At 49.1% G+C, this 57,671-nt stretch carries 46 protein-coding genes and 2 riboswitches (2 of these 48 cut by a window edge); of the genes, 45 read left to right on the forward strand and 1 reads right to left on the reverse strand.

Going from position 1 to position 57,671, the window contains the following annotated elements; all coding sequences use genetic code 11:
• The 9 genes from J2T14_RS20470 to J2T14_RS20510 all read left to right on the forward strand — a co-directional run.
• Positions 1-884: the 3' portion of an ABC transporter permease gene (locus tag J2T14_RS20470; RefSeq protein ID WP_307473669.1), read on the forward strand. Its footprint begins 307 nt before the window's first position; 884 of the gene's 1,191 nt are visible here — the last part of the coding sequence; its start codon lies beyond the left edge, outside the window; it ends in the stop codon at positions 882-884.
• 136 nt (positions 885-1,020) lie between these two features.
• Positions 1,021-2,244: a stage II sporulation protein D gene (gene spoIID, locus J2T14_RS20475; RefSeq protein WP_307473671.1), complete on the forward strand. Its 1,224-nt coding sequence runs from the start codon at positions 1,021-1,023 to the stop codon at positions 2,242-2,244.
• A gap of 82 nt (positions 2,245-2,326) precedes the next feature.
• Positions 2,327-3,067 carry a M23 family metallopeptidase gene (locus tag J2T14_RS20480; protein ID WP_307204833.1) on the forward strand — a complete coding sequence of 247 codons (741 nt, stop codon included), beginning with the start codon at positions 2,327-2,329 and terminating at the stop codon, positions 3,065-3,067.
• A 180-nt stretch (positions 3,068-3,247) separates the two neighbouring features.
• Complete coding sequence (spoIIID, locus tag J2T14_RS20485) at positions 3,248-3,535, forward strand: sporulation transcriptional regulator SpoIIID (protein WP_307204834.1); 288 nt, start codon at positions 3,248-3,250, stop codon at positions 3,533-3,535.
• Positions 3,536-3,739: 204 nt separating this feature from the next.
• The gene (mreB, locus tag J2T14_RS20490) at positions 3,740-4,732 is read left to right on the forward strand and encodes a rod shape-determining protein MreB (RefSeq protein ID WP_307473673.1); all 993 of its coding nucleotides are present in this window, start codon (positions 3,740-3,742) and stop codon (positions 4,730-4,732) included.
• Between the two features lie 167 nt (positions 4,733-4,899).
• Positions 4,900-5,763 (forward strand): flagellar hook-basal body protein, encoded by an 864-nt coding sequence (locus J2T14_RS20495; RefSeq protein ID WP_307473675.1) that lies wholly within the window; start codon positions 4,900-4,902, stop codon positions 5,761-5,763.
• Between the two features lie 31 nt (positions 5,764-5,794).
• Entirely contained in the window at positions 5,795-6,634 is an 840-nt protein-coding gene (locus J2T14_RS20500; RefSeq protein WP_307204838.1) for a flagellar hook-basal body protein, read from the forward strand.
• Positions 6,635-6,650: 16 nt separating this feature from the next.
• The gene (locus tag J2T14_RS20505; RefSeq protein ID WP_307473678.1) at positions 6,651-6,938 is read left to right on the forward strand and encodes a DNA-directed RNA polymerase subunit beta; all 288 of its coding nucleotides are present in this window, start codon (positions 6,651-6,653) and stop codon (positions 6,936-6,938) included.
• A 151-nt stretch (positions 6,939-7,089) separates the two neighbouring features.
• On the forward strand, positions 7,090-8,358 hold the full coding sequence (locus J2T14_RS20510; protein ID WP_307473679.1) for a glycosyltransferase family 39 protein: 1,269 nt from the start codon (positions 7,090-7,092) through the stop codon (positions 8,356-8,358).
• Between the two features lie 83 nt (positions 8,359-8,441).
• Here J2T14_RS20510 and J2T14_RS20515 read toward each other — a convergent pair whose 3' ends face one another.
• The gene (locus tag J2T14_RS20515; protein WP_307473681.1) at positions 8,442-10,649 is read right to left on the reverse strand and encodes an Ig-like domain-containing protein; all 2,208 of its coding nucleotides are present in this window, start codon (positions 10,647-10,649) and stop codon (positions 8,442-8,444) included.
• Positions 10,650-10,895: 246 nt separating this feature from the next.
• Between J2T14_RS20515 and J2T14_RS20520 the strand changes: the two genes are divergently transcribed.
• The 36 genes from J2T14_RS20520 to J2T14_RS20695 all read left to right on the forward strand — a co-directional run.
• Positions 10,896-11,453: a CDP-alcohol phosphatidyltransferase family protein gene (locus J2T14_RS20520; protein ID WP_307204843.1), complete on the forward strand. Its 558-nt coding sequence runs from the start codon at positions 10,896-10,898 to the stop codon at positions 11,451-11,453.
• 140 nt (positions 11,454-11,593) lie between these two features.
• Positions 11,594-12,025, forward strand: coding sequence for a 3-hydroxyacyl-ACP dehydratase FabZ (fabZ, locus tag J2T14_RS20525; protein WP_307473683.1), 432 nt, complete (start codon positions 11,594-11,596; stop codon positions 12,023-12,025).
• A gap of 50 nt (positions 12,026-12,075) precedes the next feature.
• Positions 12,076-13,803, forward strand: coding sequence for a phospho-sugar mutase (locus tag J2T14_RS20530; protein WP_307473685.1), 1,728 nt, complete (start codon positions 12,076-12,078; stop codon positions 13,801-13,803).
• A 65-nt stretch (positions 13,804-13,868) separates the two neighbouring features.
• Positions 13,869-16,004, forward strand: a complete 2,136-nt coding sequence (locus J2T14_RS20535) for a DUF5693 family protein (RefSeq protein ID WP_307473687.1) — start codon at positions 13,869-13,871, stop codon at positions 16,002-16,004.
• Positions 15,968-17,113 carry a polysaccharide pyruvyl transferase CsaB gene (gene csaB / locus J2T14_RS20540; RefSeq protein WP_307473689.1) on the forward strand — a complete coding sequence of 382 codons (1,146 nt, stop codon included), beginning with the start codon at positions 15,968-15,970 and terminating at the stop codon, positions 17,111-17,113. The genes J2T14_RS20535 and csaB overlap by 37 nt, the downstream gene beginning before the upstream one ends.
• A 7-nt stretch (positions 17,114-17,120) precedes the next feature.
• Positions 17,121-17,870: a WecB/TagA/CpsF family glycosyltransferase gene (locus J2T14_RS20545; RefSeq protein ID WP_307473692.1), complete on the forward strand. Its 750-nt coding sequence runs from the start codon at positions 17,121-17,123 to the stop codon at positions 17,868-17,870.
• 219 nt (positions 17,871-18,089) lie between these two features.
• A complete protein-coding gene (locus tag J2T14_RS20550; RefSeq protein ID WP_307473694.1) occupies positions 18,090-19,232 on the forward strand; it encodes a glycosyltransferase family 4 protein in 1,143 nt (380 codons plus the stop codon).
• A 422-nt stretch (positions 19,233-19,654) separates the two neighbouring features.
• Complete coding sequence (locus J2T14_RS20555) at positions 19,655-23,803, forward strand: S-layer homology domain-containing protein (protein ID WP_307473696.1); 4,149 nt, start codon at positions 19,655-19,657, stop codon at positions 23,801-23,803.
• 507 nt (positions 23,804-24,310) lie between these two features.
• Positions 24,311-26,782 carry an S-layer homology domain-containing protein gene (locus J2T14_RS20560; protein ID WP_307473699.1) on the forward strand — a complete coding sequence of 824 codons (2,472 nt, stop codon included), beginning with the start codon at positions 24,311-24,313 and terminating at the stop codon, positions 26,780-26,782.
• A 206-nt stretch (positions 26,783-26,988) separates the two neighbouring features.
• Positions 26,989-29,490, forward strand: coding sequence for a hypothetical protein (locus J2T14_RS20565; protein ID WP_307473701.1), 2,502 nt, complete (start codon positions 26,989-26,991; stop codon positions 29,488-29,490).
• 110 nt (positions 29,491-29,600) lie between these two features.
• Complete coding sequence (locus J2T14_RS20570) at positions 29,601-30,092, forward strand: hypothetical protein (RefSeq protein ID WP_307473703.1); 492 nt, start codon at positions 29,601-29,603, stop codon at positions 30,090-30,092.
• A 113-nt stretch (positions 30,093-30,205) separates the two neighbouring features.
• The gene (locus tag J2T14_RS20575) at positions 30,206-30,481 is read left to right on the forward strand and encodes an alpha/beta-type small acid-soluble spore protein (RefSeq protein WP_307473705.1); all 276 of its coding nucleotides are present in this window, start codon (positions 30,206-30,208) and stop codon (positions 30,479-30,481) included.
• Between the two features lie 165 nt (positions 30,482-30,646).
• Positions 30,647-31,861, forward strand: coding sequence for a methionine adenosyltransferase (metK, locus tag J2T14_RS20580; RefSeq protein WP_307473707.1), 1,215 nt, complete (start codon positions 30,647-30,649; stop codon positions 31,859-31,861).
• 151 nt (positions 31,862-32,012) lie between these two features.
• Positions 32,013-36,374: an Ig-like domain-containing protein gene (locus J2T14_RS20585; RefSeq protein WP_307473709.1), complete on the forward strand. Its 4,362-nt coding sequence runs from the start codon at positions 32,013-32,015 to the stop codon at positions 36,372-36,374.
• Between the two features lie 209 nt (positions 36,375-36,583).
• The gene (locus tag J2T14_RS20590) at positions 36,584-39,301 is read left to right on the forward strand and encodes a stalk domain-containing protein (protein ID WP_307473711.1); all 2,718 of its coding nucleotides are present in this window, start codon (positions 36,584-36,586) and stop codon (positions 39,299-39,301) included.
• A gap of 81 nt (positions 39,302-39,382) precedes the next feature.
• Positions 39,383-40,543 carry a sensor histidine kinase gene (locus tag J2T14_RS20595; RefSeq protein ID WP_307204859.1) on the forward strand — a complete coding sequence of 387 codons (1,161 nt, stop codon included), beginning with the start codon at positions 39,383-39,385 and terminating at the stop codon, positions 40,541-40,543.
• Positions 40,544-40,550: 7 nt separating this feature from the next.
• Complete coding sequence (locus J2T14_RS20600) at positions 40,551-41,279, forward strand: response regulator (protein ID WP_307473867.1); 729 nt, start codon at positions 40,551-40,553, stop codon at positions 41,277-41,279.
• Between the two features lie 426 nt (positions 41,280-41,705).
• The gene (locus tag J2T14_RS20605; protein ID WP_307473714.1) at positions 41,706-42,419 is read left to right on the forward strand and encodes a hypothetical protein; all 714 of its coding nucleotides are present in this window, start codon (positions 41,706-41,708) and stop codon (positions 42,417-42,419) included.
• A gap of 474 nt (positions 42,420-42,893) precedes the next feature.
• A riboswitch (cyclic di-GMP riboswitch) is annotated at positions 42,894-42,977 on the reverse strand.
• 250 nt (positions 42,978-43,227) lie between these two features.
• A complete protein-coding gene (locus tag J2T14_RS20610; protein ID WP_307473715.1) occupies positions 43,228-43,698 on the forward strand; it encodes a hypothetical protein in 471 nt (156 codons plus the stop codon).
• A gap of 148 nt (positions 43,699-43,846) precedes the next feature.
• Positions 43,847-45,835 (forward strand): DEAD/DEAH box helicase, encoded by a 1,989-nt coding sequence (locus J2T14_RS20615; RefSeq protein ID WP_307473717.1) that lies wholly within the window; start codon positions 43,847-43,849, stop codon positions 45,833-45,835.
• The gene (locus tag J2T14_RS20620) at positions 45,832-46,692 is read left to right on the forward strand and encodes a ComF family protein (RefSeq protein ID WP_307473719.1); all 861 of its coding nucleotides are present in this window, start codon (positions 45,832-45,834) and stop codon (positions 46,690-46,692) included. Before J2T14_RS20615 ends, J2T14_RS20620 begins: the two co-directional genes overlap by 4 nt.
• A gap of 90 nt (positions 46,693-46,782) precedes the next feature.
• A complete protein-coding gene (locus J2T14_RS20625; protein WP_307473721.1) occupies positions 46,783-47,199 on the forward strand; it encodes a TIGR03826 family flagellar region protein in 417 nt (138 codons plus the stop codon).
• A gap of 104 nt (positions 47,200-47,303) precedes the next feature.
• On the forward strand, positions 47,304-47,570 hold the full coding sequence (gene flgM / locus J2T14_RS20630) for a flagellar biosynthesis anti-sigma factor FlgM (RefSeq protein WP_307473723.1): 267 nt from the start codon (positions 47,304-47,306) through the stop codon (positions 47,568-47,570).
• 26 nt (positions 47,571-47,596) lie between these two features.
• Positions 47,597-48,097 carry a flagellar protein FlgN gene (locus J2T14_RS20635; RefSeq protein WP_307473726.1) on the forward strand — a complete coding sequence of 167 codons (501 nt, stop codon included), beginning with the start codon at positions 47,597-47,599 and terminating at the stop codon, positions 48,095-48,097.
• A gap of 14 nt (positions 48,098-48,111) precedes the next feature.
• Entirely contained in the window at positions 48,112-49,653 is a 1,542-nt protein-coding gene (gene flgK, locus J2T14_RS20640; RefSeq protein WP_307473729.1) for a flagellar hook-associated protein FlgK, read from the forward strand.
• A 32-nt stretch (positions 49,654-49,685) separates the two neighbouring features.
• On the forward strand, positions 49,686-50,585 hold the full coding sequence (flgL, locus tag J2T14_RS20645) for a flagellar hook-associated protein FlgL (protein ID WP_307473732.1): 900 nt from the start codon (positions 49,686-49,688) through the stop codon (positions 50,583-50,585).
• 21 nt (positions 50,586-50,606) lie between these two features.
• Positions 50,607-51,176, forward strand: coding sequence for a DUF6470 family protein (locus J2T14_RS20650; RefSeq protein ID WP_307473734.1), 570 nt, complete (start codon positions 50,607-50,609; stop codon positions 51,174-51,176).
• Between the two features lie 50 nt (positions 51,177-51,226).
• Positions 51,227-51,643, forward strand: a complete 417-nt coding sequence (gene fliW / locus J2T14_RS20655; protein WP_307473736.1) for a flagellar assembly protein FliW — start codon at positions 51,227-51,229, stop codon at positions 51,641-51,643.
• Positions 51,644-51,889: a carbon storage regulator gene (locus tag J2T14_RS20660; protein ID WP_307473738.1), complete on the forward strand. Its 246-nt coding sequence runs from the start codon at positions 51,644-51,646 to the stop codon at positions 51,887-51,889.
• A 113-nt stretch (positions 51,890-52,002) separates the two neighbouring features.
• Positions 52,003-52,812, forward strand: a complete 810-nt coding sequence (locus tag J2T14_RS20665) for a flagellin N-terminal helical domain-containing protein (protein ID WP_307473740.1) — start codon at positions 52,003-52,005, stop codon at positions 52,810-52,812.
• A 69-nt stretch (positions 52,813-52,881) separates the two neighbouring features.
• Entirely contained in the window at positions 52,882-53,940 is a 1,059-nt protein-coding gene (locus tag J2T14_RS20670; protein ID WP_307473743.1) for a tetratricopeptide repeat-containing glycosyltransferase family 2 protein, read from the forward strand.
• A 74-nt stretch (positions 53,941-54,014) separates the two neighbouring features.
• Positions 54,015-55,811 carry a flagellar filament capping protein FliD gene (fliD, locus tag J2T14_RS20675; RefSeq protein ID WP_307473745.1) on the forward strand — a complete coding sequence of 599 codons (1,797 nt, stop codon included), beginning with the start codon at positions 54,015-54,017 and terminating at the stop codon, positions 55,809-55,811.
• Positions 55,812-55,829: 18 nt separating this feature from the next.
• Positions 55,830-56,189, forward strand: coding sequence for a flagellar protein FlaG (locus J2T14_RS20680; RefSeq protein ID WP_307473747.1), 360 nt, complete (start codon positions 55,830-55,832; stop codon positions 56,187-56,189).
• A gap of 7 nt (positions 56,190-56,196) precedes the next feature.
• Positions 56,197-56,586: a flagellar export chaperone FliS gene (gene fliS / locus J2T14_RS20685; RefSeq protein ID WP_307473749.1), complete on the forward strand. Its 390-nt coding sequence runs from the start codon at positions 56,197-56,199 to the stop codon at positions 56,584-56,586.
• A complete protein-coding gene (locus J2T14_RS20690) occupies positions 56,586-56,957 on the forward strand; it encodes a hypothetical protein (RefSeq protein ID WP_307473751.1) in 372 nt (123 codons plus the stop codon). The genes fliS and J2T14_RS20690 overlap by 1 nt, the downstream gene beginning before the upstream one ends.
• A 190-nt stretch (positions 56,958-57,147) precedes the next feature.
• Positions 57,148-57,226: riboswitch (cyclic di-GMP riboswitch) on the forward strand.
• Between the two features lie 44 nt (positions 57,227-57,270).
• Positions 57,271-57,671, forward strand: partial view of an IPT/TIG domain-containing protein gene (locus tag J2T14_RS20695; RefSeq protein WP_307473753.1) — the 5' portion only. The gene runs 2,506 nt beyond the window's last position; 401 of the gene's 2,907 nt are visible here — the first part of the coding sequence; its start codon is at positions 57,271-57,273; its stop codon lies beyond the right edge, outside the window.

Below are 57,671 nucleotides of genomic sequence, written 5' to 3' on the forward strand. Positions count from 1 at the left end.
AGTACGGAAAGACGCAAGCATCGGTCGCCGTGGAGGGCATAACGCCAGCATACGAACAGGTCAAGGACTTTCCCGTACAGGATGGACGATACATTGCTCCGCCTGACATTAATAATGCCTCGAGAGTAGCGCTGATCGGCGTCGATACGGCGACCGACCTGTTCGGGGAAGAGGGCGAGAATCCGGCCGAGGCCGTCGGCAAAAAAATAACGATCAACGGCTATAACTTTACGATCGTCGGTTTGCTCGAATCGCAAGGCACTTCAATTGCAGGCTCCAACGACGAGAAAATACTGATTCCGATTACGACGGCGCAAAAAATATTTCAAACAAGCGGCGTAACGACGATCAATCTGCTCGTCGCGGATACCGATCTGATGTCCGCGACGGTAACGGCAATCGAAGCGGTGCTCTATGAGAAGTTCAGGGGCAACGAGAACGCCTATCGCGTCTTCAATCAAGAGGAAGCGATGGAGACGTTGAATTCGGTCAATGAAACGATGAACAGGCAACTGATCTATGTCGCTATTATTTCACTCGTTGTGGGCGGGATAGGAATCATGAATATTATGCTAGTGTCCGTTACCGAACGGACGCGCGAGATAGGCATACGCAAGTCCCTGGGCGCCAAGAAACGGGATATTCTGTTTCAGTTTCTCGTAGAAGCCGTGTGCATAAGCGGCTTGGGAGGCGCGCTGGGCATCGGTCTTGGTTATATCGCTTCCTTCGTCATCGGGCTGGTCATGCATACGGAGACGGAGGTGCCGGGCGATACGGTACTGCTGTCCTTCGCCTTCTCCGCCCTCGTCGGCGTTATCTTCGGGTATCTGCCTGCGAACAAGGCGGCGGGATTGAAGCCGGTAGACGCTCTTCGTTACGATTAGGAGACAAGAGGTTCTACCCTATTATTCGTTCTCATAGAATGAACCATCAGGGTCGATTTAAGAGAGCGGCATAAGCAATAGGGACATCATCGCAACATTCTATTCGCTCTCTTCGGCCTAGTTGGAAGGAGAGCGCATGAGCAGAGGGAAAAGAACACAGTTGGTAGTTTCGTTGTTGCGCCGTCATACGGTCAAGCGATGGTTAGCTCTCTTCGGCATTGGAGCGATGCTTGGCGCATCTATCCTGCTGATTAGGCTCTCATTGAACGAGCTTCGCTCCGTGCCTGCGGCAAGTTACGCCGAGTCGGAGACAGCAGAATCGCAAGGGACGTCAGTTAAAGAGAAGACGGCAAGCCGAATAACGGAGACGGCCGCACAGCTGCGGCAGGCAGAACCGGATGAGAAGAACGACGTTAACGTGAAGGAACGGAACGAACCGCAGCAAGAGGATGAAAAGGCCGCGGCGCCCAAAACATCAAGCGAGCTGGACGGTCTGATCGTTCATGTTTATCTGACGAAGGAGAAGCGCATCGAGAATGTGCCGCTCGAAACGTATGTCCGCGGCGTTGTCGCGGCGGAGATGCCTATCGATTTCGAGCTGGAGGCGCTGAAGGCGCAGGCGATTGCCGCCAGAACGTATATTGTCCGACGGTTAATGCAAGGAGAAGAGAGCGACGCGTCCGTCCATGGCGCGGACGTAACCGATACGATTCAGCATCAGGTGTATACGCCGCTGGCGAAGCTGGAGGGGCAATGGACGAAGGCGCAGCGCAAGGCGAACATGGCCAAGCTGGGTAAAGCGATCGATGAGACGAGAGGCCTTGTCGTTACGTATGAGGGCGAACCGATCGAAGCCGTTTTTTTCTCGACGAGCAATGGCTATACAGAGAACTCGGAAGACTATTGGAAGCAGCAAATTCCATATTTGCGAAGCGTGGAAAGTCCATGGGACAAGGCGATCTCGCCTAAATATAAAGAAACGGTGAGCCTCAAGCTAAGCGAGTTTCACAAGAAGCTGGGCGTTAAGAGAAAAGGGTTCGCGAAGTCGTCCCTTCGTATCATAGAGCGAACGGAAGGCAATCGCATCAGCAAGATTCGAATAGGCGATAAAGTGTTCACCGGCCGCGAGGTAAGAGAGAAGCTAGAGCTGGCTTCCTCGCAATTCACATGGAGCGTTAAGGGAGATTATATTACGATTACGACCTACGGCTACGGGCACGGTGTCGGCATGAGCCAATGGGGAGCGAACGGGATGGCTAAGGAAGGCGCGGGCGCAGCTTCTATACTCGCCCATTACTACTCTAGTACGGCAGTCGAACAAGCTTCCAAGCTATCGGCGCAATTGGCCCAAAGGTCATAGCTTATAATCTTTCAAAAATTAGTATTGCCTCACGTATAAACCTAGCAGTTCTGGCAACAATGGCTAGTGAGGTGATATAAAAATGAATGAACAAAATCAGAACAAACCGAAGCAAAGACCAGAAGAAACTCCCAAAAACGTTCTGGGAGGAACGTCTGCCGCCAAGTCTAGCAGTGGATGGAGAAGCCTATTCGCTAAAAGATGGGTATCCCCAGCGCTCTTCATGGCCGCGGCAGCAATTATCGTAACCTTACTTTGGATCTATCAGGGATCGGACACTACCACAGACAAAGCAGTAACATCCGATCCTACTGAAGAGACTCAAGGTGACGGTCAAACGAATGCAGGCGAAGAAGGCGCATTGCCGGTCATCGCCGGCAACGAATCGATGGAATGGCCGGTCAACAAAGAAGCAATTACTGTAAAGACGCCATTCTACGATGACAAGCTTCCGGCAACGGAGCAGGAGAACGCTCTCGTCCAAGTCGGCGAGAACAAGTTCGTACTTAGCACAGGCGTTGACTTCGTAGATCCAACAGGCAAAACATTCGACGTAGCTGCAGCTCTCTCGGGTACGGTAACGAAGGTGTACCAACATCCGACGAATGGCCTTACGGTCGAGATCTCGCATGGGGACGAGCTTGCAACGGTATACCAAAGCGTATCGGAAGTAACGGTTAAGGAAGGCGACGAGGTGAATCAAGGCACGGTTATAGCAAAAGCGGGCCGAAACGATCTTCAACGCGATCTAGGCATTCACCTTCATTATGAAACGCTCGTGAACGGCGATCCGGTTAATCCGAATGAGTTCATCAAAGAGTAACACGTCTGAAGCAGCGTGAAAACAGCGCTGGAGACGCACAGGCAGGGGACATTCCCCCTGCCTGTTTCTGTTTTTTTGAAAATTATTTGGCAATCGGGCTTGTCACGCTTGGCCACAACGAATATATACCCGCTCGACTCATATAATGTACCAAACTATCTCGAGTAGGGAGGCGGGAACGTGCACGATTACATCAAAGAGCGAACCATTAAAATAGGCCGCTGCATCGTTGAAACGAAGCATACGGTGCGAACGATCGCCAAAGAGTTCGGCGTGTCCAAGAGTACGGTGCATAAGGATTTGACCGAACGACTGCCGGAAATCAACCCCGACCTGGCAGACCAGGTTAAGCACATTCTCGAGTACCACAAATCGATTAGGCACTTAAGAGGAGGGGAAGCGACCAAAATCAAATACAAAAAAACGAGCTCGAAGAAGCGCGAGGTCATTGCCGCAGGCAAAGTGTGAGAAGGCAAGCGTAGGCGGCTGACGCCGTCCAACTAGAATGAATCCATAGGTTTGTCGACAAACGTTGACACAACATGAAATTATTTCATCGATTTGTAGAGGAATTTCAATCTTTTTGGCGAATAATGTACACTAGCGGTTTCTCTGTCAAGAGGGACTAAACGTACGTTTTGCAATCATTATTCGTTGGGGGACTTAAGCCTTATGTTGAGCAAGGATATCGGGATTGATCTTGGAACAGCCAATGTTTCCATTCATGTGAAAGGAAGAGGCGTTGTGCTCGACGAGCCGTCTGTCGTTGCCATCGAGAGCGACACGAAACGCGTGCTTGCCGTTGGCGAGGAAGCGCATCGGATGGTAGGCCGTACGCCAGGCAACATCATAGCGATTCGTCCGCTGAGAGACGGCGTTATCGCCGATTTCGAAATTACGGAAATCATGCTGAAAGCGTTTATTGACCGGGTAGAAGGCCGCAAGTGGTTCAGCCGTCCGCGCATTCTGATCTGCGCTCCGACGAATATTACGTCGGTGGAGCAGAAAGCGATTCGCGAGGCGGCGGAACGCAGCGGCGCGAAGGAAGTTTTTTTGGAAGAAGAGCCGAAGGCTGCCGCTATAGGGGCTGGAATGGACATATTCCAGCCTAGCGGCAATATGGTCGTCGACATTGGCGGGGGTACGACGGATGTAGCCGTTCTTTCTATGGGCGAAGTCGTTACCTCCTCTTCGATTAAAGTCGCGGGGGACAAGTTCGACGACGCTATCATGAAATATATTAAGAACAAGTACAAGCTTCTGATCGGCGAGAGAACGAGCGAGGATATCAAGATCAAGATCGGCACGGTATACGAGGACGGACGCCGGAACGAAATCGATATTCGCGGACGCGACATGGTGTCGGGTCTTCCGCTGACGGTTACGATTCGTTCGAACGAGGTACGCGAAGCGTTATGGGATCCGGTGATGTCGATCGTATCGGCAGCGAAGTCGGTACTCGAGCGCACGCCGCCCGAGCTGTCGGCCGATATTATCGACCGCGGCGTCATTCTGACAGGAGGCGGCGCTTTGCTCGACGGACTTGACGCCTTGCTCGCGGAGGAGCTTAAAGTACCTGTGCTGATCGCCGAAGATCCGATGCATTGCGTCGTGAAGGGGACGGGCATTCTGCTCGATAACTTGGACAAGCTCGGTAAAAAATAAGGCGAGAGCGACGGCCTTTGCCGCATTTGCGCGGGTAGGAAGCCATAGGGGGGCGAGCCGAGGTGCAAATAAGTCAAAGGTCGCATAGACATGCTATTCAGCCGGCCTTGCTTTCAACCGATAACATATAGAGGTACTGGAATGGAAGCCACGAGGAGGTCACAATCGTGTTAAGAGGATTATATACAGCCGCCGCAGGCATGATCGCGCAGCAGCGCAGGCATGATACGGTAACGAATAATATATCTAATATCAATACGCCGGGCTACAAGCAGACGAATGCGGTGTCGCGCGCGTTTCCTGAAATGCTCTTGTCGCTTACGGGCGTCGAGCCGAAGGATCAAGTGAAGATCGGTAAGTTAACGAGCGGCGTGTTCGCCGAAGAGAGCTTGTCGATCCATCTGCAAGGCGACTTGATGCAGACGAATAACGCATCGGACTTTGCTCTTATATCCAATATTGACGTGCCTGGGCTCGTGTTCGACGCATCCGGCAAGTCGGTTGGCGAGGACGGCGAAGTGACGTTCCAGCCGCAAGCGTTCTTCACGGTGCAGAACGCGAACGGAGAAGTGCGCTATACGAGGGGCGGCAAGTTCACGCTGACGGAAGACGGCTTCCTCATGACGAGCGACGGCTCGAGCGTGCTTGGGGCGGGCGGGCGGCCGATTCAGTTCCCCGTCGGAACGGGACTTCAGAATCTGGTGCTGACCGACGACCAACGATTCGTCGACCCGGAGGGCAATGATCTTGGCGTGCAGCTTCTGATCACGCGGGTGGATAATTCGAACGAGCTCGTTCGCGACGGCAACGGCAACTTCCGCTTCGAAGGCGAAGACGGCGAAGCGCGCGCGATCGAAGCGGGCGAGAGAATCGAAGTAAGACAAGGGTATGTCGAGCGCTCCAACGTCGACGCTGCACAAGCATCGGTCGATTTGATGGCGGCTCTTAGGGCATACGAGGCGAATCAGAAGGTTATTCAATTCTACGATCAAAGCTTAGGCAAAGCGGTTACCGAGATCGGCCGCATCTAACCGATAACGAGATTGCGTCAGGAGGCTTGGCATGAACGGTTCAATGATCAATGCGATGGTGTCGATGAACGGGCTGCAGCAGAAGCTCGATCTGCTCGCCGATAATATAGCGAACGCGAATACGGTAGGCTATAAGAAGAAGGAAGCGACGTTCGAGGATTTGCTGACGAACGTCAGAAGACAGCCGGAGGCATTCAATCAGCCGGGAAGGCTGTCGCCGATTAACTTCAACCAGGGCTGGGGTTCGCATATGACGATGGTGCAGCCGAATTTATCGCAAGGACCGGTCAAAGCGACGGATAAAGAGACGGATCTTGCCATTGAAGGCAATGCGTTATTCGAGGTAGAAGTCGACGGCCCGGGCAACCTTGCCTATACGCGCAACGGCGCCTTCCAGTTGACGCCTAACGCAAACGGTGATACCATACTGGCAACGGAAGACGGATACCCTGTAGTCGGAAGAGTCAGGGATCAGACGGGTGCTCTCGTAGACGGGCAGATCGTCGTACCGCAGGGTTACAGCCTGCGCGTCAATCCGGATGGCACTGTGCTTGGCGTCTCGTCCGAGCAGACGATCGAGCTTGGCAGCGTGAAGCTGCTGCAAGCGACGCGTCCTGCGGCATTGACGGCGGTGGCGGATAATCTGTTCATTATCGCCGACGGAATCAACCAAGGAGACGTCGTTCAGCTCATCGTGCCTGGCAGCGATAATGGCGTTACTGTTAACCAAGGCTATCTGGAACAATCCAACGTCGAGATGACGGATGAGATGACGGAGCTTATAAGCGTACAGCGCGCTTATCAATTGGCTGCCCGGGCTCTCTCCTCCAGCGATACGATGATGGGGCTTGCTAACAGTTTGCGCGCATAAGATAGGATGATGGTGAATGAATATGGCCGATGAACGAGTCGACAATGGCGGCAGGGGCGAGGGCGAAGATACCCCGAAGCGTGAAGGTTCGAAGACGAAGGCTAAAACTAAAGAGCAGCGTTCCAAAGGCGCAAACATCGCTTTTTGGATATTGCGCAAGAGCATTGTACCAGTCATTATGGTCATTATGCTTATTTCAGGTCTGTATGCCGGTTATGTCGTGCTTGGCAACGGGCCGGGAGATGAAGTATTCAGTTGGTCGACTTGGCAGCATCTATACGATCTGGTGTTTGCCGATTCGTAATGATGTACGAAGCAGCGTGCTCGTACGGATAATTTAATGAGATCATGCTCTTGCAGGAGCGACTGCCGAGCGTGGTCTTTTTTTTGCGGAATCCATGCTGCATGGGGTTAAGTTTATGAACGGAACAGACAGGAGAAGGCGGTTAGAGAATATGAATCAATCCCGTGCAAAATGGTACTGGGGCGCAATTGCCGTTATATTCCTGGCGGGCGCATTTCTACGCTTCGACTTCGTCGCATCGTCGACGCACAGCATGAAAAACCACGATACGAAATATTACAATCTGATGGTTCGACAGCTGCTGGAGGAAGGCATCTACGCCTATAAGGACGAGCAGCCGAACGCGAAGGTGACGCCGGGTTTTCCGCTTTTCTTGGCGGGCATCTACAAGGCGGTTGATTATAAGCAGCATGATCCTTTCCCTTATGTTAGATACATACAAGTGTTATTAAGTCTCGCCACGATGGCGTTCATATTCCGTCTTGCCTATCGGCAGCTCGGTCGATCGCAAGCTCTGGTCGCCTTGCTGCTGGCTGCCGTCTATCCGCCGTTCGTCTACGCGAACGGAGCGATTCTAACCGAGGTGCTGGCGACATTCCTGCTCGTGCTGTACGTTACGCTCCAGCTTCGCTCTTATGAGAAGCTGTCGCTTCCTTGGTCGCTGGCGGCAGGCGCTGCGCTTGGGGCGCTGGTGCTTACTCGGCCGGAGTTTCTGCCGGTTGCGCTGCTGTTCGTCGTATTCTACGGCTGGAAGCTGAAGCAAAGCCGCAAGAAAGTGCTGGCGGTCTTCGGTATGACGATGCTTGTATTCGCCGTGCTGATGAGTCCGTGGTGGGTTCGCAATATGGTCACGTTCGATAAATTCATTTTATTGTCGACGATGGAAAATCCTTTGTACGCCGGTACGTTCGAGTACAAGAACTACGAGAATACAATCGTGCCGATCCACGCGAAAGCGGAAGATTCGCAGACGGAAGTTGCCAAGGAGCGCATTATATACGGCTTCAAGCATTTCCCTCTGACCTTCCTCGGCTGGTATACGGTCGGCAAGCTTGTCTATTTGTATGGCCCGGTCTACACGGGCACGGGGCATGATCCATGGTATACGATCATACCGATGAACGGTTTGCCGCTGCACTTCCTCCTTATGCTGCTGGGAGCGCTAGGCACGATCTATGCGTTGTTGCGGTACAGGCGCTCGCAGCCGCTGCTGCTGTTCATTGCCCTGCTGGTCGTATCGATGACGGCGCTGAGGCTCATTTATGTGGCGGAAGCGAGATATACGTTTACGCTCATACCTCTCATTCTGTTGCTGTCTGCGGATACCGCTAAACGGTTGTATGATTGGTTCGCTCAGAAGTATGGCAAACAGAAGAGAGTCACGGCACCTTCCGATGAAACAACGAGCTTTAAACATTAGTAAATAGTAAATAGCGAAATGAAAAGCCCTTTCAGCTTCCGTGACCGGAAGAGAAAGGGCTTTTTTTCGTTAGGATGGGAGCATCACTTGACGGATACGCGTACCGTAATGCTTTTGCCGCCAAAGCTGGCTTTGATCGTTGAAGTACCTTTGCTTACTGCCGTAATCTTCCCGTCTGCGACGGTAGCTACGTTAGGCTTGGAGCTTGTCCAGATCGCGTTAGCCGTTGCATTGACCGGACTGCCGGTCGTATAGTTCGCCGTTAGCGTCACGGCGAATGCTGCGCCCGGGCTAAGCGAAACGGTCTTGGACGATACCGACAACGACTTCAGCTTAGGGGTAACGACAAGGGCGATCTCTATCTTCTTGCCTTGATAAGAACCGGATACTTTGCCGCTGCCAACCGCTATCGCTTTCACCGAGCTGCCGTTGACGGAAGCAAGCGTATCGGGATTGACCTCCCAGTTCATTTTCGAACCGAGCGAAATTTTGTTGCCGTCTTTGTAGTAGCCGGTTACTTTGATCGACTTCGAACGTCCAGGGTTAAGCGCCAGAGAAGTCGGCTCGACAACGAGTTTGACGATCTCTTCTTCAACTCGGACTTTGATGGTTACCGTCTTGTTCAGGTAAGTGCCCGTCAACGTAACGGTCGAAACCTCAAGACCTTTAACCGACTCGGCTTTCAATACGATATTATCGGATGTCGTTTTCCACTTCACGGAGCCCGTTACATCCTCTTCCTCGCCGTCCTGGTTAATAACGGTTATGCTTGGCAATGCCGTTTCCTTGCCGAGAATAACGCTCATTTCCTTCGTGCTTGCGATCAGTTTAAGCGGTTTGACGTGGACCGTCAGCTTCGCTTCTACGGTTAGCCCTTGCACCTTGCCGGTCAGAACGGCTTCGCCGATAGCAACGGCTGTCCATTTGCCGTCCTTGACCGTAGCCACTTTCTCGTCGGAGCTTGTCCACTGCACAAGCTTGCTGACGTCGGTCTGCGAGCCGTCGAAGATCGTTGCGGTTACTTTCGGAAGCTCGCCGCTGTCCGAGGCGAAGCCGTCGATTTCGGTTGTCTCCGCCTTAGCGGCGTTAATGCTAGGGTATACAGTAACATCTATGCTGCGGCTTACGCCTTTGTAGGAGGCTGTGATTTTTGTTGTGCCGACAGCTTTAGGCGTTACATCGCCGTTGGTAACGGTAGCTGCGAGTATGTTGGACGATGTCCAAGTCGCTTCGTTGGTTACCTCATCCGGTTCATTCTTGTTATCTAACACCTCTGCTTTGATCGAGAGATCATCTTGGAGGAACATATGGTGTTCCTTCTCCGGGGTCAGCTTAATCGACTGGTAGGCCGTGCGAACAACCACTTCGATGGAAGTCGTAACACCGAGATATGAGACGGTGATCGTTGCTTTACCTGCGCTAACCGGCGTAATGGAGCCTTTATCAACCGTCGCGATAGCCGTACTGGAGCTAGTCCATTTGGCTTCGTTCGTTACTGGAATTGCTTTCAGTGTATCCTTTTCTGTTACTGTAGCAGTGAGCTTCGTATCATCCGTGCCGATCTCAAGCTCGAGCATACCTGTTCGGTTAAGCTCGATCGACTTGTATGGGGAGGAGACGGTGAGTACGACCGAGTCGCTCTTCCCCTTGAACTTCGCCGTAATCGTCGTCGACCCGGTACCGACAAGCGTGACCGTGCCGTCAACGACGGTAGCGACCGCTGCGTTTGAAGTGGACCAAATTGCTTCGGTAGAAATATCAATGCCTTTGTCATTGCCCTTGATGCCGTAGACTGTGTATTCAAGCGATTGTCCAAGCTCAATAGATTGCGTGGCAGGAATGTCGCTTCCGCCGTTGGTATCTTTAAGCGTTACTTCATCGTATACATAGTCAGACGTTGCTTTGATGCTGGCCGTATATCCGCTATAAGTGGCCGTAATCGTCGCCGTTCCTTTGCCAAGGCCGGTAAGGACGCCGTTCTCGACTTTAACGATCGAGGCGTTGGACGACTTCCACGTTGCGCTTGAAGTGACGTTTTTCTTCGTCGTGCTGCCGGAAACCGACGCAAACAACGTGACGTTGATTTTATCCGATTCGATCTTAAGATCGAGTGCATTGGTGCTGCTATTGAAATCCTCGGCATCATAATCGAATTCGATCCCGGTAACGGTATCCCCCGCCGCATAGGCTATTCCTGTCATCGAAGTAGTAATAAGCATAAGTGCCAGAGCGGCAGCAAGCCACTTCCGCGCCTGCATGAACGACAAATTCCAATCTAAACGTAAATTCACTGCATCCCTTTCCTTTCTGCTTCATTAGTAATAGTGTCTTCTACTAATAACGGTTAGAAAAGGCTGGAAATGAAGAGAAAAGCGGAATATTATTCCTTTTTGGGTATAGAGAACTATAACGATTTTGCAGGCGCGCGGCGTACTTCTGCCCCTCAGGGGCATGCGCGGTTTTCATTTGCATATGGTAGTTGTATAATAGTTTGGAGTCTGCGCGAAAGTCAGGAATAGGCAAAGGAGTGTGACCGTTTGAATCTGCCGAATCTATTAACCTCATTGCGTTTCGTGTTAATTCCGGTGTACATCGGCGTATTCGCGAACGGCCATATGATCCCAGCCTTTCTGATTATGGTCGCCGCCGGCATCACCGATATTTTGGACGGGTACATAGCTCGCAAGAGCGGTCAAGTGACGACGGTCGGCATGATGCTCGATCCGCTTGCCGACAAGCTTATGCTCATAACGGTCATCTTATCGTTGTTGCTTGCCGGCCTTATACCATGGGCTGCAGCCGCAGCGATGTTTTTGCGCGATTTGGGCATGATAGCGGGAGGAATGTTTTATCATTTTCGGGGCAAGAAGACCGTACCGGCCAACTGGATGGGAAAACTGACGACGATATTGTTTTATTCTGCGATTATGTTTATTTTCTTTGGGGCGCCATTCGCCGAATCGTACCTATGGGCGGTTATTGCGTTCTCCTTTATTACTTCCTTTATGTATATCGCTCTATTCAAGGCGCTTAATAAGCCTGCTGCCGATCCGCTTAATATGCAAGAAGGCGAACCGGAGAAAAAAGAAGCTTGACCGGGGACACTTCGGGTCCCATAGCCAAGCTTCCCTTATCTTAACCTCCACGAACTGCAGTTTCATGAAGGATAGGATCAGTTTTAGTTAAAACATCGTTTTTTATACCAATGAACTTTCCGAAAGGGGTATTGCTTAACATGCTCGATATTAACCAAATCCAAGAAATCATTCCGCACCGCCCTCCGTTTCTGCTCGTCGATCGTATTCTGGAGGTTGTACCAGGCGTAAAGGCCGTTGGACTCAAAAACGTAACGATGAACGAACCTTTCTTCGTAGGCCACTTTCCCGGTTATCCGGTTATGCCCGGCGTCCTGATCGTAGAGGCGCTTGCGCAAGTCGGTTCGGTTGCGATGCTTATGGTTGAAGCGAATCGCGGCAAGCTTGGTTTCTTCGCGGGCATTGACGGCTTCCGCTTCCGCGACCAAGTAAAGCCTGGCGACACGCTCATTCTCGAGGTAGAGATTACGCGCCTCAAAGGGCCTATCGGCAAAGGAAAAGCGACTGCCAAAGTCGGTGATAAAGTCGTAGCCGAAGGCGAGCTTATGTTCGCGTTATCCGATCGTTCCTAAATAGGAAATCCATTCAAAAATCTATTATATAAGAAAGAGGTTATGTTAAAATGACTAATTCATCTCTTAATGCGGCTGCGGCCAAGTACGATGCATGGTTGAACGATACGCTCATCGACGAAGCGACGAAAGCGGAGCTTCGCGGCATCGCCGGCGACGAGAAGGAAATAACGGATCGTTTCTATCGCGATCTTGAATTCGGGACAGGCGGTCTGCGCGGCGTTATGGGTGCAGGGACGAACCGTTTGAACGCTTATACGGTCGGCAAGGCGACGCAAGGTCTTGCAAACTGGCTGCTTGCGAAGGCAAGCGCTGAAGGCGGCAAGCCGTCGGTCGTTATCGCGCATGACTCCCGCAATCTGTCGCCCGAATTCGCGCTGGACTCGGCGCTTGTGCTGGCGGCTAACGGGATTACGACGTATTTGTTCGAAGGGCTGCGTCCTACGCCGCAATTGTCCTTTGCGGTTCGCGCGCTGAACGCGGCGAGCGGCATTGTCATTACGGCAAGCCACAACCCTCCTGAATACAACGGGTTCAAGGCATACGGATCAGACGGCTGCCAGCTCATCCCGGAGGATGCAGAGCAGGTTATCGCATCGATCGGTCAAATCGTAGATTTCGGCGAGATTAAGCGTATAAGCCGCGAGCAAGCGGAATCGCAAGGACTGCTTCGGTGGTTAGGTACGGATGCGGATCGTCAATATATCGAAACCGTTGCTGCGCAAAGCTTGAATGCCGAACTGCTGAAAGGCGAGATCGGCGAGAACTTCAGCGTTGTGTTCACGCCGTTGCACGGATCCGGCAATATGCCGGTTCGCGAGGTGCTGAAGGAAGCGGGCTTCCGCAACGTTCATATCGTGCCGGAGCAGGAGCAGCCTGACGGTTACTTCAGCACGGTCAAGTCGCCGAATCCGGAGGAACGCGAGGCCTTCACGCTGGCGATAGCGCTTGCGAAGAAGTCGGGCGCCGACATTATTGTCGGTACGGATCCGGATGCGGACCGTATGGGCGCGGTCGTTAAAAACAACGAAGGCGAATACGTGGTGCTGACGGGCAATCAGTCGGGTGCGCTAATGGTTCATTACGTGCTTAGCCAATTGAAAGAACGCGGCGAGCTCCCGGCCAATGGCGTCGTTGTCAAGACGATCGTAACGAGCGAGATGGGAGCGAACATCGCATTGTCTTATGGCGTTGCGGTTGAAAATACGCTTACCGGGTTCAAATATATCGGCGAGAAAATGACGCATTACGAGCAAACGGGCGAACGCGCATTTCTATTCGGCTATGAGGAAAGCTACGGCTATCTGACCGGCACCTACGCGCGTGACAAGGATGCGATTGTCGCTGCCTTGTTGATCTGCGAAGCGGCCGCTTACTACAGCAGCAAAGGGAAGACGTTGTATGACGTGCTGCTAGAGCTGTATGCGGAACACGGCGTTTACTTGGAGGGATTGGAATCCCGCACGCTCAAAGGGTTCGATGGCGTTCAGAAGATCGCTGCCATCATGGATGACTGGCGCGGGAATCCTCCTGCCGAGATCGGCGGCGTTAAGGTAGAACAAGTGCTGGATTACGCGGGAGGCCTTGACGGGCTTCGTCCGGAAAACGTGCTTAAGTATCTCCTTGCGGACGGTTCGTGGTTCTGCTTGCGTCCATCGGGTACGGAGCCGAAGATTAAGGTTTATTTTGCCGTGAAGGGCGAATCGACGGATGCCGCGGGGGAATCGCTGCAAGCTTTAATAACGGCGGTTATGGCACGCGTTGATCGTGGGGCATAGACAGTAATAGTTGGACAGGCAGTAATGATTTTTACTTAAGAGGTTTCTTGGAACGGAGGAGTTTCGTGCTTTTAAGATTTCAGCAATGGAACCGGCACGCGAAAATATGGCTGTGGGTCATAACGCTGATTGGCGTGGCGGCGGCTATGCCGCTCGGTCTGGTTCGGATGGAAATGGAGAAGACGTCAAAGAACGTTGAATATGTATTCGACTACCGCGATATTGTTGAGGTGTCGGATTTGCAAGCCGAGCCGCGGGCGTTCGTAAAGGAGAAGCTCGGGCTGCTTAAGGATTCGGGCATCACGACGATGGCTGTCTATGAGAGCAGCCTGAAGGAACTCGTGCAGTCGGGCAGGCTGATGTATTTCAACGCTCGCGATGCGGCGTTGCTGCAAGGCAAGTTCGAGACGACCGGGCAGAACTATACGTATATTCTGTTCAGCGGCAAGGAAGAAGAAGAGCAGATCGGACCGATCGTACGCGAAGCGTTCGACCGCTCCGAAGCCGTCTACCGCGATTGGTCCTTCGAGGGCCGCAACGGGCTTGTTGTCGAGATGCCTGTCGCGGAAGCCGTGATGAAAACGATGGATTTTGACCCGATGACGCTTCAAGAGCTGCGCGACGCGGACTTTAAGATTTTGCCGCGCATCTCGAACAAGATTCAGCCATACGACCAGGCCGATTTGGACAGGCAGCTTGGAATGATGAGTGAATTCGGCGTAACTAAAGTGCTTTTTGACGGAGATAATGTCAAGGGCGGTTCGGATAAAGAGAGCTTGTTGGGAGTCTCTGAATTGCTGAACAAATACAATATGGGATTAATTGCGGTCGAAAATTTGAAAAAGCAGCCAAAAGGGTTAAATAATTTAGCTTACAATACAGACTATAATCTTGTACGGCTTTATTCGCTTTCCGCCGAAGACGGCATGGAAATGTCGCCCGGGGCGATTGCGGACCGTTTCTTGTTGGCGGCGAAAGACCGTAATATTAGAATGTTCTTCCTTAACGGCATGGTGGAAGGGAATTCGGACAAAGGCAAATTCGTTCATAATTTGGATAAATTAAGCCAAGCTATGCGTGGAGACAGCGGCACCGTAGCCACGCTTGCCGAGCATGGCTTCGTTCCAGGTGAGCCGCAGGCGTTCGATTATGATCAACCGTCGTGGTCGAAACCGCTCCGCGCCGTTGTAGCATTGGGAGCGATTGCTCTTATAACGCTTATGGCAGGCGCTTTCGTTCCCGGCGTTAGCATTCCGGTCTTCCTGATTGGACTTGTAGGAAGCGCGGGGCTGTACAAGCTGAACAGCTCGATTATGGAACAAGCGCTCGCTTTGGGTGCGGCGATTGCGGCGCCGACGCTGGCTCTCATCTGGGCGATGAACCGGATTACGTCGCGCACCGTAGGCGATCGCCGCATTGTCGGCGGCGACGATTGGTCAGTCGGCAGAAGCCAAGCGTCCATAGCGGCCGATGAGCAGGTACCGGCCGGAGAGAAGAACGGCCGCTTGAAATGGGTATTCGCCGCTCCATCCGTGAGCAAGCGACTTGGACTGGCGATCAATTGGTTCGTCGTAACGACGCTGATCTCGTTAATTGCCGTTCCGCTAGTATTCGGCCTGTTGAACAATATTACGTACAATCTTGTATTAGAACAATTCCGAGGCGTTAGCGTGCTGCATCTGGCGCCGATTGCGCTTGTTGCAATCTACGTCTTGCTGTATACCGGCCATGCGAAGCAGTTTAATGTACGCAAGCTGCTAGCCCAGCCGATCACGCTTACGTGGGTTCTGCTCGTCGCTGTTATTGGCGCGGTTGGCTATTATTACCTGTCCCGTACGGGCAACGCCGGATCGGTATCGTCGATTGAGCTTGTGATCCGCAACATCCTGGAGAAGACGTTCGGCGTACGGCCGCGCTTCAAGGAGTTTTTGCTGTCGCATCCGCTCTTCCTGCTTGGATTATTCTTGTCGCTTCGCTATCGTGCGGCTTGGCTGCTCGTCATTGTCGGTTCGATCGGCCAGCTGTCGATGGTTGACACGTTCGCGCATCTGCATACGCCGCTTCATATCTCGGCTATCCGCGTTCTGCTCGGACTTGGCGCGGGTGCGGTTATCGGCTGCATTCTGATTGTCGCGTGGCAAATTGTGGAGGGAGTTTTGAGGAAATGGGCACCGATTCTCATACGCAAATACGGCAAATAGCGATATCCGGCTATTACGGCTTCCGCAATAGCGGGGATGAGGCGGTGCTGCTCTCTATCCTGCTCGCGCTTGAGGCGGAAGGCAAGGCACAGGGCGTAACGGTTAAACCTATCGTCTTGTCCGTCGATCCGGAGCGGACGAGCAGGACGTACGGCGTTGAAGCTGCGCATCGGATGCGTCCGGCCGACGTGCTGAAGACGCTCCGGCGCTGCGACGGGCTCATCAGCGGCGGCGGCAGTCTGCTGCAGGATGCGACGGGGGCGATGACGATTCCGTATTATACCGGAATCATGAAGCTTACCCAACTGCTCGGCAAGCCGACGTTCGCGTACGCGCAGGGCATCGGCCCGGTGAACCGCCGATGGATGGATCCGTTGATCCGCCATGTGATGGAGCGGAGCAAGTATGTTTCGGTGCGGGACGCCGAATCCGCCGCTTTGCTGGGGCGGATCGGGGTCCCTGCGGACCGGATCGAGGTTGTACCCGATCCGGTTATGGGCTTGCCGCTGCCGGCCGCCGAGGCGGCAGCGATCGAAGGCGCGAGCGAGACGCCGCCGGTCATCGGCGTCTCGCTGCGCCGCTGGCGCAGCGACGGCGCGGACCTGGCGCGCGCCGCGGAGGCGCTTGTCGCGCTTTCGCGCCGCCGGCCTGTGCGGCTGCGCTTCCTACCGTTCCACACCCCCTCCGACACGGAAACGTCGGAGCAGGTGATGGAACGGCTGCGCGGCCGGCTCGGCGACGGAAGCTCCGCCGAGCTGGCCGCTCCCGGCGACCATCCGCAGCAGATGCTGCTCGAGGTCAGCCGGTGCGACGCGCTGCTGGGCATGCGCCTGCACGCGCTTATCTATGCCGCAGGCCAACGCATTCCGATGCTCGGCCTGTCCTACGACCCGAAGATCGATCAGTTCCTGAATCGATTGGGGTTAACGCCGATCGGCACGACCGAGCAGCTTGACGCCGAAGCTTTCGCCGATGCGGCATGCTTATTGCTTGAACAGCGTACGCAGTGGCAGGACAAGCATAAGCGCGCAATCGACCTTTTAATAGACCAATCGCAAAAACCTGCGCAACAAATCGTGCATTTCTTGCGTCATACTATATCGAGGTGACTTCCTCATGTCGAATAATCAACCAACCGTGCCGATTTATGGCATACCGTTCTCGAAACTGAATTTGGACGAGACGGTCCGTTTACTTACAACAGCCATTGAGGCAAGAAAACCTACGCATGTCATTACGGCTAATCCGATCATGATTATGACGGCGGTGAACGATCCGAATTATAAGCGGATGATGCTGAAGGCCGACTTGATCGTGCCGGACGGCGCAGGCGTCGTTTGGGCCGCCAAGTACGTAGGCAACCCGGTTGCCGAGCGGGTAACGGGCATCGAGTTGTTGAACCGGCTGATGGAGCAGGGCGAGCGGAGCCGGTGGAAGGTGTACTTGCTGGGCACGACGCAGGAGATTATCGAGACGGCTGCGGAGAAGCTGCAGCTTCAGTACCCGCAAGTCCGGATCGTTGGCTGCCGGGACGGTTTCTTCACGGCCGAGCAGGACGATGAAGTGGTCGAAGCGATTCGGCAGGCTGCTCCCGATCTGTTATTCGTGGCGCGCGGCGCGGACACGCAAGAGCCATGGATCGTCAAGCATAAGCAAAGTTTGAACGTACCGCTCATCATGGGTGTCGGCGGAAGCTTCGACGTTATTTCCGGCAGGTTGAAGCGGGCACCCGCTATTTTCCAGAAGCTTCGTCTCGAATGGTTTTATCGCCTGCTGCAAGAGCCAAAACGCTACAAAAGAATGCTTGCCTTGCCGAAATTCGTCGTGAAAGTGCTTCACGACAAAGAAAACGTAACAAAACCTTGACTAGAGCCGCAAATATCTCGCAAAACCGTGAAAATCGGTTGAAAACGGGATTGGAGTTTCTTTTTCAATCGGAGTATAATTCACTTCGGTACGTGCGTAAACGGTCATGCCCGTTCATTGATGGCCAGGCGGATGTTTCACGCAGGAAATATAGGTTTAAGTATAAAGAGCGATTTTTATGCTTGGTCCTATATTTTAAGAAAAGGGGAGTTGCACAAAATGCCAGTAGGCTTGCTGTACACGATAGGGTTCATCATCTCTCTTGTATTAGCTCTTGTAATGACGCCGCTCGTTAAGAAGCTCGCGTTCAAAGTCGGCGCAATCGATAAACCGAATCACCGCAAGGTACATACGCGCATCATGCCGCGTCTTGGCGGGTTAGCTATTTATATTGCATTTGTAGGGGGATTCTTCTTATTGTCCCCATTGTTACCTGACGGATTACTGCGTCCGAGCGACATGAAGCTGATTAATGCGCTGCTTGTCGGCGGGACAATCATCATTTTGCTTGGCGCACTCGACGACCGCTTTGAGTTGTCGGCCAAAGTGAAATTGATCGGCCAGATTGCCGCAGCATGCGTTGTCGTTTTCGGCTTCGATGTTAAGATCGACCTGTTGAACATTCCGTTCGGCGAGTCCATGCAGCCGATCGCGCATTGGATCGCGATTCCGATTACGATTCTGTGGATCGTCGGCGTTACGAACGCGATTAATTTGATCGACGGCTTGGACGGGCTGGCTGCAGGCGTTTCGGGTATCGCGATCGCGACGATCGTCGTAATGGCATCGCTGATGGGCTTCCAGCCTATTATCCTGCTTAGTACGTTGCTGCTTGGCGGCATCGTCGGGTTTCTTGCATTCAACTTCCACCCTGCGAAAATATTCATGGGAGACTCCGGATCGCTGTTCCTCGGCTTCAGCCTGGCGACGCTCTCCATGCTCGGCTTCAAGCAGGTGACGATCGTATCCTTCGTTACGCCGCTGCTCATTATCGGCGTACCGCTCTCGGACACGTTCTTCGCGATCATTCGCCGCTGGGTGAATAAGCGCCCGGTATTCGCGCCGGACAAAGGCCACTTGCATCACCGCCTGCGCGATCTTGGCTTTAGCCACCGCAAGACCGTCCTCATTATTTGGGGCGTAGCCGCTATCTTCGGCGGACTTGCGATCGTGCAATCGACGATCGTGCAATCGAGCGCGGCCAACTGGATTACGTTTGCCGTTATCTGCTTGCTCATGTTCTTCCTGCAGATCGGTGCCGAGGTTACCGGTATTGTTGACAAGACGCGCAAGCCGCTTATTAGCTTCCTGAACCGCATCTTCCTGCGGACCAAAGTCAACGCGGAGTCGCGTTCGAAATAATAACTAATATTAATGCCTGAACTAGCTCCGAGCCCCTTGTATCAAGAGGCTCGGAGCTTTTTGTTGTAAAAGTATAGTTTTTTTAAGTATTTCCGCTATACATGCCAACTTTGAAGAAATAGTGTTACCTTATAATACTATTTAGAACATCCAATGGCCGAATATCCCTCGACCTCCGCTCACATCAAGATATACATATAAAAACGATATCTATTTCCCGCCGGCAGACCTAAATCAGACGAATAGTATTAATTTCTAGTACTATACATCAACACTTCCCTATAGCATCAGCATCTCCGGCAAATCGCACTACTCTGACTTGTCATATTTGGAAATTCATGTTTAACCTAAACTTTGGCCGCGCTCTGTCCGATATATACGTTACATCTAACTTTAAAGGACAGAAGTGGAGGAGGCTTATCGTGTTAAAAAAAATTACAGCAGTCTTGATCATGCTGGCCCTCGTCCTCCAGGTACTGCCGCCGTATAGCGGCAATGACGTATCTGCTGCGACGGGAAGCTTTAGTTTTACCAACGAATCCGACGTATCGACTGCACCGCGCATTACGACTGAGCCGCGCGTAACACTGACAGGCTCGATTAGCAACGTCAATGGATCGACGGTTTCCTACGATGTCGTCCAAATCATCAATAACAAAGGTAACAATGATCCCGCGGATGACCAGATCGGTTCTAAGCGCGAGAACGTGACGAGCAATATCTACATCAACGGATTTAACATTCAAGTATACAATATCGAGCTTTTCCCGGGTCTCAACCGCATTACATTCCGTGGTGTACAAGGCGGCGGGGAAGTCACCAACTCCATCTATATCAACTACCACAACGCACCTGTTTTCTATGATCTAGTTGCCCAACTCGATGGCAACCGCTTCACAGTCGAAGAGAACGGCACGACAGTTGTACATTCCACGAACTCGACAGGCAAGACGTCGGCCGATATCAGCCTTACAGGTTTCGCACCAAACGCACAGTCCGTAACCGTCATTACGAACAACAGCAGCAAGACGTACAACGTCAGCAGCTCTAACGATTACCAGTTTGCAGCATCACCGATTAACCTGCAGCAAGGCAAAAACTTAGTTACAATAAGTGTTAAAAATGCCGATCAGACAATCGAGACGACACGCGAAATTGCCTTCTACAACGGCAGCGTAACGTTTTATGATGTGAACTTACAAGAAACGGTCGGCACGCCGGCAGTAACGAATACGGCTGCATTGGAGTATAACCCGAATTTCTCGGCAACGACTCCCTCTAATGTTAGAGTTACAGGTAAAGTCATTGTACCGAACTACTTGAAGGACGATGACGTTCCTGCCGATGGCATTCTAGAGCCGCATCCGAATCCGAATACGCAAATCCAGATCTCATCCTCCTCCACTCATTCGGGATCAACGGTAACGCGATCTGTATATACTAACAGCCCTACATTGCCAGTAGGTCAGAATAATGATGCATTCTTTGTTTATGAATTTAATACTCCGTTAAGCACGTTTACAGACGGAGTACCTGTGTTCAACGACCAATATATTCTAAAGCTAACAGCGGTCAACGAGAAGAAAAGAGCGCAAAGCTTGCCTTACAACGAAGGTACAGGTTCGATGACTTTCTCCCTTCGCGACGCGAACGAGTCTTATATTGAGCAAATTAACTATTTGACCGGATATTCGAAAGACAAGCCTTTCGAGAATTTAACCGGTTCGGCGCTTGATGGCGTCAATTTATTCAGTATCCCATTTGCTATGGAGGTATTGATTGCTAATCCTACTGTATCGACTTCGCCGGCTGAAGTAGCAACGGTTACTGGTGCGAGGAGCGTAACGGGAGTCAGCGCTCCATCAGCCTATATAACGAATGCGGGTAGCGTGAATTTCGAGAATCTTTCGGAACAGTTGAGCTCCAAGTATGTATACCGCGACATTAACGGTGTATCGAAACTCTTCAAGCGAGAAGTTATCGTATTCAAAAAACTCCCGTTCGAAGGCACGCAAACGATCGAGCTAGATGTTGACGGGGTTAAAAAGTCGGTTCAGTTCACGATGCTCTTCGGTCCTTTCACGAGCTACGAAACGATCTTTGACAATATGTTGATTTACGATGACACAAACCTTTTGGCTGGCGATCGGATTTCCAAGGTTGTTACCGAGGCGCTTAGCGACTTCAAAGGTCAGATCAATAATATTAACAATACGTCCGAGATTCGCTATGATCTGACTACCGGGCCGCAGACGGTGTTTTTCTACATCAACAATACACCGATCCGATTGGCTCCGGTTGGAACCGATTTGACGAAGTTCCAAATCTACGACGCGGCCGAACGCACCCGTGCATTCTCTGCGCTCTTTAGCGGCGAGAATGAAATTAAATTCGTTTTCCAAGGCTCCAAAAATGCTTACGAAAAAACGTTGAAGGTCTATATTGTTCCGACTAATCTACCGGTCATTCCTGTAGATACGGCACTTGGTATTTTTCCGTACAGCAGCAATTATGACGAGCCGCTGGCGAATGATCCGAAGTTCCCGCAGCGCGGTTCGATTTTTAATACCACGGAAGCCTCGATGAACATATTCGGAACGTTCGACTTTATTGATTTTGGCAAAAGTACAAATATCGTAGATTACCAGAATAAAATTCAACAAATGTCTACAAGCGCGGATCTTACGGATCCTGATAATTACATCCTAAAGATCGAAGGCAGTTCATTAGCTGCACCAATCCTATGGGATTTGACGAATGAGTTCTATGTTGTCAATAGTTTGGCAAACAACGCTCAGATCGGTATCGTCAATTCGACGAGGCCGGTAGAGAACTTGACTGTGCGATACGATATCGCAACGCAGAGCTTCTCCTTCATTCTGAGCAACCAGAAGCTGAATGCCGATGGCAGCTCCAGTGTTTATAACTTTGTGGCTTATAACAACGGTCTAACAGGACCAAGAGCAAGCTATCGCCTGGAAGTAGACCCTACTTCTATGCCGTACACGATTGTACGTCCGATCTTGCCGGCCAAAGGCATCGTTAACCAAAACTTCTTGGAGGTTATTATCGATGCGCCAGTCGGCACGGAGTCGGTAACGATCAATAAAATCAAAGCCGAAAAAATCGAATTCGATTCGGACAATAATCCATCTACAGTGGAACAAACGTATTTGAATACGTACCGGGCTTACCTCGATAAACTCAAAGTAGGCAAAAACGAAATCGAGTTTACGATTGTCCGTGCTGATGACGAGGTTGACAGCAGCTTCGAAATTACGTACCGACCAACAAACATTCCAGGTGCTCAGTACTTGGAAACAATGAAAAATTCGCATAAAGTGTTCGAAGGCGCAGTTAGCCTTAAATTCCCTGCTAACACGTCCTTGATCCGAAGCGACTTCAACGTACCTTCTGATTTGAAAAACCAAGTATTCACGGGTCACAATTTGTTGTTCTCGATTGCTAACGGCGAAGACGGTGTTGTTGACCGTCGGGAGCTGGAAGAAAAGCCGCCCGGGTACGATATTACGCTTGAAAGCTTTGGAACAAGATTCCGTCTTTCTTACCCGACGAGGTTTACGAAAGCAAGCCCTGTTTACTGGATTGATGCGGGTTTAGCCGACGATCCGAACTCCTCGTCCTATGACCCATTAACAATGGGTGTGGATCCTTATCAATTCCCGGGAGCCAAAGGCACGAACGGAACGAAAGTTCCGACCTACGACGACCGTCCGGACGACAGGGAATTGATTACGTCCAAGACAGGTCAGCTTACTCTTACCTTCGATCCGAATATGAAGGATAGCGTCGGTACGATTATTACCGTTTACCGATATGACGTGAAAGTGAAATATTGGGAAAATATCGGCGGCGTGGTAGACGTGAAGAAAAACACGATTACCGTTCCGTTCAATAAATTCGGCTATTATGTCGTTGGCAAAATGGTTTATGCATTCGAAGACGTGACATCTCATCCGTATGCGCGTAATTTCCTTGAAGCTATTTATGCTAAAGGCGTTATGAATGCTGCGGGCTATGATGAGTTCGGAACGGATATTTATGTATCGCGCGGCGAGTTTGCCCGCATGATGGTGAAGGCTCTTGATATCCCGCTTAACTACGAGCTGAGCAAACCGCATTTTAACGATGTTCCTTCTATTATAAATCCTGACGCTTTGTGGGATTATCGTTATATTGAGACGGCAGCCCGTGAAGGTATCATTCGAGGCACCGGACCTCAGACATACCAGCCGAACGTTAATCTGACTCGTCAGGAAGCGGCGGTTATTATTGCCAGAGCGCTCGATCTGAAACTTGGTACCGATGCAACAAAGATCAAGAAGGATTTGGATAAGGTCTTCAAGGACAGCGGAGACGTGAACTATTACGCTCAAGCAGCTGTCGTAGCAGTGGCTAAGAAAGGCTTTATCGTAGGGTCCCCTGTCGATGCAAGCAATCCAAAGGCCGGGAATGTATTCGAGCCAAGATCGAACCTGCTCCGTTCGGATGCAGCGATTATCACTGCAAAAATTCTTTCCGATCTAAAGAAGCTTCCTAAAATCAATTAAAAGCTAGTACAGTATGGCAAGAAACGGCCGCAGACTATGCCTGCGGCCGTTATTATTGCAATTGAAAAAGCGGCATTATGAGAATCGTGAAACATTATCCATGGAAAAACTTAAGCATCGACGCTGGTGCCTAAAACAAGCTATACTAGCAAAGTACCAGGGAGTAGGCGAGTCCTACGGTATTGTACATAAAAACTTTTTAGGCTGAAGCGCAACTTTTTTCAAAACCTTACGTTTAATTATATGTCGTTACAAAATTGAACGACGTATGTCTGGAACTTACCAGACTCACTTTGCGAATAGGAAGTTATTTGGAATGAATTCTCAACTTCCTCTTTACGGTAAGGGTAGCCCATTGTATAATGTTATAGTGGTACGCTGACTCTAGCATTCTTTTACTTATTGTTTACAAGTTTCTGCGACATGTCATACATAAGGGTTAAGCATGCCCGCAGACATCATTTATACGAAATTAATGCTCTACTCTGGGAAGGGGGTGAAACGGCAATGAGGGAATCGAGCAATCTATTATTCAATCAACACTCTCAACAACCGAAGGTATTTAGAGGAGGAGAAAAAAAGGTTATGAAAAAAAGTTTATCTTTGCTCGTAGCAATTGCGATGGTGTTCTCGATGTTCGCATCGGTAGCATTCGCAGCTGAAGAGCCAACAACAACTGCAAAATACGATGAGCTGGTGAAAGCTGGCGTCTTCACAGGTTTCACTGATGGTGAAGCACACTTGGACGAAACAATGACACGCGCACAAGCTGCGGTAATTATCGCTAAGCTTGCTGGTTACAAAGCGGGAGTAACTTCCCCTGACGCTGGTTTCACGGACGTTCCTGCTGGACACTGGGCTAAAGCTTATGTTGACTTTGCAGCCAACCTTGGAATCATCGCTGGTCTTGGCAACGGTACATTCGCTCCTAAAGCGGAAGTAACAATTCAAGAGCTGGCTAAACTGGCTGTTGACGCTTTGACTAAACTTGGTTACACGCTTAAAGAAGGCGTAGCTGTTGAAGGTAAAGTAGCTGACTGGGCTAAAGGTTATGTAGCAACAGCTGTTACTAACGGTATCATCCCAGCACAAGCTGACTACACAGTTCCTGCACTTCGCGAACTGCTTGTAACTGCTACTTACACTGCATATGTTGCACTTCAAGTTCCATCCGCAATCACAGTCGAGTCGGTTAAAGCAACTAACTCCAAAACTGTAGTTGCAACGTTCAACGTTGAAGTTGGCACGGCAGTAGCTAACAACTTCTCCGTACACGTTAAAGACGATGTATACAACATCAACGTTGTTGACAGCGTAGCTGTTGACGGCAAAACTGTAACAGTAAAAACAATCGATGGTTTCGATCCTGAGAAAACGTATGTATTGGTTGCTGATGGCGTAACTTCCGCTAAAAACAACCTGGTACTTGCTTCCACATCGACTGAGTTCAAATACGCTGAAACAGCAGCTGCTAGCATCGCATTTGGTCAAACAACTGTAGCTGACGACACTTATGTTCCAGTTGTAATCAAAAACGCTGCTGGCAATGATATCACTGCTGATTTCGATTTGACTTCCGATATCTTGGTTGAAACTTCGAACCCAGGTGTAGTTGACGAAGATCTTTACACTGATAACAACGATGCTACTAAATCGGAGTACTCTGTTGTTAACGTAATCCTGCTTAACGAAGATGGCGAAGCTACTTCGATCGAAACAGGCAACCAAATTATCACTGTTAACAAAACTTTGGCTACTGCAACAACAATCAAATCCGTAAGCTTCGATGGAACTTTCGCGAAAGAAGATCTTTCGTTGGAAAAATCGGATACAAGAATTTTGTTTGTTGATGTTGAAGACAAAGACGGCAACAATGTTGCTGCTGATGTAACTATCAGATCGCAAAACCCTACAGTTGCTGTAGTTGATGACAGCATCAACACAGTATTCGGCGTTAAAGCTGGTACTGCTACGATTCTTGTCCAAGCAACTTTCAACGGTAAAACAGTTTCCAAAACGGTTACAGTAACAGTTAAAGAAGACGCTAAATTGACTTCTTTGGCTCTTGAGCTTCCTAACTCCAAGCTGGTTAAAGATTCCGGCATCAACCAAACGTTGACGGTTAAATTCCTTGACCAATACAATGAAGAATTCGAACTGGCTGCAAACTCTGTTGTTAATTTCACAATTAACAAAGATGATGTTGTTGCAGGTCTTTCCAAGCCATTGGTATCCGGTAACGTATCTGATTCCGAAGTAGTAGTAGCTGGCGACAAAAAACTTGAGTACACACTTGTACCAGGTGCCACTAAAGGTACTGCTAACCTGACTGTTGAATTGAACGGCGTTAAGAAATCCGTTGCGTTGTCCCTTGTAGAAGCTGGTGCATTTGCAGGTTATGCTGCAGTTGTGTCCGACACTACTTTGGATCTCACTCCTGGAACATCGCTTTCCAGCCACCCTGGTAGCGTAGCAGTATCCGTATACGTGAAAGACGTAAACGGCAACTACATCGATACTGTTCCAACATCCGATGTTCAGCTTGTTGAAGCAAGTACTGCTGGCGACAGCGCAGTCGATACAAACGTTGACGTTGTATCTGCTCAAGCTGTTGGCACTGAAAATGTTGTAGTACAAGTAAACAACGCTAAAGTAACTACAATCAAATTCACAGTTGTTGATACAGCTGTAGGTCTGAATAAAGTAGTTCAAGCTAAAAATGCGGTAACAGTTGCTGAAGGTGCTGATGTATTCACAGCATTGTTCGGTACTGATGCTAATGGCGCTGCGTTTGTTGGTTACGATCAATATGGCGACAAAATCCTTGTAGCAGAAGCTCAAGTTCAAGCATTTACATCGAATGCTTCCATTGTTGACGTAACTACTTGGACTGCTGGTGCTGATGCAGCAGGCAAAACGGCAACATTGACAATCAACGTTGCTGGTACACTCTTCGTTGTAACTGTTAAAGTAGTTTAAGATTAAATTGAATTAATTTAATTTTACTAAGGAAAGAGGCTGTCCTTTGAATCGCTCTGCGATGAAGAGGCACAGCCTCTTTTTTTGTTCTCGTTCATCCATGGTTCATAAAGATCCGATATACTATTAATTATTATGGACAAAACAGCAACTTCTATACGGCTGGTAGCGTCTATACCATTAATAAGTTCGAGGAGGAATGATTTGTGAATACAAGGTGGATAAAGATCGGTGCAGCTACTGTGGCCACGTATGCATTGCTGGCGCAATCGGCTATACCTCTAGCGCCTTTGAAGGTAGTAGAAATCGCTGAGGCAGCATCGATAACGAGTCAAAGTGTCAAACTTAATGCAACAAGTACGATTTCTGTTCATGATGGCCAATTCCTGATGCAGGAACAAGGCAAAGTATTCGCGTATACGGTTACAATTAAGAATAGCGGCAATACTACCATCAATTTACAGGACTATTATATTCGCTTAGTCACAAAATCAGGCAGCCGCTACATATCGAAAGTAACTGAGGCTGACAAAACGAAAGCAACCGTTGCCCCTAATACGACGGTAAATATTACGTATTATGCAGTCGTTAATATCAACACAAAACTATCCGACCTCGCGTTCAATATCATCAAATGGGACTTTTCTACAAGCAATTATGAAAGACTACTCGGCAAACTTAGCTTTCCAGAGGGCTCAACAGACAAAGTAGCCGCTTTCAAGGCAAAAGCGATGCTCTTTAATAGTGGGACCGTGCGTGGCGCTCTTAAGCAATATATGGTAACAAGCGATAAAAACAATGTGTATGTAACGATGAGCTTCTTGCTCGAAAATTCTGGTCTTCAAAGCGTTAATGTAGCTAACATGAAGCTGTTTGCACAATCGGAAGGATTGGCAACATATAATGTGGATACAACGTCTTTAGCCAATCTTACGATTCAACCAAAAGAACGTAAGATCGTTACGCTAAGTTCTACTCTGCCACTTGCTATGAAGGGTAAAAAGTTCGCCTTAATTGTAGCATCACCTAATGAAGGCGGGACGACTTCTAGCATTCCGATAGGCGTATTTGACATGCCGAAAGTAACGCCGGCAGCGGCAGTAGAAATCGGCAAGGTAAAGACCGTTTACTTAAACGGCGTTACAGTTAATAGCAGCGTAGGATTCGTAACCACTAGTGAAAACGACGATAGCAGCTTGAAGATCGAAATGGATTATGATCTCGAGAATATTGGGGCATCTTTCACAAATGTGCCAAATCTGAATTTCTCTCTCGTCACTGCTAGTGGAGTTGTTTATCCTCTTGCTTACTCGAATGAAGGCACTGCCCTATCCTTACTGCCTAAGATCAAGAAGACAATCACAATGAGTGGAGACATTCCTGCTTCAGTGAATCTGAACACATCGCAGCTCGTTGTTCGTTCGGGCGTAACAGAAACCAATACTGGATACGTTGTAGCAAGCTATAAAGTGAATAAAGATGGTGGAGTAGCAACCGGGGGAAGCACGTATAGTTATGATGATGGTTACCAAGTGAAATTAAACACGATTCACCGTCTGCCAACTTCTGAAAAGGATACGCTGATGGCAGAGATTACTATCACAAATACCAGCAAAGCCGCTAAGAAAACACCAAACTTAAGTGGTTACTTCCTGTTAAACGGCGTCCAAATTTCAGAGGACCATCAAGTCTCTACATTAGATAGCGAGCTGTACATTGAACCTAACGCAATGGTAACCAAATATGTACATGTGAAAATTCCATATACTTCACAGATCAATAATGTTTCGTTCGTATTGACCGAACTACCTGCTACAACGACAGACAAGGCGAAAAAGCTGTATCAATTCGGAGCACAAACAATAACCACGATCCCTACACAAACGAAGGACCAGAGCTATACCATTAACAACGCTGGAAGCAAAGCGGATATTAAGCTGCTCACGACTAGATTCTATGATAACACTACGGATACTTATTTTTACAGTGAATTCGCCGTGACCAATAAGGAACAACGTTATGCTGCGATAGCAAACATCAGTGGTTATCTACAGGACGTAACAGGCTTTACAATCCCCGTAGAATTCGTAAAGTTCTCGGAAAGAGTGACACCGGACGGAACTGTGCTTATATCTGCATGGGCAAAAGTCTCGAAGAATTTCAATAGACTCGGCTCATCTCTTATAATCGGCAAAACTGTTGATACATCGGTTGGAGAAGTGAAATCGTCGGTTATATTGAAGCCTGTAGCGTACAAGCTAACGGACGAATCAGGATCTGCAGTAAAGACAGATTTGCTGGATATTACATTCGGTGGTTACAAATTAACTCTTACGAACTTAAGTACACAGCTAGCTTACTCCGGAGAAGGCGATTCGGACGGTATTCAATTCGATCTCGATTACGATCTCGAGATAGGCGATGATTATGATTTTGTAGCTGGCGAGCATAAGATCGTAATAGAGCTTAACGGCGGCAGCGGCAATACGACTTATTCTAAAACGTTTGGACTAAAAAAATCCGATGACAACACACTTACTGTGCTTGAAGAAGGGAAAAACAACCAACTGTCGGTTGTATTCAATGATGCAAACATTTTAAACAAAATAAATAACCTTGATACGTACACTGTTAACATCTACGACGTTTTCGAGGGAGCTAAAATGCTCATTGCAACGAAAAAAGTAAAATGGTTTACAACAACTTAAACATGAATAACAAATCAATAGAGATGCTAGAGTGGAAACAAAAAACTGGTTTATCCTACTCAAATCTAGTATCTTATTAAGAGATCATAGATTTGAGAGGGGACTGCCAAGTGAAACAAAAGGTTTTGCGAGTTCTTATTGCATGTGTACTCATTGGAGCAGGCGTATGGATCGGCGTGAGCTTCGTCTCGCCGCTTGAGGCGGAATCAAATACGCCCACGCCAGGCTCTGTTGAAGACCCTGTCGTGACGAAGAGTTATGTTGACGAGCAGTTGGCTAAGATTAATGGAGGCGGCGGTACAGGAAACACAGGCGGAACAGGAGCAAGTGCTACGCTTGAGGTTGTAGCCGTTCCTGCGGGCAAAACATTAATGGCCGGCGCTGGCACCGAGGTTATTGTCCGCGTAGGCAAGGCACTCGCATACAGCGTTGATACGAATGGCGTTGCCGATCTTACGGACGGGACGGAGCTTAAGAAGGGCGCGGCCGTTCCGACTAACCACTTGCTGATTTTCCCGCGTGAAGGCCGTGGCATTCATCCTGACCCCGCTCAGAACAACGGGCTCACGGTATTGGTAAGAGGCAGCTACACATTGCAATAACGAATGGTACAGATACTACATTTTCCCCGAACTGACAATAGGTTATACGCTTTAAGCGGCAAGGAACGGCACACAATAGAATTGTTCCTACATTACTTGGAGGTGTCACCGCAATGAGTCGTTCGAATAAAGTAGTAGTGCCGAATAGCAAAGCTGCCCTTAATCAAATGAAGTATGAAATTGCTGCCGAATTTGGTCTCACGTCCGGAGGCTATGCAGGAATAGGTCAAGATACCGAATTTGCCGGTGAACTGGGAGGCCAGTCTGGCGTGAGCGGCGGAAGCGTACAATGGTCGAACTTGACGACGCGAGAAGCGGGCTCTGTCGGCGGCGAGATTACGAAGCGCCTTATCGCACAAGCGGAACAGGTGCTTGGAAACTACCAGTAATCCCCTTGGAAATAAATGGGGCGTCCATTGACAGTAAGCGACATTTTCGGTATCATACTGTTTTAGAAGAGTTGTCTAACAACCTTTTCCTTCGCGGAAAAGGTTCATTTTTTGTGTAGAAAGTTAGCTCTTATTCCATACTAAGGTTGTAGGAGGTTGATACGGATGTCGGTTAAAGGACGCCACTTGTTCACATCGGAATCAGTTACGGAAGGCCATCCCGATAAAATTTGCGATCAAATATCTGACGCTGTCTTGGATGCATTCCTGGAAGCAGATCCATATGCGCGTGTCGCTTGTGAAGTTTCTGTAGCAACAGGTCTTGTGCTTGTTATTGGCGAGATCAGCAGCAGTGCGGATTATGTCGATATTTCGGCAATCGCACGCCGTACGATTAAGGAAATTGGTTATACGCGCGCGAAGTATGGCTTCGACTCCAGCACTTGCGCGGTTCTTACTTCGCTCAACGAGCAATCGGCTGACATTGCGCAAGGCGTTAACGCCGCGCTTGAAACGCGTGACGGCAAGGATATGAAGCAAGAGAACGAAGACATCGGAGCGGGCGATCAAGGCTTGATGTTCGGTTTTGCGACAAATGAGACGCCCGAGCTTATGCCGCTTCCGATCGCTCTGTCGCACCGGATCGCACGCCGCCTGTCGGAAGTACGGAAGAACGGTACGCTTGATTACCTTCGTCCAGACGGTAAAACGCAAGTAACGATCGAGTACGCCGATGGCAAACCGGTTCGTGTAGATACGATCGTTGTATCGACGCAGCATGCGGAAGAAATTACGCTTGAGCAAATCCAAAAGGATATTCTTGAGCAAGTCATCAAACCAGTTGTTCCAGTGGAATGGCTTGACCAAGAAACAAAATATTTCATCAACCCTACAGGCCGCTTTGTTATCGGCGGACCTCAAGGCGATGCCGGTCTTACAGGCCGCAAAATCATCGTTGATACGTATGGCGGCTACGCTCGCCACGGCGGCGGTGCGTTCTCCGGCAAGGATCCTACAAAGGTTGACCGTTCGGCAGCTTATGCCGCACGTTACGTAGCGAAGAACATCGTCGCTGCCGGCCTTGCGGACAAATGCGAAATTCAATTGGCATACGCGATTGGCGTGGCGAAGCCGGTATCGATTAACGTCGATACGTACGGCACAGGCAAAATTGAAGAAGAGAAGCTCGTCGAGCTGATCAACAACAACTTCGACCTTCGTCCGGCAGGCATCATCAAGATGCTTGATCTGCGTCGTCCTATCTACGCCCAAACGGCTGCATACGGGCACTTCGGCCGTACGGACGTCGATCTCCCTTGGGAGCGCGTCGATAAAGCGGATAAGCTGAAAGCAGAAGCTGGCGCAGCTAGCGGCGTATAAGCATTAATAAATCGAAAAGAGGCTGTTCTTCCTGATTAGGAAGAGCAGCCTTATTTGCGTAGTCTTCGTTTAAAAAACGAATAAACTAAATTTTTCATGCTGAAAAACCGACAAATAAGATACGACTGTAATTTTTGAGGAGTGAATGGAAATGAAACGAACCAGCAAGTTGTCTTTGTTCATCGCTGTCGTATTAATGCTGCAAATCGGTCTTACTGGCTGGTCACCGCAGGCGCATTATGCATCGGCAGCAGCGGCAGGGCCGATGGCGCTAAGCCTGTCCCCAGCCGACAATTTAACGAATGTCGCACCGGGAGCTGTACTTAAAATCATTTTCGACGAGAATATAGCGAAAGGCTCAAGCGCAAATACAATTACCATATACGAAGCCTCTACTAATACGTCATTTGAAAGCCTTAGCGTTACAAGCAGCCGCGTGAGGATCTTGGCAAATAAGAGCGAAGTTACGATTGATCCGCAAAAGGATTTTGACCTTAATACGAACTATTATGTGTTAATTACCGCGGGCGCTTTCGTCAATGAATCGAATGGTGCCGGTTATGCAGGCATACAGGCAGCGGATGCTTGGAACTTCAAAACGATCGAGAATAGCGATACCATACCGCTTAACTTGGACTCCCATGCCCCTCAAGGAACTGGCATCTCAACGAATACGGCTATCACGCTCAATTTCAGTAAGCCGGTATTCGCAACGAGCGGGAACATAACCGTTGTTTCCGGCGATGACAGCCAAAACATTCCTGTAACGTCCAGCGCAGTCCGGGGGAGCGGAACCAGCACGATTACGATTACACCGTCTGTTGCTCTGCAGCCGAATCGCTCCTACAAGGTGACGATCGGCAGCGGGTTGTTCCAAGATGAATGGGGTAATGCATACAGCGGCACCAACTGGGATTTCACGACGATGGATTCTCCGGTGAAAATCGCCGCACCTTTCTTTCCGGCAGACGACGCCGCCAACGCCGAAACGAATACGAAGCTAATCGCAACCTTCAATACAGCAGTGTCAGCAGTTAGCAATAAATATATTCATATTAAGGTTGTAGGTACGAATGAAACCTTTCAAAGCATAAGAGCGACAAATACAGTGGTGGCGGATAATACAGTAACGATTACGCCGAGTCCGGCGCTTCGTCCAAATACGTCGTATTATGTTGTCATCGACTCCGGTGCATATGAAATTGCCGGAACAAGCGATTATTTCACAGGCATTACGAACGCTAGCGTGTGGAACTTCACGACAAAGGATTCTACCGCGCCGACGATTACAACTTTATCGCCTGCAAATAGAGCTACAGCTGCGAACGTAAATACGAAGCTTCAGATGTTTTTTAACGAAAATGTACTGCCTAGCAGCGGAAATATCGAAATCAGAGTGTCAGGCACAGGGGCATTGTTCCGCTCGATCCCGGTCACATCGGATCTTGTAACAGGCGGGGGGACGAACACGGTTACGATCGACCCGAACAAAGCATACAATGGTGAGGTCAAGAAACCGTTCGTCAACAATACAAAGTATTACGTTGTCGTTGGTAATACTGCATTCCGCGATGCTGCGGGCAATTATTATGGCGGTATTACAACGAGTGCGGGATGGACGTTTACCGTTACAAGCGACACGATTAAACCGATCGCAATCGCACAGTCGCCCGCCAATAACGCAATTGCCGTTAAAGAGAATGCCGAGTTCACGATGACGTTCAACGAAGGCATCGCCCTTAGCGACGAGTATTTGGCTGGTACAGCAAAAGCCACCATTTTCGGTGTTGGTACGGGAACTTCAATTAATGGTACTTTAACGGTAGATAGCACTAACGAAAAAAAATTAATCATCAAGCCTGACAACTTTTTAACCAGAACAACAAGTTATTATATAAATATCGATCCGAATGTCATCACGGACGTAGCAGGTAATTATTATGTGGGCATTCAAAATGAATACCAATGGGCGTTCAAAACAATCGGAACAGATCTTACGCCTCCTGTCATCAGCAAAGTCGAGGCGAACGATAGCTCCGTTATATTGACATATAATGAAGAGCTAAACACGAATGTAAAACCGCTGCCGGGTAGCTTCTACATTACGGTGAACGGGGCATTCCGTCCAGTGAACTCGGTGCAGGTAAACAGTACCACGGTTGTCCTGATTCTTTCAAACCCGATTCTAAGTGGACAACAGGTTAAACTGTCGTATACGAGAGGAACCCCTCTTGGGTTAATTCAGGATCTATCAGAGAACCCGGCAGCAAGCATCGTGAATATGGACGTATCGCTAGTATCTGATACCACCATTCCAAAGCTGCTTGGTATTACGGCATCGGGAAGCAGCGTTACGCTTTCCTTTAGCAAAAATTTGATTGCGCCAAGCACGAATGCATACTTGCAATTCAGCGTTTCGATTGGCGGCACTGTTTACTACCCGATTGCAATATCAGGCAATGGCAGTGTTGTTGTATTGACGGTCAATACGGTCATCACCGGATCGCAGAGTGTCAGAGTGAGTTACTCTCCGGGCTCGTATCCAATTCGAGATTCGTCCGGCAATAATGTTGCAGCCTTTACGAATGTCTCGGCCACCAGCGGAACGGATAGGACCGCACCTAAGGTAGAGACGATAACGGCTAACAATCTTCTCGTCGCCATCAAGTATGACGAGAGCCTTAATCCAGCAATGAAGCCGACAGCAGGACAATACAGCGTGCTGGTTGACAATGTTCCAAGAACGGTTACTAGTGTTAGCGTAGTAGGCGACATTGTTACGTTGGCACTTAGCACAGCGGTTAACAGCGGACAATCGGTCAAGGTCTCCTACTCGCAAAGCGGTATCGCTCTTATGGATCTAGCTGACAATCAAGCACCTGCCTTCACGCAAGTTACGGCAGAATCGGGCGATGCGAAGAGCGGATTGCTTGGAGCGGTAGCCAAAGGAACGACAGTAACGCTGACATTCAACGAATCATTAAATAGCAACTTTGTACCGTCAACCATTCAATTTACGGTTAAAGTGAAAGGCGCCCTGTCGCCGGTGTCGCTCGTAACGATTAGCGAAACGGCAGTAAAGCTGACCTTGTCTGCTCCCCCGGGGATTGGCGATGCCATGACATTGAGTTATTATTCTAACGGATTAGGGCTGCAAACATCGAAAGGGGTTACGCTTGACGGTTTCGAAAATGTAAATGTAGCCAATCAGACGACGTTGCTCGATACGCTTTCAGGCGACTTCGAATCGGTAGACGGCGGAATCGGCATCAAGAGTTCTACCGTAACGTCCGCTATCGATACCTCGCCCGCAGGAATGTCGGCGAATCGATATACACTGCCGCAGGATAAAATCAGCCAAGCGTATCAGACTGCTAGAACGGCTGGCGTAGCGTCTCCTAAGGTCGTATTCACTGTACCAAGTACGGAGAGCGCGGCTATCGTCTCCGTACCGCTCAGCGCATTAGACAGTGCGTATCGGTCAGGTCCGGCGTCTATTTTCAAAGTCATCTATGGCGATATCAGCTACGAAATTCCACTAGCAGCGCTTGATTACTATGCGATTGCGGCTTCGCTCAATGCCGGCGGATCAGTAGGCAACCTGCTTATCAAGATCGATAGAGTATCTTCGTCGTTAACGACGAATCTCACATCGGTGATAGGAACAACGGGCGGACAAATGATCGCAGGACCGGTACACTTTGATGTTACGGCGGCAAGCGGTTCGATTGTTAAGCCGATAGCTGGCTTCAAAGGATACGTGAAACGCACGATCGAAACGTACGCTAGCGTGCCGAACAGCAATGCGGCTGTTGTCTGGTATGACGAGCAGGCAGGCGCTATCTCCTATGTGCCGACTACGTTCTTAACAGCGGGCGGCAAGACGACAGCTGCATTCATGCGTAAGGGCAATAGCGCTTATGCACTCGTGCAAAGCTCGAAGACATACTCCGATGTGGCCAACCATTGGGCTGCCGATTCAATTAATACGCTTGTTCGCAAATATATTATCGAAGGCAGAACGACGACGAAGTTCGAGCCCCAAGCTAACATCACGCGCGGAGAATTTGCGACCTATATCGCCAAAGGTCTTGGACTGACCGGCAATAAAACGGCTGCCGCGAAGTTCAAAGACGTAACTTCGAATACAACGATGGGCGCTTATATCGGAGCTGCGACTGAGGCGGGGATTATTTTCGGCAACACGGACGGCACCTTTAAGCCGAACAGCCCGATCACGCGCCAGGATATGGCGGTTATGATGATTAGAGCGGCTACGGTTGGCGGTACTGCAATCACGCTGCCATCCTCAACCTCGACGTATCTGTCGACGTTCGCAGACAAAGGCAAGATTGGCACCTACGCACAGGCGGACGTTGCCAAGGCCGTATACTCGGGCATCATGTACGGTAAAACGACGACAACAATGAGTCCGCTCACGAATGCGACTAGGGCGGAAGGCGCTGCTTTAATTATGCGGTTGCTGGAGCATTTGGACTTCATTACACCATAACAGTCAGGAAGAAGAGGCAAATCTAGCAAAACGTGAGAGCAAGACAATCACGAGGAGCAGGGTTTGCCTCTTTTACCATGACTTAACCTCTCATAGGGTATATCTTTCAGTTTCCAAAATGTGATAGCAGTCTTTTATCATGCGTAACTTTTGTGCAACTCTAGTAGTCTATATTAGATAGATTATGAGATGGGAGAGTTGTTAACAAAATGGGTAGGGCAAGGAACAAAGGGTGGAAGCGGACGGAGAGCTTAAGTAAAAAAATAATTATCATCGCGCTAGGCGGAACGCTATTATCGCAACCGGTCGTATCGCTATTGCCTGGAAGCTGGAACGCTTCGATCGCAGAGGCGGCGGACGTCGCAATGGCAAAGGCAACAGCTCCAACGCTGAAGCTGACGAGCCAAGGATACGTGACGGCAGGCGCGAAGCGCATGGACTATTTGTGGACGGCTACCAGAAACGGCAGAGCGGTAACCTCCGAGGTGCATGTTATCGAGGTCGATCTAACGAATCCTTATGTGTCTCTAAATACGATGAGCGGAAAAAACCATACGGTTGGCACGCGTAATTCCATATCGAATATGACGAAGGAGAGCGGCGCGGTAGCGGGAATCAATGCGGATGTGTTCGTGATGTCGAACGAGGGCGCGCCTATGGGCGTCCAAATTACGAGCGGAGCATTCGAATCCAGTCCATCCAAGCTCATAGGGATGTATGCATTCGGCGTGTCGAAGGACCGCAAGCCTTCCATTGACAACTATACATTCGATGGACTCGTTACGGCAGCCGACGGCTCGACATTCGCTCTCGACGGCTTGAACCAGTCCGCTTACGGACCGGAGTTCGGCGGCCAGAAATATAGTCATGTCGATGCGATGCATATCTATACAAGCGCTTGGAACGGTGCAGAGCGCCCGAAGAATACGGGAGCAACGCCGACAGAGGTACTCGTGCGGAACGGCATCATTGAACAAATCTCGATCGATCTACCGGTAACGGGTCAAGCGCCCGTTGACGGATACATATTGCGTACTCACGGCAAAGCGGCAAAGTTCGTGAAAGAGCATTTGCAGGTTGGACAAACCATTACGGCAGACTATTCGCTTATCTCGTCTGCGACGGGAGCGGAGGTTGATCCGGCGAGCTTCGAAATGCTGATCGGCGGACATACGCTGCTTGTAGACGGCGGAGCGGCATCGGCTTTCTCCCGCGACGTAGTGGGGGTAAGCGGTTCTTCCTACACGTCCAGGTCCGGGGTCGGCTACTCCAAGGACGGCACGAAAGTTTATTTGATAACAAGCGAGAAATACGGCAGCAGCACCGGCCTTAGCTTGAAGGAGCTGCAGCAGGTTATGGTCCAGCTAGGCGTATACAAAGGCGTGAACCTGGACGGCGGCGGCTCGACGACGATGGTCGAACGTCCGCTTGGCACTAACTCGCTAACGCTGTCCCATTCCACGCAGACCGGAACGACGCAGCGCAGCGTATCGAACGGCATCGGCGTATTCACAAGCGCACCGGAAGGCAAGCTGAAGGGAATAACCGTAACCGGTTCGAACATCGTTTTCCTAGGGCAGAAGACAAACTTCGCCTTGAACGGCTATGACACGTACTTTAACCCCATCAAGGTAGATGCGACGCAAGCTTCATGGAGCGCTAACCCTGCGGTAGGCACATTCAGCGGCAATACGTTTACGGCGACCAAAGTCGGCAAAACGACGATCAGCGTCAAGACTGGCGACGTATCAGCGCAATATACGATGGAAGTCATCGGACAAGATCAGATTGCTTCGATCTCGTTAAATACGGCTGCAGGCATGCTGTCGCCAGGTTCGACGCTCTCGGTGCCCGTTACGGTGAAGCTTAAGAACGGCAGGACATACAAGCTCAGCGGCGATTCTCTCACATGGGAATTTATCGGCTTTAACGGAACGATGTCCGGAGATACCTTGACGGTTAACTCGGTTAAGGCAGGCGTGAAGACCGGTTACGCGATCGGACGTTACGACGGCTTCCCGGCGATGATTCCGTTCGCGCAAGGCGAAACGGTCAAAGCTTTCGAGGATTTCGAGAAAACGGCTTATCCGATCTCGTCCCAAGTGACACCGAATGAAGCATTGGGCAGCGTTAGCCTTGCAACCGATCTGCCTGGGCAGACTTCGGCCAAAGCGCTTAAGCTGACCTATGATTTTACGAACGGTACAGGTACGAAAGCATCCTATGCAGCGTTCAATTCGAACGGCGTATCGCTGCCCGGCAGTCCTTCATCGCTTTCGCTCGACGTATACAGCGACCAGAGCAAAAACTGGGTAAGGGCAGAGTTGGTTGACGCAGATGGCAAAGTTCATTTCGCGGACGTGGCGAAGCAGCTCGATTGGAGCGGCTGGAAGACGATTAACGTGAATCTATCGTCGCACGGCATGAAGTATCCGGTGAAGCTGAAGCGCATCTATGCAGTAACGTTAGATAGCACGCAAGCCGGCAAAGCTGTTGCAGGCATTGTTGGTTTTGATAATATGAAACTGAATTATGCGCCTGAAGTTACTGTCGATACGGCGTCCAAGGTGGAAATGATCGTAGGCAGCGCGAATGCAACGTTGAACGGCAAAGCGCTTAAGCTGGATGCTGCACCGATTCAGTTGAATGGCACGACATACGTACCGCTCCGTTTCGTAACGGATGCGCTCGGCGGTCAGCTGTTCGTTAACGGCAAGCTGAACAAGGTCGGCGTGTTGCGCGGCACCAAGCTGCTCGAGATGGTCATCGGCGAGAAGGGTTACGTGTTGAACGGCGTTCGCCAGCAATCGGAGGTTGCTCCAATTATTCGCAATAACCGAACGCTGATTCCGGTGCGTCTTTTCTCGGAGAAGCTCGGGTTCACCGTCGGTTATGACGCTAAGGTGAAGAAGATTACCATTCAATAGCAATGGACGGTCGGCACTCATTCTGTGGTATGATAGAATAGAGTTGGATCAGGATTACCATAGAAAGGTTGCCGATCGATCGTGGATCATTTGACAGTCGACATTAACAGAGTCATCAAAAACGCGATTCAAGTTATGGAAGACAGCAAATATCAAATCTATGAAATATGCGAATCCGCGCGTTCGGAGCTGGAGGCGCTCGAGCAGGAGCTGGAGCTTGTGCTTGAGGAAACGGTCAAGACGATCGAGAAAGTCGATCGGCTTGAGCAGGATTACCGGCGCGCGCGTATTCGACTGACTGAAGTAAGCCGGGATTTCGTCCGATATAAGGAAGAGGACATTAAATCGGCTTATGAGAAAGCAACGCAAATCCAGCTTGACCTCATGGTCTATCGCGAGAAGGAATCCTACCTGAAGGCTAGACGGGATGATCTGCAGAAGCGTGTTCGCAATGTAGAGAATTCGATTGAACGGGCGGAGATGATCGCATCGCAAATCAATGTCGTGCTGGAGTATTTGGCCGGCGATCTTAATCAGGTTACGCGTATTTTGGAATCGGCGAAGACAAGGCAGTTGCTGGGGCTTAAGATTATTTTGGCGCAAGAGGAAGAGCGGAAGCGCATCGCCAGAGAAATTCACGACGGTCCGGCTCAATCGCTTGCCAATATCGTACTCCGGACAGAAATTGCCGAGCGTATGCTCATCAAGCAGGAATTCGAGATGGTGCATGTAGAATTAGAAGATTTGAAGGGACAGGTTCGTTCCGGTCTCGAAGAAATTCGCAAAATCATTTTCAATCTCCGGCCAATGGCGCTCGACGATCTTGGATTGGTGCCAACGCTGCGAAAGTTCGTGCAGGATTTTGAAGATAAATCTAAAATACATACTGTATTCGAGCTCTCCGGCAAGGAGATTCGTATGCCGTCTGCCATGGAAGCGGCCATCTACAGGCTCGTGCAGGAGGCTTTCACGAATGCTTTGAAGCATGCCAACGCTTCGCGTGTCTTGCTTGACGTGAGCTATGAGCCGCATTTGATTACAATCATTATTCACGATAACGGAATCGGCTTCAAGAGCGATCTAATCGAACTCGGAGCGAGCCGAAACTCCCATTTCGGACTGATCGGGATGAGAGAGCGCGTGGAATTGATCGAAGGAAGGATGGATATAGACTCAAATCCTGGACAAGGAACGAAGATTATAATTCATATCCCAATAACTGCCGAGAACAGAAAGGAGTAGTATAATGATGAATCAAGTACCGAGCAGTCCGGCCCGTAAAATCAAAATATTACTTGCAGACGATCATCAGCTGTTTCGCGAAGGATTGAAACGAATTCTGAATATGGAAGATGATTTGGAAGTGATCGGCGAGTGCGGAGACGGCATTCAAGTCATGGAATTTTGCAATCATACGCTGCCCGAAATCGTGCTGATGGACATTAACATGCCGATCGAGAACGGCGTTGTGACGACAGAGCGGCTTAAGGAGATGTTCCCTGACGTAAAGGTCATTATTTTATCCATTCACGATGACGAGAGCTATGTATTCGAAACGCTTCGCAAAGGCGCAACCGGTTATCTGCTGAAGGATATGGAGGCCGAGTCCCTCATTAATGCGATCCGTTCCGTAGTGCAAGGCTATGCTTATATCCATCCGAAGGTGACGGGTAAGCTCATTAACCAGCTTCGCCGCATGACTTACCTCGACGAGATGGGTATCGTATCTGGTGCGGCTGCGGCTCAAGAGCAGGGCGTCAAGTACCACGCTGTCGACGAAAGCCCGCTAACTCGCCGCGAGGCTGAAGTACTGCGTTTGATGGCCGAGGGCAAGAGCAACAAGAACATCGGCGAATTTTTGTTTATTAGCGAGAAAACGGTTAAAAACCATGTCAGCAGCATTTTGCAAAAAATGGAGGTTGATGATCGCACGCAGGCGGTTATTCAATCGATTAAGTACGGCTGGGTTACGTTGTAGGTAAAGCCCCGGTCTTTTTTTGCTTTTTTTTGAAGAAGGTTGCAATAGTTACATAGAAAACCTCGATACTGTAAGGGACAGTATCGAGGTTTTATTAATTGAGATGATTATTTAGAATTACCTTAGCATGATAATCAGCCCTGTTTGTGGGATGATTGTTTACGAAGAGTATAGAATCCTAGAATAATCGCAAACGCGCCAAACATATAAAACGGCAGCGGGCTGGTATCCCCTGTTTTCGGTAATGTCCCGAGAGGAACCTCATTCTCTTCAATTATACTGCTGTCAACATCTTCCCCGTCTCCTCCGCCGTCATTGTCACCGTCATCAGGAGCGCCACCAGGAATTTCTTCCTCGTCGATCTCGATATCAGTCGATGGATCAGGCGTTGATTCGTCAGAAGGCGAAGGCGCTATACTAGGCTCAATGCTTGGTGAAGCGCTAGGACTCGTGCTTGGCGCTTCGCTTGGCAACGGCGTTGTACTTGGCGTCACGTCAGGTGTCGTATTTGGCGTATTTCTAGGAGTCGGTCTCGGTGTAGGGTTAGGAGTCTCACTTGGTGTAGGACTAGGAGTTCCACTTGGTGTAGGACTAGGAGTCTCGCTTGGTGTAGGACTAGGAGTCTCGCTTGGCGTAGGGCTAGGAGTCTCGCTTGGCGTAGGGCTAGGAGTCTCGCTTGGCGTAGGGCTAGGAGTCTCGCTTGGCGTAGGACTAGGAGTCTCGCTTGGCGTAGGGCTAGGTGTCTCGCTTGGCGTAGGGCTAGGAGTCTCGCTTGGCGTAGGGCTAGGAGTCTCGCTTGGCGTAGGGCTAGGAGTCTCGCTTGGCGTAGGGCTAGGAGTCTCGCTTGGTGTAGGGCTAGGAGTCTCGCTTGGTGTAGGACTAGGAGTCTCGCTTGGCGTAGGGCTAGGAGTCTCGCTTGGTGTAGGACTAGGAGTCTCGCTTGGTGTAGGACTAGGAGTCTCGCTTGGTGTAGGACTAGGAGTCTCGCTTGGTGTAGGACTAGGAGTCTCGCTTGGTGTAACGCTAGGAGTCGGACTCGGTGTAGCGCACGGTTTACCTGAACCTAGTTCCCAGAAGGAAATCGTTCCGGGCTTATGCCCCTCAGAGTCGGTCAATTGCTCCTGGATTGGGCCTCCATAGACATCAAGCTGGTACTTCCCGCACTTCGGAACGTCGATCGTAAGGCTGGTTGCCTCCATCTTTACATCGTATTTCTGGGTTACGCCGCTATAGTGGATTTGGTTTGAATAAGGTTTAGGTGAACCTTCGTACGTATATGCCGAGAAGCTGACTTGCGAGCAATCCTTCTTAACCTCGAAATAAGCAGTCACTTGTGAACGGTCTTCATTGTACTTAAAAGAAACGCCGTCCTTGACGCGCCCAATATTGGGGCTTACGCCGGAATACGATTCTACGCCGTTCTTCATGCAGGCTTGGCTAGGCTTCACGGCTTGCTCGGTCAACTGAGTAATGGACCCGTCTTCCTGAGAGGCCTGGGCCATAACGATAGAGCCGAATGGCAATACTAGAAGCGACAATACGATAAGTCCTAAATACAGGTGTTTCTTTAATGATTTTATCATTGTACACACTCCTCTTAGATTCGTGATCAAGTTCTAAGAGGGCCGGTTACACTACTAGCTCCGTATAATCCAAGTGTCCATTTGCAGATTATACATCATCGCTTCCCTTATGGCATGAATGTATGGTTAAGAGGATTCCTCCCTTCATTCCTCCAGTTGCTTTCTTACAGTACATATGCACCACTTCGTTATAAAATGATAACATATTTCGGAAATTCTACAAGAGTGTTTAATGATTGGTTTATGTAGAAGGTATGCGATAATTGTCGAATCATTAATGCACGCACAATTTCCGACTTGTCCGCTTATATCGGAACCTGTGGGCGCTATATCGCATATAGTGTCGCATAGAGGAGGTGACCGCCGTGTTGGAACTTCTGCTTCTGGTAATTGGATGTTATATAGCGGCTGCATTGTCGGTTCATCTGGCATATTGGATTCGGCAAGGACGGAAGCGGGCGAGCAAACATTATGTGCTTATTGCCGATCGGGACCAGCCTAATATGGAATGGTATATGCGCTCTTTAATGGCGTTCTCGCGCCAGACGGGCAACGAGGTGAGGGTGACGGTCGTCGATAATGGCGCATCTGCGGAGACGCTTGCCATAGTCGATCGGATGGCTCGCAAAGGAAGTAAGGTTACTGTGCATGAATGGCCGGTAAACTTGAAGCCAAGCCGTCGCGACACCGGGTCGGGAGCAACTGCTTCGATTGGAGAAAGCGATGCCAATCAGCTTATGTGGCTGCTGCAGGCCGAAGGTATCGTAAAGGATAGCCATCAGGCCGTGCTAATCGATTTGCAAAACCCGGCTGATTTGTCCAAAATGCCGTTCTAGTATATACTACAATCAATATCGGTTATGAAAGTGAAGCACACTTTGTAGCGCTTAATGCGCCCCAGGTGTGCTTTTTTTTGTATGCGTTGCTTGGGAGACGAAGATAACGACGCACTAAGAAATACAATATGCGAGAGGCGGGTAAAAGATGCGGGCTTATGTGTATGTCATTTGCATAATGGGAAAATGGAAGGCGTATTCGACGATTGCTCCTGCTGTCGATCGCCTGTTCTGGCTGCATGAATCCGCTGGGCAGCGCATGGGAAGAGCCGGGGAAGCGGCGACGGAGGGATGGCTTTGGCTGCAGCCGCTGCCGCTGTGGGATGCTTGCCGAGCGGCAGAGCAGTGGAATTTGGAACGGGGGCGACGAGGAGGGGGGAGGAGCGACCGCGAGGATGTGCCCTGTGCGCTCGCTGCTTGCGTGGCGGCTGCGTGCAGGGAGGCTGTTGGCGCGCGGCGCAGCGTGCGCGCCAAGGTGCAGCAGGGCGATAGCCTGCGCGGCGGCGCGGAGCGCTGGGAGCGAGCGGCGCTAGCTGGCGAGCTTGAGGGTGATGGCGCAGCGGGCGATAGCGCGGCGGCGCCGGAGGGGCTGGGCGCAGCCGCGAGGCGGGCGGCGGCGCTCTTGAAAGGGCGCGCGCTGCTGCGAAGCGAAGCGCAGGCGCTGCTTGAGGGCGCGGCCGTGCCCGGCGCGGACAGCGGCTGGAGCGATGTGCTCCAGCTGGCTGCGCTGCTCGGGCTCGTGCGCCTGCACGGTTCGGTTGCCGCATCCATCGGCAACCGGCGGGGCCTGCTGCGCCGCAGCCGGCGCGAGCTTCGCTGCTTGCGCTGCGGCAGCGGCGAACCGCAGATGCGCCGCACGGCATGCGCATCCTGCGGCAGAGAATGCGCTTATTGCTCAAGCTGCATTCAGATGGGGCGCAGCCGCGAATGCGAGCTTCTTATTGAAGGGCACCGGAGCAAGGAGGCTCTTATCTCCGCCAGGCAGCTCCATTCCATTGAAGAGAGGCTGTCCAAGTGGAAGCTCAGTCCTGCGCAATCCGAAGCAACCGCGAAGGCATTACAATTTGTAGAGTCGCCCAGCAACGGCATGAAGCCTACTGCTACCGCTTTCGCAATCGCCCCCATTAGAAGTTTCCTTTTATGGGCCGTTACGGGAGCCGGTAAAACGGAGATGATCTTCCCGCTTATGGAATCCATATTACTGCGCGGCGGCAAGGCACTCATCGCAACGCCGAGACGGGATGTTGTCATTGAACTCGACCCGCGTATTCGCAAAGCGTTTCCAACCGCCTCAATTGTCACCTTATACGGCGGAAGCGAGCAAAGGTGGGAGCGCGGCGACATTACGCTTGCAACGACACATCAGCTGCTTCGGTTCCAGCAAAGCTTCGACCTTGTCGTTATCGACGAGCTCGACGCTTTTCCTTACATAAACGACGAGACCTTGCACTACGCGGCAGATAAGTGCTGTGCGCCAAGCGCGGTTAGACTGCTGCTGTCGGCAACGCCTCCGCTTGCGATGCAGCGTGATGCAAGGCGAGGAGCGCTGCCCCATGCCAGAATCCCGGTTCGCTATCATCGGTATCCGCTCCCTGTTCCCAAGCTGCTTCGAACACCGATGGTAGCTAAGCTGCTGCAGTCGCGAAGGCTCCCTGTATCGTTGCTATCTGAACTGCGGAGCTCGGTGATGCGGGGAGCGCAATTATTCGTGTTCGTGCAGCGAATCGCGCAAGCAGAGCCGATGGCCGATTTGCTGCGCTCGCAGCTTCGACTGGCGGAGGTGGCGGCGACGTCTTCACAGGACGATGAACGCTCCAATAAAGTGAAACAATTCCGCGAAGGTAAGATCCGGGTACTCGTAACAACGACGATATTGGAGCGGGGAGTGACGATCCCGCGAAGCGATGTGTACATATTGGATGCGGACGGACGGCTGTTCGACGAGGCATCGCTCGTCCAAATGGCCGGACGGGCAGGACGATCTGCCGACGATCCCGCGGGACGGGTCTTTTTTTGCAGCCGCGAGCACAGCCGTTCGCAAGCAAGAGCCGTAAGCCACATTAAGGCGATGAACCGCATGGCCCGCAAGCAAGGTTACTTGTTACCGGAACCCGCAAGTAAGGAGGTTAGCAGATGAACATCACGTCAATCCTAGCTTGGCTGCGTCGTCTTCCAAGCTCATTAGCAGAACAAGCAGTATGGTTATCTGCACGATCAGACATCTGCGCGTTCTGCCGGAAACCCATACAATTTGACAATAGCGAAGCCACCAGTGGTTTGAAGCTGCCGCTTCAACTACGACAGCAGCTATGCAACCCTTGCTTGTCCACCATTCCATGGTTGACCCGTATCTTATGTCCAAGATGCGGCCGCGGGATTCATTGCGACGATTGTATTCGGCAGCCGAACAGATCGTTCATCTGCAATCGCAGTGCCGTTCAATATGATCAGACGATGAGGAGCTGGCTGGCTCTCTATAAATATAGAGGCAACGAAGAGCTTGCGCCGCTGCTTGGCGCGATGCTGCAGCCTGCATTCGAGGAACTAAGCCTGAGCCTTGGCGCAACCATGAAGCGGGGCAGTATCGCGGCGTGTTGGGATGCAATTACTTATGTGCCGGTAAGTTCCGCTCGAGCGGAGGAGCGAGGCTTTAATCAAGCCGAGCAGCTAGCCTCCTATCTAGCCTCCCGATATCACCTGCCGCTATTGCCGCTGCTCAGTCGCGAGCGCCATACCGGTAAGCAAAGCTTCAAGTCGCGTTCGGAACGCATTAACGATATGAAGAAGATTTTTCGAGCGGATCTATCGTCAATAAGCAAGCTCGAGCAAATCTACGGTAGCGTTGCTGACACTTTTTCAAGAACACATGCTAGAATTATATTAGTAGATGATATTTATACGACGGGCAGTACGGCAGAGGCTTGTGCGGAGGAATTAACAGCTAGCAGTTCCGTACCTCTGGAGGTTTTTGTTCTCACTTGGGCGCGTTCATAAGCATTTTTTAGAATAGTTAATGAAAACGGTGTCTATATCCGTTAAGATAAGTATATAGTTTCGATAGAAAGAAAAGGAGGGCTTATGGCGATGAATTTGGATAATTGTCCTCGTTGCGGAAAGCTTTTTGCCAAAGGGATTAGAGAGGTATGTACAGTATGTACGAGGGACATTGATAAAGAGTACGAGCTGTGTGCAAACTACTTGCGAGAATACAAAGGTGCTATTATTACGGAGCTGTCGGATGAAACCGGCGTTTCCATAAAGCAGATTACGAAATTCATCCGCGAGGGCCGTATCTCGATGGTGAATGCACCGAATATGTCCTATCCATGCGAGTCCTGCGGAACGCTGATCAGAGAAGGACATCTTTGCGACAACTGCCGCAACCGTCTGACGAACGCTGCACAGGAAATGAAGGGCAATTTGGCGAAGAAGGAAGAGCCGAAGGGATCATCGTCTACGCAAACTGCTTATCGCGGGATTGATCGTTACAAGGACAGATAATTATAAATGTAGTTATATCTATAAAATATGACTTGACTGCGGCCGATAATACTTGTAAAGGTAAATCGGCTTTTTTAGAACGGATAAACAAAGAGGTGGAGCAAATGAAAATTAACGATACCAATCGGATCGGCGCGCTTAACCATTACCAGAAGCAATCTGAATCCCGCGTAAGCGGAGTAAATAAAGCACGGCAGAAGGACGAAGTCCAAATTTCCACGGCTGCCAAGGAAATGTTGACGACTAGCCAAGCAAGCAGCGCAGAGCGCAAGAAGCTCATTGAGGAACTTAAGCAATCGGTAACAACAGGAACCTACCATGTAGAAGCGAATAAAATCGCCGATAAGATTCTGCCATATTTGGAGCAATAAGACATAAATAAGATGCGGGTGAGAAGATGACGGTTTCCAAAGTTGTTGAAACGTTGAATCGTTTAGCCGAAACACATGAGTCTCTACTGCAAACAGGCCTGGAGAAGAAGCGGGCCATTATTGAGAAAGACTTAGACACGCTTATGCGCATCATGCGGCTGGAAACGAAATTAGTCAAGGAAATTACGACGTTGGATTTGGAACGCGTAGTGGCAATCCGAAGGTTGATGGTAGAGAAAGGTGTTAAGAATCGTATAAACTCAACCTATCGACAGCTTATGGGGGTCGTCTTTGTACCCGAGGAACGGTTACAGCTGCAAACGGTTCATGAGCGCCTTGAAAGAACGCTGAAGGAGCTCAAACAACTGAATGACTTGAATCAGTCGCTCCTTAACCAATCGCTAGATTTTATTCAGTTTTCGATCGAGCTGTTCGTATCTCCGGAGGATGAAAGCTACACGTACAAGCATCCATCCGCAATATCGAGCGATTCGAATCGGTTTGGATCATACAATACGAAAGCGTAAGGAGGATTAAATCGATGAGATCGACCTTTCACGGCATAGAAACGGCCAAACGGAGCCTATTTGCTAATCAGGCTACGATTAATACGATCGGGCATAACATATCGAATGCGAATACTCCGGGTTATTCCCGGCAACGCGTGAATCTAGTGGCTTCCCGTCCGATAGAGGCGCCTGGATTTATGCGGTCGAATACGCCCGGCCAACTTGGCACCGGCGTGGAGTTTACATCCATTACCCGGATTCGGGAGCAGTATTTGGATGATCAATTCCGCAACGCGAACTCATCCTATGGCGGTTGGTCCATCCAATCGTCAACGCTCGGCAAGCTCGAAACGATCTTTAACGAACCTTCGGATTCCGGCCTTCGCACGGTATTGGACAATTTTTGGAAGTCATGGACCGATTTGAGCAAAGACCCGGAGAATATTACGGGACGTAAGATTGTCCGCGAGAACGCATTGGCTCTTGTCGACGGTTTCAACACGACAAGCAAACATCTGGAGGATCTGGATAAGGATCTTACGACAAATATCGACGTTAAGGTATCGGAAGTCAATTCGATCGCGGGATCGATCTCCTCTCTCAATTATGAAATCAAACGATTAGAGGACCTTGGCGACAACCCGAACGACTTGCGCGATCAGAGGGACTATCTAGTGGATCAGCTTTCGCTTATTGCGAATACGACCGTTACGCATACGGCCAACGGCTATGATATCTCTATCGGCACGCAAAATATTGTTACCGGACCTAACGCTATCCCTGCTACTACGGCACAGATCGAAGCGCAATTTACGGCAGGACGACTTACTGGCGGCGAGCTTTCCGGGATGATCCTATCCCGCGAAAAATATGTGGCTGATTATAAAGAGCAGATCGACGCTATGGCCAACACGCTCGTTAACGGCCAGATAACCGTAACGCTGCCGGAAGGGACCATGTATAACGGAGCGAAGCTTGCAGCCGATCAGCAGGTAACCGTTAATGGCATTAACGGACTTCATAAGCTAGGCTATTTATTTACGAACCCGCCGCAGCAGGCGGGAGATATATTTGTACCGGCAAGCTTCAAGGTTGATGGCATAATGGTACCGGTAACAGCAGGCAACATCAGTTTGAGTAAGGCTATTACGGATGATCCGATGATGATCGCTACTTCCATGCGGACCGAAATCGTTAATGGAGTTAATGAGACGATCAAAGGAAATAACACGCTGGCGAACCTGATGGCCGATTTGAAAAATACGTCATTTACTTTCACCGCGACAACGAGCGGCAACGGTATTTCCAGCGGAACGATTGATTCGTATTATCAATCGGTGATCGGGCAGCTAGGCGTTCAAGCGCAAGAGGCTGAACGTCAACATACGAACCAATACGATATCGTGAACCAGGTTGAATCAAGCAGGCAATCGGTTATGGGTGTTTCGCTTGACGAAGAAATGTCGGAATTAATTAAGTTCCAGCATGCTTATACCGCTGCCGCGCGATTCATGACTTCGATCGATGAAACGTTGGATAAGGTTATTAACGGCATGGGTATTGTAGGACGCTAAACGATCTCTTCTCAAATAAGGAGGAATGAGCAGTGGCACTTCGCGTAACACCCGGAATGATGCATGGAAACCTCATGCGCAACGTTACCCACAATTTGAATCGGATGGAAAATCAGCAGAACATGCTCTCCACGGGACGCAAGCTGAACAAGCCGTCCGATGACCCGGTCGGCATTACGTATTCCCTGCGATACCGCAGCGAGCTTTCGATGAACGAGCAGTATGAGAAGAACGTAACAACGGCCAAAGCGCAGCTCGAGCATACGGATTCCGTTCTCGGCCAATTAAACGATATTGTGCAGCGTGCTCAAGAGCTTGTGACGCAGGCATTGAATGATACAAATCCACAAACGGCATTAGATGCAATAGCGATTGAGGTTGATCAGTTGTATGAACAAGCCGTTATGATCGGGAATGATTCAATGAATGGTAAGTTTTTATTTAACGGTCAGATGACAAATGTCAAACCGTATGATATCGCGGTAGCCGACACGCAAGATACGGATACGGAGAAAACCTTAATCACATTATCAGCCGGCATATCCGTACCGCTGAATGTAACTGGCGGCGAAGTGTTTGGGATTTCGGCAGAAACGGATAACCTTTTTAAAGTATTGAAAGATATAAAAAATGCATTAACACCAACATCTAACAAGACTGATCTCGCGGCCGCTTATGCAAAGTTGAATTCCAGATTTGATAAAGTATTAAATATTCGCTCCGAAATAGGAGCCCGTACGAACCGCGTTGATCTGATCGATACCAGACTGCAGGACTTGACGCTTAACCTGAATAGCTTGCAAGGCGAAACAGAGGATGCGGATATGGCGGAGACGATTATGAAATTTACACAGGAACAAAGCGTATATCAAGCCTCATTGTCAACGGGGGCCAAAATCATTCAACCTAGTTTAATTGATTTCTTAAGATAAACTTAGAAAAGAGGTGCGCCGGTGAATGATTTGCGGCTATCAATCAGACAAACATTTGCTGCGATAGGTCTGAATTCACAACCGGCGCAGCAGATGATGGATGCCTCTCACGGGGAACAAGAAATTGTACAACCCCAAGCCAAAATGAACTTTGCAACAACCCCTTCGCATTTGGAGATCGACTCTTCCGAAGCTTGGCAGGCTCTTGGCAGAGGACCTCATATGGAATGGAATCAACGATTATTTGGTCAAATGAAGTCGGTTTTTCTTCAACAACTTGCCCAAACCGTTGATGAAGGGAAACGAATGGCCCAGATTACCAATCCTAACAATGCATTCGCAGAGATAGCCAAAGGATCTATAGGCAAACAGAGTCCCGTGAATTACGTTCTAGGTACTCCCAATGTTGATAATGTTAAAGTTACATACACACCAGGAGCGGTTAATACGGCAATAGAGCCCTCGCCGGTTGAAATACAGTACACACCAATAAAGACCGATATTCAGGTTGAACAGGGAAAACTTGAAATGTACTTAAGGCAAAAAAATTCAATTTCGATCGATGTTACGACCTATGATTGGTATAAATAATTCAGCTATAGCGAAAGCTATAGCTTTAGTTTTTTAATAGGAGGTTAATCATGTATCCATTAAATGAAAACGCAACCATAGATTTCGGGGAAAGTATATATGGTTTTGAACAATTAAGTCTATTCAGATTTGAAGCAACAGCTCCAGACAGCTCTTTTTATTTACTGAAAAGCCTAGAGGATGAAAATATCGGATTTATCGTTATTTCTCCTTTCGAGGTCGATTCAAATTATGAATTTAAGCTCAGTGAAGAATCGATTAAAGATTTAAGAGTGGAAAAGGCCGAAGACGTATTAGTATTATCCATCGTTACGATCCTGAAGCCCTTTGAAAGGTCAACGACAAATTTATTAGCGCCGTTAGTGATAAACATAAAAGAAGGAATAGGGCGGCAAGTTGTTTTGAGCGGTGTTTCATATACCGTTAATTCACCTTTATTATCGAATGGAAATGAGGGTGATATATAGATGCTGATATTAAGCCGTAAGCGAGGGCAATCGATTATCATTAATAATTCAATTGAAATTATCGTAACGGGAATCGAAGGGGATCAAGTAAAAATTGGAATCGTGGCTCCTTTAGAGATGAATATTATTCGTAAAGAAGTGCTGGATGATGTTCGCTCAATTAACCAAAAATCAATAACGTCAGAAGGGGATATGGAGTCTTTAATGGAATGGTCAAAAAGAACCAAGAAAAATAAAAAAAAGTAATCAAATATACAAATTAGCTATTAAGAAACGACAGTTCATGTCCGATAATTATATTGTGAGGCGAAAGCCCACCCACAAGGAAGTGGACAAACACATTCAGGGAGGAAATTCAAATGATTATCAACCACAATCTTAATGCAATGAACTCGCATCGCAACCTGTCGTTCAACAACGTTCAACAAGGTAAATCGAGCGAGAAGCTTTCTTCCGGTTTCCGTATCAACCGTGCGGCTGACGATGCTGCAGGCCTCTCGATCTCCGAGAAAATGCGTACGCAATTGAAAGCTTTGAATCAAGGCATGCGCAATGCGCAAGACGGCATCTCCATGGTTCAAACAGCTGAGGGTGCGTTGACCGAAGTATCCGACATGCTGACTCGCATGAAAGAACTTGCAACGCAATCGGCGAACAGCACGTACAATGATTCGGATCGTCTGGCAATTGACAAGGAATATCAAAAACTGAGCGGTGCAATCGACAAAATTGCAACGACTAAATTTAACGGTGTTTCCCTGCTGGATGGAACGGGTACTTCTGCGACAATTCAATTGGGCAATACAATTGCTGACCAATTGACCTTCGACTTCTCAACTCTTGACGTTACGGTTGCTACTCTTGGTACTGGCGGCGTAACTACTCAAGCGGACGCAGAAACAGAAATCGGGGCAGTTGACACGGCAGTTGACTTGGTTAACACTGCCCGCGCTGAATTGGGTTCGTTCCAAAACCAGTTAGAGCACATGTACAACAACATCGGCGTAAACGCTGAGAACCTGCAAGCTGCAGAATCCCGTATCCGTGACACGGACATGGCTGCAGAAATGATGAAGTACACGAAATTCAACATCCTGCAGCAAGCATCGACTGCAATGCTGGCTCAAGCAAACCAAGCGCCGCAAGGCGTACTGCAACTGCTCCGCTAATAGACGGAACGGTAAGAAGAGACCTACGTTTACCGTGGGTCTCCTTTTTTTTTAAGGGGGTTGTGCAACATGAAATTAAGCGTTTGTATGATTGTGAAGAATGAAGAGGCTAATATTATCCAAGCGTTGAAAAGCACTCAAGGAGTACATGAAGTGATTGTCGTCGATACCGGATCGAGCGATCGAACTGTTGAATTGGCTGAAGCGTGGGGGGCAAAGGTTTATTTTTATGAATGGAACGAGAGCTTCAGCGACGCCCGGAATTACGCGGCAAGTAAAGCGTCCGGTCAATATATAGCCATGTTGGACGCTGATGAGTGTCTTTCGGATCATTTTTTTGTAAACATAGGGAAACATTTTGAACGGTATAATGATGTTCCGGCTGCGATCATAATTCAAAATGAGAATGATCAAGAATCGACAAGACATCGTGCGGTAAGGGTATATCCTAATTTAGAACGATTCTGTTTCGATGGAGATGTACATGAGCAATTGTTCGACAGTGTAAGCGGTGATCTTGCCGAGAGTCAAGATTGCGATGCGCTTATCTATCACTATGGATACCAGAGCAAGCAATATGAGAATAAAGGCAAGTATGAACGCTATCTCGCTTTGTACGATAAGGCGATAAAAGATAATCCGTATAACGGTTATATGCATTATCAACTAGGGAAGTTGTATTACTCTAACGAAAAGTACGCAGAAGCTTATCATGCGTTCAGCAGGTCAGCAGAGCTTGCGGAGATGAATCGGTTTTATTACCCCGTCATGCTTGTTCAACTGGGGTATACGTTAAAGCATCTCGGATATTCCAAAGAGGCCTATCAATTGTTGGAGCCGCTAGCAGATCAGTACCCTAACTATCCTGACTTGGCGTTCCTGCTTGGTACATTAGCGATGGATATCGGTAAGCTGGACCGGATCGAACATTATTATAAAGAAGCATTAAACATTGGAGATACCGATAAGTATTCGACAATAGTAGGTAACGGCTCGTTTAGAGCCGCATATAATTTAGGTGTATTCTATGAGGTGACAGGCAATAAGGAGCAAGCGCAGTTTTATTACAGACTAGCTGCAAAATCAGGCTTTCAGCCATCTATAGACCGATTGCTAGTTATTTCTTAATTCATATATAAATAATAGGAGAGGAAAGTACGATAATAATAATAAGAGTTTTCAAAAAAAGGAGTGATACAAGCATGGTCATGAGGATTACGGGTATGTCTTCAGGCATGGATATTCAAAGCATGGTAACAAGCTTGATGCAGGTTGAGCGTCTTCCTATACAGAAGCTTGAGCAGAAAAAGAAGCTGCTAAGCTACCAAACCGATCTGTATAGAGAAATTAACACGAAAGTTGCAGCACTGCGCAGTAAAGTGGAGGCCTCCCGTTTAAGCAGTACGATGACGGGTATGAAGGCATCAAGCTCTTCTACAGATGTTACAGTAACCGCCAATACGGTGACTTCAGCAGTAACAAAGACGCTGAACGTTACGCAATTGGCCTCAGCGGCAGAGGTCAAAGGAAACAGCGGAGTGACCTCTATGGGGATAACCGGAAGTGCAATTACTGCGCCGGTCGATATAACCGCAGGAGTTAACGACAAAATCATCGTTCAATTCGATGGATCAACAAAGAGCATTACGGTTCCTGCAGGCAACTATGCGACCGCAACTGATTTTGCGGCAGCTATGCAGACAGCGGTGAACACCGCATTCGGAACGAATAATATGACAGTTACCGCAAATGCCAGTAATGAGCTGAGTATTGCTCCAGTCGATAAAAACGGCTATAAAGCGCAAATCGTTGTAAAGGAGTCGACGCTGCCATTGGCAGATATAGGATTGACGGACGGTCAATCATACCGCTTGGATCTTAATGCGAAGATAAGCGACATGGCCGGTAAATTTGCAACGCCATTGGATGGCTCCGGAACTTATCAATTCACGGTTAACGGTAAAACGATTACGGTCGACGGTAACAAAAGCTTAAATGATGTTATACAGGCGGTCAACACCTCGGGCGCCGGCGTTACGATGAGCTATGATTCGATGGCAGATCAATTCGTATTCAAAAACCGTTCGACGGGCGCTGCATCTGAAGTCACCCTTGCGTCGACGACCGGTAACTTCTTGAGCGCAATCGGAGTTGCCGATCAAACGGTAAACGGCAAGAACGCGCAGTTTACGCTGGACGGCGTTCCTAATTCCCAGGCCTCGAATAACTTCACGCTCGACGGCATTGGCTATAGGCTGAATCAAGCTAACGGTGTTGATATTACGGTTACTTTAGCAAACGATCCGGATGCCATTGTGAACAAGTTGAAAGAATTTGTCACCGCCTATAATGAAGTGATCGAGCTTGTGAATAAACGCTTGTCCGAGAACCGTTCGAGAGGCTATGATCCGCTTACAGACGAGCAGAAGAAAGATATGAAGGAAACCGATATCGCTTTATGGGAGGCGGAAGTAAAGAAGGGGCTTCTCGGAGATTCGGATATATTGAAAGAATTAAAAACGTCCACGAGAGAATTGTTCAGCCGGAAGATGGACGGAGTGGGAGAATATAACATCTTGGCATCTATCGGTGTTACGACGCTACCACAGGTCCAGGGGAATATCATTGATTCAGGAAAGTTGCAAATAGATGAGACAAGGCTGAGAGAAGCGATTGCAACAGATCCTGAGGGTGTCAACAAGCTTCTGACCAACAATCCGGGAATCGAAAGCCAAGAGGGACTAATGGTTACGATGTACAATAGAGTGAATGACATCGTGGGCAAGTTGAATGATAAAGCAGGTCGTACAACATCCGCGACTACTGATATTACCTCTGAAATCGGTAAAAAAATGAACGCAATCACATTAAAAATGTCCGATTTGGAAGCGAAAATGGTGAAAAAAGAAAACTATTATTACCAGCGGTTTTCTGCAATGGAAGCAGCAATGTCGAAAAGTAATTCGACAATAGCATGGTTATCGCAGCAATTCGGGTAAAAAAAAAGGAGAATTGGTATGGAAATCCAACCCAAGCTGCAGCTTAGTCAGTCATCGATTATGAAAGAGCCGATCATTGAGCCGGCAGTTACAAAAGTCGCTGGTGCTTATAGCGAACTCAAAGAAAAGAGTAAGGGAGAAATATTGTCGGTTTCAGAGAAGGCATTAGTAAGTGCGATCGACAAAGCCAATCAGGCCGTACAAGGAACTCCTCATGAATTTAATTACATATTGCATGAGTCCGGCAAGCTAATTGTGCAAGTGTTGAACAAAGATACGCATGAATTGCTGAAAGAAATTCCATCAGAGAAGTTTATAGAATTGATTGAAAAACTGCAAGAGTTGACGGTAGGAGCCATAATCGACGAGAAGAGGTGAGATTGGCATGTCGCTCCAAGCACAACAACATTATATGAATACGCAAGTATTAACTGCTTCCCCGGGGGATCTCACATTGATGCTGTATAACGGCGTCATCAAATTTATAAAGCAAGCGTTAGTCTCGATGGAAAAACGGGATATCGAAGAGAAGCATTTTAACTTTGTAAAAGCCCAAAATATTATCGACGAACTGCAATCTACGCTGAATATGAGCTATGAGGTGTCCGTTAATCTTGCTCAATTGTACGACTATATAAGGTTCAGATTGTCGGAGTCCAACACGAAGATGCAAGCTGGGCCTGCTCAAGAGTGCATTCAGTTGGTGACAGAGCTTCGAGACACATGGATGGAAGCGTTAAAGCATGTGAAATCCGGGACAAAGGGAACCATATAATGCAACAAAAAATAGAAGTGTTGCTATTTAAGCTAAAGACAATTATTGAAAAAACAGTGAATTTGGACTTAAACGATCACTTCTCTGATGATCTGCTTATTGAATACCAGGAAGAAAAAAACCGGTTATGCGATTCGATAGACCAGATCATTAGGGAAGAACACAACGGTCAGTATGCCTACTCACAGTCGGAGATGACGCTGCTTCAAGCTTGTTCTCAAGCGGAGCAATTACTAAATGGCAGAATTTCCGACATGAGGCAATTCATAAGCAAGGAGATCAGCCAATTGTCGGCAGGCAGGAAGGCGAGAAACTTCTATGCAGGAGATGCTTACAATCAGTCCGGATTCTTTATTGATCACCAAAATTAGTGGGATCAGGCCTTTAGATGGTGGCTGATAAATTAGTTTTTATTATTTATACACATTATAGAAATTATTAATTTTCGGGGTGGAATAATATCCGCCTCGTTTATTTTTATTTTCAATATTTTCGAGAAAACCAATGATTCTAGTCTTGTAAAACTAGTATAATGTGGTAATATAGAACTATAAAAGCTGATTACGATAACGGCAAACCTGTCGAAAGATAGGGACGCAAAGCTAGAGGGCCTTCCTAATGATGGCAGCCAGCTACCGAATAACCGGGCTTTTTTTTTATGTATTTAAATAAGGAGGAAATGTTGTGAGTATAAAAAAATGGTTCCTAATGCTTATGTCAGCCGTTCTTGTAGCGACTGGAGTAGTAGTTCCGACAGTGCCGTCCGTTGATGCTGCAGTCACGAACTATGTGAACGTGTCCAAACTTGTAAGTCCAGGCACGATAACTACAGAAGAAGAAGCGGAAGTAACGTTGAACATTCAAGGTACCCCGCCAATTAACGAAATCGTTCCTAATGATGTCATTCTCATTATCGACAAATCAGGAAGCATGCATCCCAATTACAATAATGGCGAAGACAAAATGAATAATGCAAAGGAAGCAGCTAAAGGATTTGTCGACTTGATGGACCTTACAAAACATAGAGTCGGAATCGTAGATTTTTCGAGCACCAATTCTATTACATCATTCCCATTATCGACAGA

Source organism: Paenibacillus harenae (assembly GCF_030812415.1).
GTDB classification, from domain to species: Bacteria; Bacillota; Bacilli; order Paenibacillales; family Paenibacillaceae; genus Pristimantibacillus; species Pristimantibacillus harenae_A.

Bases quoted from the DNA above. Each gene is read 5' to 3' on its own strand.
- spoIID (WP_307473671.1), top strand. From the start codon at position 1,021: ATGAGCAGAGGGAAAAGAACACAGTTGGTAGTTTCGTTGTTGCGCCGT.
- J2T14_RS20480 (WP_307204833.1), top strand. From the start codon at position 2,327: ATGAATGAACAAAATCAGAACAAACCGAAGCAAAGACCAGAAGAAACT.
- mreB (WP_307473673.1), top strand. From the start codon at position 3,740: ATGTTGAGCAAGGATATCGGGATTGATCTTGGAACAGCCAATGTTTCC.
- J2T14_RS20500 (WP_307204838.1), top strand. From the start codon at position 5,795: ATGAACGGTTCAATGATCAATGCGATGGTGTCGATGAACGGGCTGCAG.
- J2T14_RS20505 (WP_307473678.1), top strand. From the start codon at position 6,651: ATGAATATGGCCGATGAACGAGTCGACAATGGCGGCAGGGGCGAGGGC.
- J2T14_RS20510 (WP_307473679.1), top strand. From the start codon at position 7,090: ATGAATCAATCCCGTGCAAAATGGTACTGGGGCGCAATTGCCGTTATA.
- fabZ (WP_307473683.1), top strand. From the start codon at position 11,594: ATGCTCGATATTAACCAAATCCAAGAAATCATTCCGCACCGCCCTCCG.
- J2T14_RS20530 (WP_307473685.1), top strand. From the start codon at position 12,076: ATGACTAATTCATCTCTTAATGCGGCTGCGGCCAAGTACGATGCATGG.
- csaB (WP_307473689.1), top strand. From the start codon at position 15,968: ATGGGCACCGATTCTCATACGCAAATACGGCAAATAGCGATATCCGGC.
- J2T14_RS20545 (WP_307473692.1), top strand. From the start codon at position 17,121: ATGTCGAATAATCAACCAACCGTGCCGATTTATGGCATACCGTTCTCG.
- J2T14_RS20550 (WP_307473694.1), top strand. From the start codon at position 18,090: ATGCCAGTAGGCTTGCTGTACACGATAGGGTTCATCATCTCTCTTGTA.
- J2T14_RS20560 (WP_307473699.1), top strand. From the start codon at position 24,311: ATGAGGGAATCGAGCAATCTATTATTCAATCAACACTCTCAACAACCG.
- J2T14_RS20575 (WP_307473705.1), top strand. From the start codon at position 30,206: ATGAGTCGTTCGAATAAAGTAGTAGTGCCGAATAGCAAAGCTGCCCTT.
- metK (WP_307473707.1), top strand. From the start codon at position 30,647: ATGTCGGTTAAAGGACGCCACTTGTTCACATCGGAATCAGTTACGGAA.
- J2T14_RS20585 (WP_307473709.1), top strand. From the start codon at position 32,013: ATGAAACGAACCAGCAAGTTGTCTTTGTTCATCGCTGTCGTATTAATG.
- J2T14_RS20590 (WP_307473711.1), top strand. From the start codon at position 36,584: ATGGGTAGGGCAAGGAACAAAGGGTGGAAGCGGACGGAGAGCTTAAGT.
- J2T14_RS20600 (WP_307473867.1), top strand. From the start codon at position 40,551: ATGAATCAAGTACCGAGCAGTCCGGCCCGTAAAATCAAAATATTACTT.
- J2T14_RS20605 (WP_307473714.1), top strand. From the start codon at position 41,706: ATGCTTGGTGAAGCGCTAGGACTCGTGCTTGGCGCTTCGCTTGGCAAC.
- J2T14_RS20615 (WP_307473717.1), top strand. From the start codon at position 43,847: ATGCGGGCTTATGTGTATGTCATTTGCATAATGGGAAAATGGAAGGCG.
- J2T14_RS20620 (WP_307473719.1), top strand. From the start codon at position 45,832: ATGAACATCACGTCAATCCTAGCTTGGCTGCGTCGTCTTCCAAGCTCA.
- J2T14_RS20625 (WP_307473721.1), top strand. From the start codon at position 46,783: ATGAATTTGGATAATTGTCCTCGTTGCGGAAAGCTTTTTGCCAAAGGG.
- flgM (WP_307473723.1), top strand. From the start codon at position 47,304: ATGAAAATTAACGATACCAATCGGATCGGCGCGCTTAACCATTACCAG.
- J2T14_RS20635 (WP_307473726.1), top strand. From the start codon at position 47,597: ATGACGGTTTCCAAAGTTGTTGAAACGTTGAATCGTTTAGCCGAAACA.
- flgK (WP_307473729.1), top strand. From the start codon at position 48,112: ATGAGATCGACCTTTCACGGCATAGAAACGGCCAAACGGAGCCTATTT.
- fliW (WP_307473736.1), top strand. From the start codon at position 51,227: ATGTATCCATTAAATGAAAACGCAACCATAGATTTCGGGGAAAGTATA.
- J2T14_RS20660 (WP_307473738.1), top strand. From the start codon at position 51,644: ATGCTGATATTAAGCCGTAAGCGAGGGCAATCGATTATCATTAATAAT.
- J2T14_RS20665 (WP_307473740.1), top strand. From the start codon at position 52,003: ATGATTATCAACCACAATCTTAATGCAATGAACTCGCATCGCAACCTG.
- J2T14_RS20670 (WP_307473743.1), top strand. From the start codon at position 52,882: ATGAAATTAAGCGTTTGTATGATTGTGAAGAATGAAGAGGCTAATATT.
- fliD (WP_307473745.1), top strand. From the start codon at position 54,015: ATGGTCATGAGGATTACGGGTATGTCTTCAGGCATGGATATTCAAAGC.
- J2T14_RS20680 (WP_307473747.1), top strand. From the start codon at position 55,830: ATGGAAATCCAACCCAAGCTGCAGCTTAGTCAGTCATCGATTATGAAA.
- fliS (WP_307473749.1), top strand. From the start codon at position 56,197: ATGTCGCTCCAAGCACAACAACATTATATGAATACGCAAGTATTAACT.
- J2T14_RS20690 (WP_307473751.1), top strand. From the start codon at position 56,586: ATGCAACAAAAAATAGAAGTGTTGCTATTTAAGCTAAAGACAATTATT.